Source organism: Nostoc sp. ChiSLP03a (assembly GCF_034531215.2).
GTDB lineage: Bacteria > Cyanobacteriota > Cyanobacteriia > Cyanobacteriales > Nostocaceae > Nostoc.
In genome coordinates this window covers 1-52,673 of record NZ_JAVRBQ020000072.1, presented here as the reverse complement: position 1 = coordinate 52,673, position 52,673 = coordinate 1, and the positions used below count along the sequence as shown (strand labels likewise).

Sequence of the window (52,673 nt, the reverse complement as noted above, 5' to 3'; positions counted from 1 at the left end):
TTCTCTTCTTTACAAGCTTTACGCGAGCGCATCCAAGAAATCTTCGACCAACTCACATTTGAGCAGGTAATTTCTGTCTCTTCTTATAACTTTATCTTGGAAGCTCTATTCTATGCAGCTTCATATTAATTTGGTATAAAGGGTAATAAAAACTATTATTGAACTTTTGCTAGATAAGTATTTCCTAAACATCTTCAAAATCTCATTCTTTAGAGTTGTTTCTACTTTAGGACTAGAGACAGATAGCACCAGATGAGTAATTTAAGTAATATGAACAATGTAATTAGCTTCTTAAGGAAACTTCACAATGGCACTTTATCCTAGTGATAAAACTGAAACTGCATATAATGGCAAAGACCGCAATGCTGGTGAACTTGGGCTAACTCCTCAGTCTGAACTTTGGAACGGTCGCTTGGCTATGATCGGTTTTCTAGCTAGCTTACCTACTTTGGGATCTAAATGGTTATAGCGTCGTGCGGGACGTACTTCACCTGATTTCTTAAACTCCCCGTTAATTATTGAGCGTCTTTGTTGCAGGCTTAGATTTTATCCAAAAGTATCAAATACAAGGCACTGGTTATAAGAAATACTAATCTTACCAGTGTCTTTATCCATATCACCCAACCTTTTAACCGAAAACGGTTTTTAGAATAGCATCGGGTTGTGTAATAATAATTAAAGTATCTCAATATTTATACATATTTTTGTTTGTTGGCATTGTCCAGTGTAAAACATTTACCACTAACACAGTTTTCCGGCTAGTAGTTAGTTGTTTTTGTAATGACTATATTTTATTTTTGGAATTTTCACCTGAATGCTAGGCGGAGTAAAAGTGTGATCGAGTTAGAACAACCACCCAGCGACCAAACAAAATTGACTTCAGTAGTGAAAAGCGAATCTCACTTTGAAGGACTTTTCATTGCTATTGTCATTGTTAGCGCATGGGCCATTAGCCTGAGTTTATTGCTTTCCCTTGACATCTCCAAATTAAAATTTTGGATGTTATTGCCCGTTTTACTATGGCAAACATTTTTATATACGGGATTATTTATTACATCTCATGATGCCATGCATGGGGTAGTGTTTCCTCAAAACACCAAGATTAATCATTTTGTTGGGACATTAACTCTATCTCTTTATGGTCTTTTACCATATAAAAAATTATTAAAAAAGCATTGGTTACACCACCAAAATCCAGCAACTCAAACAGACCCAGATTTTCATAATGGTAAACACAAAAACTTCTTTGCTTGGTATTTCCATTTTATGAAAGGTTACTGGAGTTGGGGACAAATGATTGCTCTAACTCTTATATATCAGTTTGCTAATCGCATCTTTCATATACCCCATACTAATCTAATAACTTTTTGGGTGCTTCCTTCGCTTTTAAGTTCATTCCAATTATTTTATTTTGGTACTTTCCTTCCACATAGCGAGCCAATCGCAGGGTATATTCAGCCTCATTGTGCCCAAACGATTAACCGTCCAATTTGGTGGTCATTTATCACGTGCTATCATTTCGGCTATCATCAAGAACATCACGAGTATCCTCATGTTGCTTGGTGGCAGTTACCAGAAATTTACAAAGCAAAATAGTTCTTATTCATCTAGTAAATAAGTGGACGTGAATAACTAAAGGTTTGTAGTCAGTGTCTCCAGCTATTAAAATAAGTCTGGGGCTGCCTACTAAGAGCAAATTTATTCTGCTTATGCCAATTAATAATTCTCGTCTTGTCACCTATAGCCCTGCTTATACAATCGTTCCCACTTACGAGTGCTTTAATCGCTGTAGTTACTGCAACTTTCGCAGCGAACCGGGTAAAAGCCCGTGGATGAGTATTTTAGATGCAGACAATATTTTAAAACCACTTCAAAGCGAAAAAGTCTGTGAAATTCTTATACTCAGTGGTGAAGTGCATCCCCATTCGCCAAAGCGTCAGGCGTGGTTTACACGGATTTATGATTTGTGTGAATTAGCGCTTTCAATGGGGTTTTTACCTCATACAAACGCGGGTCCACTGAGTTTTGAAGAAATGCAAAAGCTCAAGCGTGTGAATGTTTCGATGGGGCTGATGTTGGAACAGTTAACGCCAATATTGTTAAATAGTGTACATCGGCACGCACCGAGTAAATTACCTGAAGTTCGTTTACAACAATTGCAATGGGCGGGAGAGTTGCAGATTCCCTTTACAACTGGGTTACTGTTGGGAATTGGGGAAACTGTAGATGATTGGTGGGAAACCTTGGAAGCTATATCTGACATGCATCAACGTTATCACCACATTCAAGAAGTTATCTTGCAACCTCATAGTCCAGGATATCAGCAAACCTTTGATGCACCACCTTTTGACCCTCATCAGTTACCAGAAGTAATTGCTAAAGCACGTCAGATTTTACCGTCAGATATTACTATTCAAATTCCGCCTAATTTAGTTAAAGATAACCGATGGTTACTCGCTTGTATCGAAGCTGGTGCGCGAGATTTGGGTGGAATAGGGCCAAAAGATGAAGTGAATCCCGATTATCCTCATATACAGGAACAGGCATTAAGAGAAATTTTACAGCCTGCGGGATGGGAATTGGTGCCCCGTTTGCCAGTTTATCCGCAATTCGATAGTTGGTTGTCGGGAGAATTACAAACAGCAGTGAAGCGATCGCGGAATGCTATGTTATTGGTTTAACAGATTTAGTGCAATCGCTAACCAAGAGCGATTACCTTAGTACTGATTAACCAGAACGTATACGTCTCCCTTGACTTTGCCCAGATTTGACAATGATCAACGATCAGGAATTCCTTCATGGTGCTGCATTTTTGCGGCTAATTGATTATGGAGAACGTCTTACAATAACTCACGCATCTTCGATACATTCATCCATTTATCTAGTTGAAACTGAGAACAGTAAATCGGCTATTCTTTTTAAGGTTTCTAAAAAACCCAAATCTGCATGGTCTTTTACCTTCAGTAGTCAAGAAGAATTAGCCTTAGATACTCTGCATAGTAAATACCACACCATTTCAGTATTTTTGGCATTAATCTGTCATAAAGACGGTATCTGTTGCATTTCTCAACAAAGGCTTTGGAGTATATTGGACAAATATGTTGCCATTGCTGGCCAACACATATCTGTGTCTCGAAAAATACATGGTAGTTATCATGTTAGTGGCCCAGGTAAGCAGCATCTGGATCAAACAGTACCTCAAAATGACTGGCCTCGTGTACTTTTTTCCAACTAGGACAATACTGATGAATAAGATAGATATTGCAACGGATGGATATTGTATTAATAAGGTTATTGACAAAGTTAAAAGCAAAATTGGGGAAAAAGCAGCAGAGCAATTAAAACAAACTGCTGTTGAGGTAGTCCAGAATTGCGTTCATTTCTACTCCACCACTTTTGGTTCTGGTGATGTTGGCGCTACAGGTACAGGTCTTGTTGGTCAGCCTCATAAGGGAAAAATAGCTGATGGTACTACCGGATTAATTTATGGCAAAGTCCAAAGCGGTAAAACCAATACTACCATTGCTACACTGGCACTTGCTCAGGCTAACCATTTCCGTTGTTTCATTGTGTTGACTTCTGATAATACCTGTCTAGGCGAACAAACTGCCGATCGTTTTGCAGAGCAACTTAAAGGTGGGCCTCGTATTTGTAATTGGAAAGAATGGAGAAATGATCCAGAAGACTTTGCAACTAATCAATTACTTGATTATATGAAAGATACTGGTGTTGTCCTAGTATCTACAAAGAATAAAAGTCACTTAGATAACTTGTTGAAGGTTCTTAAGTATTCTAAAGCCAGTAGTGTACCTACTCTAATATTTGATGATGAAGCTGACAATGCTAGCCCAAATACTAACGAAGCAAAACAGGCTAAAAAAGGTAAAGAGACAGTTCCAGATAGTGCAATTTTTGAAAAAATTGGCAATATTCGTAAAGAGGTAGCTAATCATATATATTTGCAGATTACTGCAACTCCTCAAAGTCTTTTATTACAAAATATTAATCATCCCTGTAAACCAGTTTTCTGTGCTGCTCTCCCTCAACCTGGTGATAGTTATATTGGAGGAAATTTGTTTTTTTCAGACAACAGCAAGTATTGCTGTACAAAAGTTGAACTAGAAGAGCTAGATCAATTAAAAAAACAGGGAGGAAAGATAAACCCTGGCAATAATTGGGATATACCTCCTGGATTGAGGCTATCTCTATGCTGTTTCTTCTTAGGTTCAATATATAAAATAGAATCTGCAAAAAACTCAGAAGCTAAATACTCTTTTCTGGCTCATCTTGACCACAAGCGTATCACTCATAGCACTTTAGAAAAAGTTATTCGCGGCTTTGTTGTGGAGCTTGATAAGGCTCTTCGAGGAAAACTATCCGCTACAAAGCGTGAAGAAGCAATGAAGTGGCTAAATCAAGCCTATACAGAGCTAAGTGAAACAGCAAAAAATCTACCACCACTACATTATTTAGTTGTAGAGCTAGAGCATGAGCTACGGAATGCTACCCCAAAAGTTATTGATGCGAGTAATCCAGATAAAGAACTAAAGTATAGCTCAGGAATGAACATTCTTATAGGGGGTAACAGACTTGGGCGAGGTGTCACTATTGAAGGATTAATGATTACTTATTATGGACGTGATGCCAAGCAAAAAACAATGGATACAGTACATCAGCACGCACGAATGTTTGGTTATCGTCAGGAGCTACTTGATGTGACTCGCCTTTTTTTACCTCAGCATATTTTAGAAGATTTTCGAGCGATTCATGACGCTGATGAGGGGATGCGTCAAGCTATAGGTGATGACCCTAACAATATTAATATTCAGCCAGTTTGGGTAGGGTCAAAACTGAAACCAACTCGTTCTAATGTATTAAATCCGGCAGCAATTAATGCTTTTACACCTGGAAAAGCTATTTTCCCCCCGATCCACTCTGGAAAGCTTCGGAAATTAAGGAACATACAGAGAATTTAACCAAGCTTTTAGAGTCGTATAGCGATGAAGAAATGCTATATGAAGTAGATATTGATTTGTTGCTAAAAGTTCTGTCATATATGCCAAGTCGCCCTGCTGGTAATTATCCCTGGGAGGATAAACGAGTTCAAGAGGTACTCAAGGCAATGAAGAATATGGCAGGTATTCAGCAGGGACGACTCAATGTTCGTCGGGGAAAAGAAACAAAAGGCAAGGGACTTAGATTAAAAAATAGACCTGCAACACATGGGTTAGGAACGTGGAGAGGAACTTCTGGTTTTACTAGTCCTGAATGGGTAAATAAGGCAAAACAAGAATATCCTAATGTTCCTACACTTATTGTCATTTTGGAAGAAGGTAGAAAAGAAGATGGCTGGGAAGGTCTACCATTCTATCTTCCAACATTAGTTATTCCTAAAAACAAATTTGTCTTCATGTTCAATTACTCAGAGGTTGCTGAAGAATTAGAAGATGATATAGATTTTCAAGATTAAAAAATAAGTGCGTGATGTAGCTAGCGATCGCACAATTAATATAATTTTCTCATAAGCGATCGCTTTCACAATCTCACTTGATAATAGCAACTTAAGCCAGCACCACCAAAATATCTCAAATCAATACCTCCGTGAACTAATTCATAACGCATCCCTCAAAGGAGAGAGATAGGAGCCTAAACCCTGTTGTAAAATAGACATATAAGAATTCGGGGGGCCATTTAACTGGTCATAAACGCCTATAGAAACTATTTTTGGAAATCTCCAAGGTCTGAAGTCCAGCCAGCTGAAGCAACTACAGCGGCTGTATCACCAGCGCATACCAGGCGATCGCATCACCACGCCTGAGTTTTCCCAGCGTCTGGCAGCAATTAGCACAGAAGTCAATCAGCCTGTGTGCGCCTACATCAACCGTCGCGGACAAGTGATTCGCGTCGGGGTAGGCACACCGCGTCAAACGCAAATACCACCGATGGAATTGCCCCGTTACGGTGCAGAACGACTCAGTGGTATTCGTTGTATTGCCACCCATCTCAAGCCAGAACCGCCTAATGAAGCAGCGCTCACGGCTATGGCACTACAACGCTTAGATGCCCTAGTTATTCTAAATATTACCGGAACCGGATTTACACGGCGGGGCGGCGGGGCGACTGGGTATGTCAAAGAAGCTTATCTAGCTCATCTGACACCCCAAGAGTCTCGCACCCTGATTACTAGTCCTGCGGCTCTCAAAGTAGAGGAAAGCCAAATCCAAACCCCAAGTTGGAATATATCACCACCTCTGGATTTGGACGATCTGGCAGAGCAGGATTTAGTAGACTTAGTAGAAAATCTGGAAGCGGAATTCCAGCGCGAATATGTCGCCCAGGAAGTAGATGCTGACCACGATCGCGTGCTGATTGTGGGGCTGATGACCAGTGAGATGACTCCGCTACAATTCCAAGACACCCTAGTGGAATTGGCACGGTTAGTTGATACCGCTGGGGGAGATGTATTACAGACAATACAACAAAAGCGATCGCGCGTTCATCCCCAAACTGTAGTTGGCGAAGGTAAGGTGCAAGAAATTGCCCTAACTGCCCAAACACTAGGAGTCAACCTTGTTGTCTTTGACCGCGACCTTTCACCCTCCCAAGTTCGCAACTTAGAAATGCAAATTGGTATCCGGGTGGTTGACCGCACCGAAGTAATTTTGGATATCTTTGCCCAACGCGCTCAATCTCGTGCCGGTAAGTTGCAAGTAGAACTAGCACAGTTAGAATACATGCAACCGCGACTGGCTGGTAGAGGTCGCACCATGTCCCGATTAGGTGGTGGTATTGGGACTCGTGGGCCTGGTGAAACCAAACTGGAAACTGAACGCCGTGCCATTGGGCAGCGTATTTCCCGACTGCAAAAAGAAGTGAACCAGTTGCAAGCCCATCGTGCGCGGTTACGGCAACGAAGACAGCATCGAGAAGTTCCTTCAGTTGCTTTAGTTGGATATACCAACGCTGGCAAGTCCACTTTGCTGAATGCTCTCACTAATGCAGAAGTTTATACAGCCGACCAGTTATTTGCTACTCTCGATCCGACTACCCGCCGTTTGGCGATTCCTTATGGCGAAACCAATGAACATCAGGAAATTCTGATTACAGATACAGTAGGGTTTATACATGAACTGCCTGCATCTTTAATGGATGCCTTCCGTGCCACCTTAGAGGAAGTCACAGAAGCCGATGCCCTACTACATTTGGTAGACTTATCTCACCCTGCTTGGTTGCGTCATATTCGCTCAGTCAGAGAAATTTTGGCACAAATGCCAATAACTCCTGGCCCAGCGCTAGTTATTTTTAATAAGATCGATCAAGCCAATAGTGAGACACTAGCCCTAGCTAGAGAAGAATTTCCCTTGGCAGTGTTTATTTCTGCGAGTCAGCGTTTGGGATTAGAAACCCTACGTCAGCGACTTGCCAAGCTGATTGAATATGCCGTTGATTCCCAGTAGATACTGAAATAAATTTTTAATTTTCTAGTTGAAAATGCCGTAGTTAATAGTAACTATGGCATTTTCTATTAAAAATAATAGATACTTTTACTTTACTAAAGCTTTATCTATTTATGTGGAATATGCTGAATGACAATATTATAAAAGACGTGCTAAAACAATTGATTAATGGTATTTTTCTGGTTCGTAGCTAATACAGTAATCGAATTTATCGCTAAATAAATTCAATTACATATAAAGATTTAAGCATTGAACTTGTTCTTAATTAATTTTATACAGCAGAATTTAAAATTTAGGACTAAAACACGCTTTATATCTGGGTAACAGATTTAGGTTGTGTACCTCACAACTTTAAATTTGCTGTAAGTACTCTATTAACCTTTCAGTATGACTTTTAGAGTTATCTCATTTATCAACATTATAGAAATAAAGGTATATGCAATTAGCTTCACAGCAACTTGAGTCAAAAGATATCAAAGTACAGCTTCTTTTAACTGGAGGACATCAATACACCGTTTATTTAAAATCAGATGCAACTGTACTGCATAGCCTTTTAACAACAGTTGTGGCTCGCGCCTACAAACAAGAATCTGAGTTACAGAATTTATTCCAAATTCCCATCAATGAAGGTCGCTCGGTTTTATGTTTTCCTAGCGAACATCTTATAGGTGTGGTTACAGAACCCCCAATTTTTGTACAGCAATCAGAGAAAGTACAGTTTCAAAATGATTATATTTTGGCTTCTGATTATATACAAATAGATAATTTTCTTAAACCAGAAGAACACAAAAGTTTACTCAAATACGTCCTTAAAAAAGAGTCGGATTTTTTGCCAAGCAACACTTCTACCAACGATATTAATTATCGCCAATCAATGGTTGTTTACTCATTTCCTGAATTTTCCGAACTGATATTAAAGAGAATTCAAGTAATGATTCCTGATATTATAAGCAAATTAAACTTACCATTATTTTCTGTATCACAAATTGAAAGTCAACTCACTGCACATAATGATGGTAACTATTACAAACTTCATAATGATAATGGCAGTTCGGATACTGCTACTAGAGAGCTAACATACGTTTATTACTTTTATCAAGAGCCAAAATCATTTTCTGGTGGAGAGTTGCTGATCTACGACAGCAAAATTGAAAATAACGTATATGTAAATGCTGAGACATTCAAAACAGTTGAACCTCGCAATAACAGCATTGTATTCTTCCTCAGCCGTTATATGCACGAAGTACTGCCTGTGAGTTGTCCCTCTCAAGCTTTTGGAGATAGTCGATTTACTATCAATGGCTGGGTGCGTAGATAAGCGAATTCAGTATAATCACTGTACACGCCCACAATGAATATTTAGCTTTAAGGAAGGCGATCGCCTTCCCTAATTTCTTACAAACTCATAGCTAATCGACTTTCTAAGTAATATCTTTCATTGAGTTATAAATAGTTTATCAATATTGATTAAGTAATCTATTTATTCTTTTTAAATAAAGATTTAATTTCTTAATTAAAACTAGAATTATTACGTAAATACAATAACAACTTTTTTATAATACAAATACTTAATCAGTATATTTAATTAAAAAAAACCATATATTGATCGTGTATTAAATTTTTGATAAAGCTTAAAAAAAAAGTACTAAATCTCTTTTTCATGTGTCAATTTAGATTAGAAAATGATGTCCATGATGCTCGTATAAACATCATTATTAGGAAGCTTTTTCATATCTTGTTTAAGACAAAGAGGTTTGATTTACATGTCTCAAGCTTATTCAAAAAAAGTAATTGGTTATATAAGTTGTGGTCTATTATCATTCACCTTAGCTTTAGGGTCACAACTACCCCAAGCACAGGCCGGCAATGGTAACGGTAATGGTAACGGCAACGGCAACAAAAATACACCAGCACCAGCACCAGCGCCAGCACCAGCACCCGCGCCTGCACCCGCACCCAAGAGTTTGGGTTCTATAAGTTTTTCAGCTACAGGAACCAATACCTACGACAAATCTAACGATCCTCTGGCAGCGTCGGTTCTTTTTAATTACCTAGACAATGGTTTATTGTCACTAACACTGACTAACAAATCTTCTGTAGGAATCTCAAATCCTTCTGATGTTCTGACCTCAGTCTTCTGGGACTATGCTGGTTCTCCCCTAAACAACTTATCGCTAGTTTCGGCTCTAGCTCCGACAGTAACCTCAAGCGCAGGCTCTACCACTACAAAGAATGTTGATCTTCTAGCTCTAAAGGAATGGAAATTGCCAAACACGAGTAATACTGGAGGACTTCCTGGCATTGACCAACACTACGGTCTGGGTACAGCTGGCTTAGGCATTTTCCAAGGTGGCGGTGGACAGCAATTCAATTACGGCATCATAAGTGGTTACGCTAATGATGCAAATCCAGCCGTGAGTTCGGGAACTTTTGTTCAAAGTTCAGCTACTTTCCTGCTATCAGGGCTAACCTCGGACTTTGACATTACTAAGATTGGCAACATCCGTTTTCAGTACGGTACATCACTAAGCGAAACTAGTATAAAACCTGCCACAGCACCCGCGCCTGCGCCAGCACCTGCGCCTGCGCCTGCTCCAGCACCTGCGCCTGCTCCAGCACCTGCGCCAGCACCTGCGCCAGCACCTGCGCCTGCTCCAGCACCCGCACCTGCGCCTGCTCCAGCACCCGCACCTGCGCCTGCTCCAGCACCCGCACCTGCGCCAGCACCTGCGCCAGCACCTGCGCCAGCACCTGCGCCTGCTCCAGCACCCGCACCTGCGCCAGCACCTGCACCTGCGCCAGCACCTGCACCTGCACCTGCTCCAGCACCCGCACCTGCGCCAGCACCTGCACCTGCGCCAGCACCTGCACCTGCACCTGCTCCAGCACCTGCTCCAGCACCCGCACCTGCTCCAACACCTGTACCATCAGTACCGCCTTATTATCAACCCCCTGCACCTCAACCGAAAAAAGTACCTGAACCCAGTACGACCGCAGCATTAGGATTATTTGCCTTGGGTGTTTTCAGACTCAAGAAGAAAAACAAAAAAAATATTTCCCAAAATTAAACCACACTGCTGAGTTTTAGTAAGAGAAAGCTTAAATATGGGTTTAGAAATGCTTATGCTCTTCTAGACCCATTTTTGTTAGAGGTAAGAAACACTAAACTAGAACTCACCTCAATAATTCCTGCTTTTTAATTAGCGCTTAGTAGCGAAAAAATTTGAGCGACAGAAACAATCTAAATATAATTACTGCTATTGCTAGCATTTAAACTGAAATATTATTAGCTGGTTAGGTCAGATGCAAAATAAAAATAATCTACATAATAGTTGGCTAGCTTAACCTTGGAGTTTAAATAAAGCTGCGTAAATAATTCAAGGTTTGTAGACACTACGTGTAGCTTGCTTTCCCAAAGAGATACACTACAAATTAATCTCAATATTTTTACATTACTTAACATTACTTTTATTTATTTTTGCCTACTTACATCAGCGCCTTCTGTAGATTAGGTTATGAATGAATAAAGCAGTCACAGTCAGTGGCAAAGCTCTAAAATTAAAAAGTATTAAATCAAGTTGAGGATATCATGGCTGCAAAAGTAGAAATTTACACTTGGAGGACTTGCCCGTTTTGCATTCGTGCTAAAAGTTTGCTGAAAAACAAGGGTGTTGAATTTATCGAATACAGCATTGATGGGGATGAAGCAGCCAGAAATAAAATGGCTCAAAGAGCAAATGGACGCCGTTCTTTACCGCAAATTTTCATCAATGACGATCATATTGGTGGTTGTGATGATATCCACGCTTTAGATAGTCAAGGCAAGCTGGATGAGCTACTAACTTCTAGCAATAGCGTATAGGTTCAGAAGGTATTGCGATAGCGACAAACCACTGCAATTACACGGTAGTCGCTACAATTCTAGAAAAATAACACGCTGCCTTGTCTACAGGTTTCCTCACAAAACCAATCTGTCCATAAGACTTTACCCTCCAGATTCTACTTAGCAGCACTACATATGTATGTCAATTGGTGAGAGCATCAAGAGATAATAATTGAATAACCATTTAATTTCTTGGTGATTGAGGTATAAAGGGTGAAACTGGCTTTTATCATTGATCCCATCCATCTACTCGACCCGTGTCATGATACCAGTGTTGCCTTAATTGAAGCAGCGCAAATCCTGGGACACGAAGTTTGGGTGACTCAAGCAAATCTGCTGAGTGTCGCGGAGGGCGAAGCTTTGGCTGTTCTACAGCGAGTTGAAGTTGTACCAGTACAGTTGGTAGAGGGACGCTGGGTAGCGGCGAATCTTTGGTATAAGTTAAGCGATTCCTCCTTAACTTCTTTAGAAACAATGGACGCCGTATTTATGCGGACAGATCCACCTGTCAATGATTCCTACCTCTATGCCACCTACATTCTGGATTATATCGATCAAAATAAAACCCTAGTGATTAACAGTGCCAGTGGCATCCGAGGGGCAAATGAAAAAATGTACGCCCTTCAGTTTACCAAGGCGATTCCTGAAACGATTGTCAGTGCTGATAAGCAATTTATCCGACAATTTGTGGAAGCAAAGGGGGCAGCAGTTCTCAAACCGTTAGGTAACAAAGCTGGCGAAGGAATTTTGTTTTTGCAATCAGGCGATCGCAATTTTAACTCCATTGTTGAACTCAGTACCCTCCAAGGTAAAGTACCAGTAATGGTACAAACCTATTTACCAGAGGCAAAAGAAGGAGATAAGCGAATTATTTTGCTCAATGGTGAACCAATTGGTGCGCTCAATCGCCTCTCTAGTGGAACTGACTTTCGTAATAATATGGCAACTGGTGGTACAGTCGCTCAAACCGAAATTACCCCAAGAGAGTATGAAATTTGTACCCAAGTAGCCGAACGCTTACGCCAAGACGGCTTAATTTTTGTGGGTATTGACGTTATCGGTGGCTACCTAACTGAAGTTAACGTCACTAGTCCTACCGGAATTCGTGAGATTGACCGTCTAGATGGTACTCGCCTTGCTCATCAGGTTATTCAATGGATTGAACAGAGACTAAAAATCCAAAAATAATTTACATTTATTTTTTTGTTTAATGTCCTAACTCCCCAGCAAACAGACTTATTTTGGACACTTGCGTAAGCTTGTTTCCTACGCTACTTGTTTTAAATAAATATATTTGCTTGTACGGAATATGAGTTTAGTGGATCGCAAAGGGTAGATGCATTCTATGTCTACGATCGCCTGTAACCCTCGTGACGCTCAATGACTCGCTCTAAGCGAAGCCATGCCGTTGGCGTTCGCCTTAGCGTCTATGAAAGAGAAGCCTCTCGAAAAGAAGGCTTTACGCTGTGCTATCGCCCTTGGCGCCTTTCCTTGGGAGAAGACTTGCTAACACTGCGTTATCGGTGATGCATCCATAGTTGGGCAGGTATTCCTATTGTTTTGTTCTAAAAGCATAGCTGGACATGCAAGCCAGTAGACTCCTGCCCAAATTCATTCTATAAAGTAGCCTTGACAAGTTTTTTTACCAATTGGCAAAATTGGGTATGGCAAAAGATTGCTTATCCCTGCCCTTGGTAAAACCCTGGTGGAAGTAGCAGATTTTATACAGCGTTCAGCCTGACCGGAGACTGCTAAGTTAATCTAAAATCCCAAATTTTAAATCTTTTAATTCCTTGGTGTACGTCGGTTTCTCAGAAAATCAGGGATATCTAATCCAGGTTTTTCCTTTGGTTCTGGAATTGGAGTTGGGGTTGGAGTTGAACTTGGAGTTGAGGTTGGGGGATTAACTGTCGGTTGCTGTGTTGTTGGACGCTTCGAGGTATTAGGTGCTACTCGAACGTTAGCCACGCTTTGTTGTACCGCAGCTTGTACTTCACCTGTAAATCCAGTGGCAATTACAGTAATTCTTACCTCACCTTGGAGCCTGTCATCAATTACAGCCCCAAAAATAATATTGGCGTTGGGATCGACTACCTCATAGATTGCTTCTGCTGCTGCATTAACTTCATGCAAAGTCAGGTCAGTACCACCTGTAATATTAAATACAACTCCTCTAGCGCCTTCAATAGAACATTCTAGTAATGGTGAAGAAATAGCTGCGATCGCAGCTTCTCTGGCTCTAGATTTTCCAGAACTAACGCCAATTCCCATCAATGCCGATCCCGCATCTGCCATAACTGCTCGAACATCAGCAAAGTCAACGTTTACCAAACCGGGGATCGTGATGATATCAGAAATACCTTGCACCCCTTGCCGCAGTACATCATCTGCATAACGAAAAGCCTCTTGCACAGGCGTTTGTTCGGGGATCACTTCCAGCAGTTTGTTGTTAGGGATAATGATCAGTGTATCTACTCTACTTTTTAGTCCTTCAATACCTTGTTCTGCTTGACTGGTGCGGCGGCGTCCCTCAAAAACAAATGGACGTGTAACTACACCAACAGTGAGGGCACCCATTTCTTTGGCCACTTCTGCCACGATTGGTGCTGCACCCGTCCCAGTACCACCCCCCATACCAGCAGTGATAAATACTAAATCTGCACCCTCTAAAGCCGTAGCAATTTCGTCCCGTGATTCCTCAGCTGCCTTTTGACCAATAGCAGGATTACCACCTGCTCCTAAACCCCTCGTTAACTTCTGTCCAATTTGCAATCGACTTGGAGCGCCAGCTAAGGTAAGAGCTTGGGCATCGGTATTAATTGACCAAAACTCTACGCCAGAGACATCAGACTCGATCATGCGGTTAACAGCATTGCCACCACCACCACCGACACCAATCACTTTAATGTTGGCGACCCGACCAGGAACAATCTCACCAATTCGGCTATTTTCCGGAGAAATTTTTTTATTATCGTGATTTTGCCCGAAGTTTAGCCCAGAGTTATTAAAGGGATTGGTCGAGTTAACTGCCAGAGAAAACCCCGGCTGTCCCGTAGATTGGGAATTTTTATAGTTAAGTCCTTGGTTATTATCAAGTGTCATTGGATTTGTGAAAGGGTAGATAAACGACTTTTTCAGGTGTTATTCACCTAAGAGTCAACTTTAGTTTGACAATGCCACAATAATATGGCGTTGTTCTTTATTGTTTTCACTACTGCCAAGCCTAACAGAATTGGCAGTGCGAAAATTTGCTATGGGATGAGCTTTTAACACAGCCGATCGCACAGCCAATTCTAGAGAAGTATACCTATATTTATCTAAAACTGACCTGTATAACTTCAACCAGACATTAATCTCTTGATTATTCTCAGCGGCGGGCATAACTTGTAAAGACACACTACAGCGTATCTTCTCTGTCTCAATAATAATATTGTTAATAAGTTTTACCATTGGGCATAATTGCAGCTTTAGACACAAAATTTACCTTCTACTTACTTATGCTTAAGTTAAACTAAGCAAGAATTTACTTGTCAGACTATACCTGATTAATTTGTTGTTTGGGTGGTCACAATGGACACTTTGTTGAAGCAATAGTCTATCCTACAAAAACTCTCACTAGTGCGGCCAACAAATCAAGATTTTCTAAGATATTTCGTCACCTAATAGGAATTACAGCACAGAACAGTCCAAACTTATTGCTCAGAAGCAATGCTTACGCAATTTTGGCTGGCATTTTTCGTTACAGATTGAAACTTCGGTAAACTGTCTTTGGAAGTGTCCTCAACAGACCAAAGCCAGAGCCTTTTTGCTTCTGCACTTGGATGGCGGCATAAACCGTTCCATCAGTGACTTCTGCTCGCGAGTCTGAATCTGAATGAAAAGCTCAAGCAATGTTCTCTTTTTTGCACTGGGTTTAGTCAAGGAATGTATGGGCAGAAGGCGTTTTATACGCTATAGGCCATCATTAGACTGTCTGACATTTTGCACCCTACTATTAGATGTTAGGGTAACAATTGAGGGTCTGTTACTCGCAATAGAGATTTTATGATTGATTTTCTCATTTTAATTAGAAGTTAATGCCGATTTTCGGGCGATTTGCTGGAAAACTGAAAATAATAAATATATTTATCAGCATAAAGCTTCTTAATTTACTAGGAACTATCAAAATAATAAACACGCTAGATGTTTTTAGGAATTTTGGCAGTTAATTTTTGATCTTTTTGGTTCATTTGTACTAATGGAAGTTCAGGATTTTTCAGATCGATATACTCTATTTGACCAGAATTAAATTTTGTTGCTAAATGACGCATTTGGGCGAGTACCTTAAATTGTTCAGACAATTGGGGGCCTAGAACACCGAGATGCACGTTTCCTAATTCTGTTTTCAAAATTAAATTTGTTGGATTTTGGCAATCAATTTCTATAACTTTCACGGGACTTTGGCTCACAGCTTCATGGAGTTGAGTCCAGTAAAGGCAGTATTGATTTGGCGAACCAATTACTCTGAGATTTGGTAATTTTTTAGTAGGATCCAGTGATGTATATTTTTCTAAAGGCATCCAGGCCCCACTTGCATCTAGTAAGCCGATTGTTACTTTTTTGTTGCCACGTGTTTGAGTTACCGCTACAGGTACTCGTTCTTGGATTTCAATGATTAATCCAGGAGGAAATAGGCGGCGTCTGACGATCGCTTGGGCAATAGTTGGCTGTTTTTTCAAAGAGTTAGCGATCGCTGACGGTTCAATCCGCCACAAAGACTGAGGGTAAGATAGCACCAACAATGACTGAGTTGTTTGATCCGACAGCAATTTATTACCTGATTTCATCACTATTTGTTTGGGAGCCTTTAGCATCCACATCGGTTGGACTGCTACCCAGAACAATCCACCCGCCAAACCAGTAATGGCAAAGGTTCGCCAAATAGCTTGAATAATTCTCATCTGCCGCTGCCGACGCAATTTCTGACGACGCTGGGCGAGATGTGTGCGGGAAACTGATATTATGCCAGCCATTCACACCCCTTTTTGATTGCAATCTAAATTCCTTGACAAGCTCGTATCATTATTAATTTCAGTAAACACTGTTGGCATCTTTTAGCCGCTCTCCTCAAGACTTTTTTTATTTTTAGTAACACTTTACAGTAACTACACAATAATTATGGCGCTAGTAATTAGTCCTATTAAAGTTTCCGGTGTCCATTTTTAACTGACTGTAGTCTTTTTGACAAGTTATTTTTGAAGATTTTTCCTTAAAGATTACAAAATATTAATTGACATGTGTGGAATTTTGCTTTCTTGACAAATAGAATGTGAAATGATAGATAAGTATTCCTGAATCTCTGTATACCTTGCTATAATTCATACCAGTCACACTCATCAGCTATCCAAACTGAGAACCATGAAAATTTGTAGCTTTTTTTACTTAATTCATCAGCCATATAATTTTGTGGCAGGTCAAACAGAAGGGATAAATTGTCAAAACCTCAATAGTAGGTGTAAAAAGGACAGATATGCTTAAGACCTGACAGGTTGAGCAGCACCAGTAAAAGATGAAATCCTTGCCAGGTAAAGGTATAGGGGGTAAGTTCGGAAAAAATCAAGAAAAGTAAAAATAAGTGCGAACATAAACAAATTTCTTTGCTACGCAATACAGGCGCGAACGTCACTATACCCCACACCCTACACCCCACACCCCAAAGCTTTGTAGATAATGGGTTTGCATTATCTTAGTGCCATTCGTTATTAGGGTCAATTAAATCTCTACCATACTACTGACAGTAATCTGGCAACAACTGCTGTCTTTTGCAAGACACTACCACTTCCTTGCGAGTCAATCCTCTATCTACATCCTAGATAGGGATTTATTGTATAAAAAATCCAAACTAAGCTGCATCTACATAAACCTCTACATACATGAAAACGACATTAAATTTGTCACGTTTTTATAAAGCATGTAACCCTAGCTACACGCTAAATATAAGTAACGTACTAGATCGGCAATATTACATAGATTTTGCTGATGTACGTGGTTGCAAGATTGTCGAAGAATTGCAACGAACTATCATTCGTATTTCTCCTGACGAGCCAACCTGTCAGTTATTTACGGGTCATATCGGCTGCGGTAAGTCAACGGAATTGCAGCGCCTTAAGACAGAACTAGAATTGGCAGGATTTCATGTGGTTTATTTTGAGTCCAGTCAAGACTTAGACATGGCAGATATTGATATCAGCGATATTTTGCTGAGTGTAGCCCGTCAAGTCAGTGCCAGTTTAGAAGGGATTAGCATCAAACTCAAACCTGGTTACTTTACCAATTTGTTTAAAGAAGTAGGCGATTTTTTGCAAAGCCCCATAGAACTTTCTGGACAAGCAGAGTTGTCCTTGGGTATTGCCAAAATTACTGCGAAAACCAAAGATAGCACCCAGATGCGGAATCAATTGAGGCAATATCTGGAACCACGTACCAATAGTATTTTGCAGGCGATTAACGAAGAGATTTTAGAAAAGGCTGTTGAACAGCTAAAGCTAAGGGGTCAAAAAGGACTGGTAGTGATTGTAGATAATTTGGATCGAGTAGATATGCGTCCCTTAGCATCCGGGCGATCGCAACCAGAATATCTCTTCATTGACCGAGGCGAACAGTTACGCCGACTTAAATGCCACCTAGTTTACACAATTCCCCTAACGTTAATTTTTTCCAATGAGTATGAGACACTGAAAAATCGTCTGGGGGGAGGGATTGCACCAAAAGTACTACCGATGGTATTGGTGCGGCAAAGAGATGGCAGTGACTACGAACCAGGAATGTCACTAGTGCGCCAGTTAGTTCTAGCTAGAGCTTTTCCAGAAGTTCCTTTGAATAGCAGACTTTCATTAATTACAGAATTATTCGATCGCTCCGAAACCTTGGATCGTCTATGTCGCGTTAGTGGTGGTCACATTCGTAACTTATTAGGTTTACTTTATAGCTGCTTGCAACGACAAGATCCGCCTTTTTCTAGGGACTGCTTAGAAGCCGTGATTAAGGATTACCGCGACGATCTGCTATTAGCTATTGATGAGTCCCAGTGGGAATTATTGTTTGAAGTAGTACAGCAGCAGAGAGTTAAAGGTGAGTCTGACTATCAAAGCTTACTAAGAAGCATGTATCTGTTTGAATATCGCGATCCTGTGGGGCGGTGGTTTGGCATCAGTCCAGCCTTGGCAGAAACAGAAAAAGTTTTAGCTTGGCAACAAAACAAGTAACAGTCAATTGTCATTAGTCATTGGTCATTTGTTAGTGAACTAATGACTAATGCCCCATATTCAATGCCCAATGCCCCATATCCAATGCCCAATGCCCCATATCCAATGACTAATGACAAACAGCTACGTGTCTACACCAAAGAAAATCAGCATACTTTACAAAGATTGATTAGAGCGATCGCACTTTCCGAAGGTCAATTTGCTCTGATTTTAGTTCGATGCAACTATGGGCGATTACGCGAGCAAATGTTAGAGAATATTCGCTCGAACACCAAAGAAATTAATATCAGAGAAATCGTTCTCAATCCATCAACTACTTCTTTACACAGCACAATAATCTCAGAACTATCTTTAGATAATCCTGCCGTCCTTACAGACTCTTTACCGTCTGCTGTCATGATTTTCGGTATTGAGTCAACTACCGATCTTGAAAACTTACTTACAGGTATCAACCAAGCACGAGATATTTATGCTGCTACTTTTCCATTTCCAGTCGTGTTGTGGCTACAGGATGAAGTAGCATCATTGCTTTCAAGATTAGCGCCTGATTTCAAAAGCTGGGCTGCAACCACTATTAAATTTGAAATGGCCAAAGCAGATTTAATTGCTTTGATCTCTCAAGAGGAAGAATCTTTATTTGAGAAAGTTTTAGAAGCAGGTGCTGAAACGTTTTTATCTAATGCCTTCCTAGATTTAGATCCAAAATCCCAACACCGCCACGAAATAGAATCAGCGCGTAATGATTTACTACGCCTGTATGGCGTTAAATTAACACCAGGATTAGAAGCTAGTTTAGAATTTGTGTTGGGGCGAGATAAATACGCTAACGATCAAATTAATGGTGCTTTAGCCAATTATCAAAGAAGCCTAGCATTATGGCAGCAGGAAGCGAGGAGAATAGCAGAGTGGGAGAGTAATTCTTCTTTACCTCTCTCATGTACTCAACCTATGTCCCCCTCATCTTTACTCAAGCAAGCAATAGTACTATTCCACTTGGGGCTTTGTTATCACCGAATGGCAGACTTATACCAGAATAGTAGTAGCTATTGCGAACATGCCCTGTCGTGGTTTAAACAATGCTTGGAGCTATTGGAGGAGGTACAAAGAAAAGACTTAGTTGCTAAATTCATTTTGCCTGCTTGTGAAATGCTGCAACGTTTACAAGCCTGGGATGACTTAAAAGAATTAGCTCAAAAGTCATTACACCTACATAAAACTTATGGAACTCCCGCACAAGTTGCTCAAAATTATGGTTTTTTGGCAAATGTGGCGGCTTCAGAATCGAATTGGGTACTGGCTCATGAATTAGCAAATACAGCGCTTTCTATCTCCGAAGAAGTAACACAAGTTTCTTTGCGAGACGCTTTGCAAAGACGACGACAGGAAAGTTGGTATCTTCTGTTGCTAGCACGCACACAACGGCATTTGGGTGAGTGCGAGGAAGCTATCAATAATTTGGAATGGGCGAGGGTAGTTTGTGAGCTACAACATCAGCCATTACTGTACTTAGAGATTTTAGAGGAACTGCGATCGCTTTACTTTTTTGAGTGTCATAACTATACAGAAGCCTTTAAGTTGAAGCAAGAAAAAATTAAAATAGAACATCAGTATGGCTTTCGTGCCTTTATCGGAGCAAGTCAATTACAGCCACAACGCCCTAGAATTAACCCAGTACTAGAACCTCACAAAATACCGTTTATTCCTGAAGAAATTGCTCAAGAAATATCTGCTTCTGGACGGCAACAAGATGTCAATCGCTTCATTGAAAGAATTGCCCGCGCTGACTACAAACTTACAGTTATTTATGGGCCATCTGGTGTAGGAAAAAGTTCAATTCTCAAAGCTGGTTTAGTCCCAGCACTCAAGGGAAAAGTTATCGGTGAACGCATTCCTATACCGATTGTTTTGTCTGTTTATACTGATTGGATAACAATCTTGAGTAGCAGTATCAACCAAGCATTAGCATACACAGGAATATCGGTTAATATTGACTCTACACCCACTATAATACTAGAAAGAATTCGACTAGCATCTGAGCGCAATTATACAATAGTTATCATATTAGACCAGTTTGAAGAATTTTTCTTTGTTAGTAATCCTCCTACACAAAGAATAGAATTCTATAAATTTTTTAGTGAATGTTTAAATATTTCTTATGTAAAAATTATTCTTTCATTACGAGAAGATTACTTACATCATTTGTTAGAGTTTGAACGTTTGAGTCAGAAAAATAGTACTGGTCTATATGATTTAGGAGTAATTAATAAAAATATTCTTGATAAGGATATTCGTTACTATTTAGGAAAATTCTCTAGCCGAGATGCCAAAGTTATAATTCACAGTCTTACTCAACGTTCACATTATGAACTAAGTGAGGAATTGATTAACCGATTAGTCCAGGATTTGACAGGAGAACTAGACGAAGTACATCCAATTGAATTACAAATAGTCGGCGCTCAACTACAAATAGAAAACATTACGACACTTGCAGAATATAAGCTTTGTGGTGGCTCGGCAAAATTAGTGGAACGCTGGTTAGGGGAAGTTATCAAAGACTGCGGTCAAGAGAACGAAGATTTAAGTTGGAAATTATTATTTGAATTAACAGATGAAAAGGGGACGCGACCTTTAAAAACTAAAGCTGATTTAGCAGTTGCATTAGTTAATAATTATAATATATATACGATATCAAGCTTTGACAAAGTTGGAGAACTGATTTTAGAAATATTGGTAGGTTCAGGCTTGGTATTGCGAGTCAGAGAAGAGTTAGGCGATCGCTACCAGTTGGTTCACGATTATTTAGTTGAACCAATTCGCCAAAAGAACAACTATGGTATGCTTGCCGAATTAGAAAAAATCAAACTTGAAAAAACTAGAGCCGAAGCAGCCCAACAACTTAGTCAAAAGCAACTAAATTTGGTATTGCAACGACGACTGCGGGAAGCACGGATAGCAGGTGCAATCCTAGCAATTATGGGGGGAACAATCGCAGCGTTATGGTGGCAAGCCGACTTACAAAAAAGAGCAGCAGTCCGCCAAACTCTACGAGCCGAACGTAGTGAAACCAACTTAAAAATTAGTGGAATCGCTGCTGCTAGCGAAGCTTTGTTTGCCTCTAATAAAGAATTTGATGCCCTATTAGAAGGTTTGCGGGCTTGGAGAGGACTTAAACAAGCAGAGATGGCGCAGCCAGATACCCGAATGCGGGTAGTGACAGCCTTGCAACAAGCAGTTTATGGGGTAACGGAGGTTAACCGCTTGGAAGGGCACACTGATGTTGTCTGGGGAGTAACTTTTAGCCCAAATGGTCAGTTGCTAGCATCAGGTAGCCTAGATCAAACGGTGAAACTTTGGCGTCCTGATGGAACCTTACTCCAAACCCTCAAAGGTCACACTGATGCTGTTAATTGTGTAAGTTTCAGCCCTGATGGTCAAACCCTAGCGTCGGCTAGCCTTGATAAAACAGTGCAAATCTGGCACAAAAACCCGATTACAGGTGAATTTGACCCCAAGCCATATCAAACCCTGAAAGGTTACGGTGATTGGGTTTATAGCGTTAATTTCAGTCCTGATGGCGAATTGTTAGCTACTGGCAGTAAGGATAAAACCGTAAAAATCTGGCGCAAAGACGGTAGCTTAGTAAAAATACTGAGAGGACATCGAGGGTCTGTTAACTGGATAAACTTTAGTCCTGATGGTCAATTCATCGCTTCAGCTAGCGACGACAAGACAGTAAAAATTTGGCGACGCGACGGTAGCCTTGTTACAACTTTGCAGGGACATCAGAAAGCTGTGACTGTAGCTGTTTTCAGCCCAGACGGTAAATTGTTGGCGTCAACTGGTCTAGATAAGACAGTGAAACTTTGGCAAAGGGAAAGTAACAGCACTAAAGACGGTTTTGACTTTCGTCTTTACAAAACTTTACGACAGCATAACAGGCCAGTGTGGAGTTTGAGCTTTAGTTCCGATAGTAAAAAGTTAGCTTCCGCAGGTGAAGATAAAACCATAAACCTCTGGAGTATTACTGGTACTTTACTCAAAACCTTCAAAGGACACAGCGATTATGTTGTCAGTTTAGCTTTCAGTCCAAATAACAAATTACTAGCCTCAGGAAGTTACGACAAAAACGTGAAACTATGGAGTTTAGATGCGCCAACACCGTCTATTCTTCAAGGGCATCGAAAGCGAGTTTTGAGCGTTGCTTGGAGTCCCGATGGCCGAATGCTAGCTTCTGGTAGTCGCGATCGCACTGTAAAACTTTGGCAACGATACACCAGTAATGGCGAGGTTAAAACTCGACTTTACAAAACTTTAATGGGGCATACAAATGAAGTTACTAGTGTCAGTTTTGACCCCAAAGGTGAAATGCTGGCTTCAGGAAGTTTTGACAAAACAGTGAAACTTTGGCGGTTGGACGGTACTTTAATCATGACTCTCCACGGGCATAGCAATAGTGTGATGAGCGTGAATTTCAGTCCTGATGGTCAGTTTTTGGCATCAGCTAGCAAAGATAAAACAGTGAAACTTTGGAACCGTCAGGGCAAGTTGCTCAAAACTTTAGTGGGGCATCAGGATTCGGTAAATAGCGTAAACTTCAGCCATAATAGTCAAGTTTTAGCCTCTGCTAGTGATGACCAAACTGTTAAACTTTGGCAACAGGATGGTACATTGTTAAAAACTTTCTCACCCCATGACAGCAGGGTGACAGGTATCAGCTTTAGTCCAACTGATGATGAGTTACTGGCTTCTGCCAGCTGGGATAATACCGTAAAACTGTGGCGACGAGATGGGACGTTATTAAAAACCTTATTAAAAGGGTACAGCGATAGCGTCAATGCCGTGACTTTCAGCCCCAATGGTGAATTACTCGCTGCCGCTAGTTGGGACAGTACAGTGAAACTCTGGAGTCCTGAAGGCAAGTTAATTAAAAGTCTTAATGGACATCGCGCTGGGGTATTAAGTGTCAGTTTTAGCCCAGATGGTCAAACACTAGCATCAGCAAGTACTGACAACACGATAATTCTGTGGAATTTAAATCTTGACGATCTGCTTGTTCGTGGTTGCGATTGGGTGGGTGATTACCTTAAGCACAACCGCAATCTTGAAGAGCGCGATCGCCTTCTTTGTGATGGGATAATCCGTACAAACCCTTTTTAATTACAAATTACGAATTAGGTTGAAGCCTCAATGAGCAACCGCTCTTAGTTTAGCGGTTGGTGAGGCGATCGAAGTTATTAATTCAGAACTAGAAATAAATTTCGAGCTAATCAGCTAATAGAGCGTTCGCTCTCCAAAACTTCATGGCTATTTTCTTCAGGAGCCTCTTGTGGCAAATTTATTAAAAAGGCTTGTAGCTTCATGCGCTCAATGTAGGGCCAGCCTCCCTCAGACTCAATATCTTTCAGCAATGAGTAAAGTTGGCGGCGGTTAACAGGCAAACTCTCTTGAAAAATCCCATCCCGGATCTCTCGGTGTAACTGCTCTAATTGCCGCAGCAAAGCCAAAAGAGCTACAGTATCGCCTTCACAAGCTGTAGCGGCATCATACACCACACTTGCGAGCGCTTGCAGTTTACCAGACAACTTCTCTGATTCAATGTTTGTGCGATCGTTCATGCCACCTTTTCCGAATAAATGAGGTCAACTCAAATTTACCGAAGATTTTTAATTTTCCCTAGTTTGTCAGTTGTCTCCCTGTTACTGCATCTCCTCATTTGCCCTAGTTAGGGGTGAATGTAACTAGATTTGTATCTTTATCAAAAGCAATTGCGATCGCTCCAAAAAGAGCGTAGTAACCTTTAGCATAGGCTTTACAGAAGCTAGATGCGATCGAGACGAGACTTTCTTGGATTTTGAGAACTTTGATTTTGAGTTAAAAAAAATCGTATGATCTGGCTGATTTACCCATCCAACAATGGGCTGTATGTAGTGGCGTCACATACATGATACAAAAAGACTTGGGCGACGCCGCTTTTGCGATAAGTAAGAGCAAAGTGCGAAGCAGACACCCCTGTTTGCACTTTTGAAGGCACAAGCATTTATGCTTCTCTGTCTGAGGCTTACTCATACACTCGCCCAACTCCAAACAAATGCCACCAACAGTAAAACTGCTGGTTTTTTGCTCCCCTAGTAACACACATCCAAAATGGATGCAGTGTTCTACTTAGTCTGGGGTTTACACTCCAAGCTCAAGAGAGCGACACGTTTAACTACGTTTAGCAGAGAAAAGTTTGAGCAGCGTCTGACAACTAGACACCCGAACACTTGCTTCAACTCTCTTAATCAGAGCAAAGCCGTGTCCGAACAAAGGTAGTTTTTCGCAGAGTAGCGGCTTCTCATCAGAGATCAAAGCTTCGATGCAGTTTTACAACTTAGATATTAATTTTTGAGATTGAGGTTGACCATGAGGTATCGCGCTTTAATTGTTGCATTCTTGGCTTTGTGCCTGGGGCTAATAACCGCTTGTAGTGATGCTCCTACTACCAGTAGTGGTAGAGATGTACTCACTTACGATCAAATTCGCGGCACTGGCTTGGCTAACAAATGCCCCCAACTAGGAGAAACACGCCGTGGCTCCATTCCCATTGATTCTAGCCAGACTTATACCATCAAAGAACTTTGCTTGGAACCAACTAGCTTCTTCATCAAAGAAGAACCTGCTAATAAACGCCAAGAAGCAGAATTTGTTGCCGGCAAATTGTTGACCAGATACACTTCCACCATTGACCAGGTGCAAGGTAATCTAAAAGTTAACGCAGATAATAGCCTGACCTTTACGGAAACTGATGGTCTTGACTTCCAAGCCATCACTGTGCAACTTCCTGGTGGTGAACGAGTACCTTTCCTCTTCACTATCAAAAATTTGGTTGCTCAAAGCCAACCCAGTTTGACCAGTATTAACACCTCTACGGACTTTGAAGGCAGCTTTAAAGTTCCTTCCTATCGTGGTGCTGCCTTCCTAGATCCTAAAGGTCGTGGTGTCGTCAGTGGCTACGATAATGCTGTAGCTCTCCCCGCCCAAGCAGATGATGAACAACTTACCCGCACTAACGTCAAGCGTGCTGAAAATCTCAATGGCAAGATTTCTCTGCAAATTGCTAAAATAGACGGTTCTAGCGGTGAAATTGCTGGCACTTTCGAGAGCGAACAGCCATCTGATACAGATTTAGGCGCTGGTGAACCTAAAGAAGTCAAGATTCGCGGTCTATTTTATGGACGGGTTGAATCGACTCGTGGCTAAATCTTCAAAAGTTAAGGCAACTGACTGGCACTCAAAACGACAATTCTGTAAGTACCAGACTTGATCGCAAAAGTTAAACTATCCACCTTCTTTAAAAAAGAAGGTAGATAGATTTTTAAAAAATGGGGAAAAGTTAAATCTGAGTAGAATTGGGGGCAAAATAGCCTTGGCGATTGGGAAAATTCTTATCCCTCAGTCTTATGGGTGACTTGATTCATCCCTTTAACCTTTTCCCTTTCATTAAAACACTATAGACTTAAGTACAAAAAAGGGTGAGACGCCCTTTTTTTATTGGCTTGCGTAAATATACATAAGATTTTTTTAAATTATTAGTAATTTTTAACTATTGGATAAATTTTAGTGGAATGAGCACGTAATTTTACTGTAAATCGAACTTTTGCTTGTGAAACAAAGCTCGACTACTGTTGTTTAGTTTCTCTAAATTAATTTCATCATTAATTAACTCAAGTTAAGTACAATCTCGGTTTGATATTTAGTGATTAATTTTATATTTTATTTCTATGTGGTTCTAAAAAAGCTACAAGTCATACCAAAGATAAATAACCAACTAAATAATAATTTCGCCCATCTAAATTTTGCTCGATTGTCAAGTAACCTATGGAATTTTAAGAGAAAGTCTTTATTATCTACCATAGTATTTGCTATGAAATATAGCGCAATATTTCATTTGATATCGTGCGATCGCAGCTGAATTTAAAAAGCGAATAATAATTGATTCTTTATTTGCTCAATAAACCCGGTGCTATGCCTACCACAGTCACCAATGAACTAAAGCACGAAATTTGGCAGTTGTTGCGAGAATATCAGCAATCTCCGTCAGAAAACATCCGCAATCAACTGGTAAAACTCAATTTTGGACTTGTGAGAAAAGAAGCTCACTATTGGACAAATCAATGTCATGAAACCTACGATGATTTGCTCCAGGTTGGATGTTTGGGTTTAATCAGAGCTATTGAAAGATTTGAAATTTCCAAGGGACATGCCTTCAGTTCCTACGCTCTTCCCTATATTCGGGGTGAAATTCAACACTATCTCCGAGATAAAGGTGTCACCGTGCGAATTCCTCGGAAATGGTTAGCGCTTCAACAGCAAGCAATAGGAGTATCACGTTCTTGGCGTGAAAAACACAATCGTCAACCAACCGACTCGGAATTAGCAGCAGCACTGGAAATTTCTCCAAACGAATGGCAAGAAATTAAATTAGCATGGGTCAATCGCGCTCCCTTAAGTCTTGATGTGCCAATCCAAGATGGAGAAGAAGGTTCTACCTGCTTGGGAGAATTGGTTCCAGATCCTCACTATCGCAGCTTTCAACTGGCACAAGAAGACCAACTTCGCTTACAACAAGCTTTGGTTCAGCTAGAAAAACGCACCCGCGATGTGTTGGAATGTGTGTTTTTGCAAGATTTGACTCAAAAACAAGTTGCAGAACATCTGGGCATCAGTGTAGTAACGGTTTCCCGTCGAGTCAAGAAAGGACTGGATTTGATGAAAGAGCTTATGGGTGTGGCAGAAGATTGACTGCAAAAAACAAACCGCAGTTATACTGGGTATGCAGTGCTAAAAATAACCCTTGAAATGTAAAAAATTAGGTTATAAAGGGAACATACTTTGCCTTTGATCCAAATTTTAGGCATGTTGATTTCCACTTTTCAATTTTCCAATGGCTTTTGAGAAAGGCTCATGGGCATAACTTCAAAAATTACAATTGCAGCTATTCTAACTTTGGCGCTCGCCGGATGTGCTTCTGAAGATACACCACAAGCCATCAATCCTGTGCCAGTTCCCAAAATAGCAAAAAAGTCGCCACCAGCGGCTCAATCCTTTAAGAATCCAGTGATACCAGCCAAACAGGTCTCACAAGTTAATCTTGCATCTGTTAGCTTGATTCAATCCACGAATGCCACAGAGCGGACGCGAGAACTTGTGGTATCAAAAGCTCGAAGCGATCCTTTTGCACAACTTTTCGGGCAGACTATTCCCGGAATGGTTAAAACATCTGGAAGACCAGTTCCCGTGGTGCCTAAGCTGCCTACTGCATCACTATCAGTACGAAAACTTCCAACACGCAGAATCGCTTTAAATCCAAAGAAAAACAACGTTTCTTCTGTACCAAAAAAAGTCAATCCTACTTTGACTTCAGTGTTGCCTAAAGTGTTGCCTAAAGTTTTGCCTCAAGTTGTTCCCAACCCCACTTTAGTCTCTGTATTACCACCACCAGCACAGCCTGAGTTAGCAAGGGCAGTAGTTGTGACTGGTGTAGTTCTAATTAGTAAAGAACCACAAGCAATTATCAAAGTACCGGATGAGCCGACAAGTCGGTATGTACAAGCGGGACAGCGATTAGCAAATGGCGTACTGATTAAACGTATTGAAATGAATCAGGGCTACAACCCCATCGTGATTTTGGAACAATATGGTATTGAAGTTGCCAAAATGGTAGGGGAAGGGACTGTGAAATCAACGTCGTCAGCTGCATCTGCTAGCGGCAATGCTATTTCAGTGACAACGCCCCCCCAAAATACGTTTAATGTGGGAGCTTCATAAAGATGGAAACTAAGGAAAAAGTTGAATTCGCTGGTTTGCCTTTAGCTGTTTATAGAGAAATAGCAGCTCATTTACGTCAAGTCGAAGGGTTGGAAGTGGATTTAATTCCCCAGTCATCCCAACAGTTTGATTACAATCAAAGTCAAATTGCTGGCTTGAGCCTCTCGTGGACAGCAAACTCTAGCTTAGAAAATCGGCAACGAGTTAACCAGATTTTGGCTTACTATCAAAATCGCTATATGAATCCTATTTGATTTTTTGATTTGTGAGAATTGCAACCCGCAGAACCCCGACTTCTTTAATAAGTCGGGGTTCTTGTTGTTCATGAATCATTCTACAAAGCAGCGATGTCTCCGACGGGCTACGCCTACGCAGTAAACATTATTTAACATAGGTTCATAAAGAATACTGTCTAACGACCTCACAACACGCAGCAAGGTGAGGATTTCAAAAAGCAACGTTATGATAATTAATGCATTAATTGAGCTTGGGTCTAATAATAAATAAGTTGGCACAAATAAACCTCCAGAGTCCGGAGACGAGTAATTGCCTCTGTACAGCAGTCAAGAACAATGGTTTTTGACTGTATATTTAGGTGCTGCGTCCAAGCAAAATCAGCCGTTGTACAAATTTCCATAAGGATAATTCAAGTGACTAGGACTAATTCAGACTTTCTTTCTTCCAGCGATCCGGCGATCGCCGGGTTAATCAACGACGAACTACAGCGTCAGCAAGATCACTTGGAATTGATTGCTAGTGAAAACTTTACCTCTGCTGCTGTACTGGCGGCTCAAGGTTCGGTACTGACAAATAAATATGCTGAGGGATTACCTGGTAAACGCTACTATGGCGGTTGTGAGTTTATCGACAAAATCGAGCAACTAGCGATCGACCGTGCTAAACAGATATTTGGAGCTGCTCATGCGAATGTGCAACCCCATTCTGGCGCACAAGCCAATTTTGCAGTGTTCCTGTCACTCCTAGAACCAGGGGACAAAATTATGGGGATGGATTTGTCTCATGGGGGACATCTTACCCACGGTTCTCCTGTAAATTTTTCAGGTAAGTGGTTCCAAGTTAGCCACTACGGTGTCAGTCAACAAACAGAACAACTTGACTACGATCAAATTCGCGAGCTGGCGCTGAGGGAGCGTCCTAAGCTCTTGATTTGTGGTTATTCAGCTTATCCACGTGTAATTGACTTTGAAAAATTCCGCAGCATTGCTGATGAAATCGGCGCTTACTTACTTGCCGATATTGCTCACATTGCTGGTTTAGTTGCCACTGGTCTTCATCCCGACCCGATTCCTCACTGTCACGTAGTCACAACAACTACCCATAAGACACTACGCGGCCCTAGAGGTGGTTTGATCTTGACTGGCGACGCAGAACTAGGTAAAAAGCTAGATAAGTCTGTTTTTCCTGGCAGCCAAGGCGGGCCATTGGAACACGTTATTGCTGCCAAAGCAGTAGCTTTTGGAGAAGCCCTCAAGCCTGAGTTTAAAACCTATTCTGCCCAAGTGATTGAAAATGCTCGTGCTTTGGCCGAACAACTGCAAAACCGTGGTTTAAAGTTAGTATCTAACGGCACTGACAATCATTTAATCTTGGTAGATTTACGCTCTGTAAGTCTAACTGGTAAGCAGGCAGATCAGCTAGTCAGTAAGGTGAATATTACTGCTAACAAGAATACTATTCCCTTCGATCCGCAGTCGCCATTTGTTACCAGCGGTCTGAGGTTAGGTTCGCCAGCAATGACCACGCGGGGCTTAGGAGTAGCAGAATTTACTGAGATTGCCAATATTATTAGCGATCGCTTACTTTCTCCAGATTCCCACGTAGTAACCCAAGATTGTCGTCAACGGGTAGCGGCATTGTGCGATCGCTTCCCCTTATATCCTCACCTGGAAATTCCTGTACCAGCATTAGCCTGAAATGATAGTTAAGAGTTAGGAGTGATGAGTTTTAAGTTTTAAACTCCTAACTCATACCAGGCTTAGGCTGAGATGATAGTTAAGAGGGATAAGTTTTGAACTCTTAGCTTCTAACTCTTAACTTCTAACTTCTAACTCCTAACTCCTAACTATTGCTTCCAATGAGTGCAGAAATTATTTGTGTTGGTACTGAACTATTGCTAGGAGATATCCTCAACGGCAATGCTCAATTTTTGGCGCAACAATTAGCGCAACTAGGAATTCCCCACTACTATCAAACAGTGGTTGGGGATAATCCAGAACGGTTGAAGCAAGTTATAGAAATTGCTATTTCCAGAGCGCAAATTCTCATTTTCACTGGTGGACTCGGCCCCACACCAGACGATCTCACCTGCGAAACCATTGCCGATTTTTTTAAAGTCCCTTTGGTAGAACGTTCTGACATCATCGAAGACATAACGCAGAAATTTGCCCAACGTGGTCGAGTTATGTCACCAAGTAACCGCAAGCAGGCTTTGATTCCCCAAGGTGCAGAAATTCTCCCCAACCCCACTGGAACAGCACCCGGCATCATTTGGCAACCTCGTCCTGAAATCACGATTTTTACCTTTCCCGGTGTTCCCAGTGAAATGCATGTGATGTGGGAAGAAACAGCTGTGCCATTTCTCAAAAGTCAAGGTTGGGGTAAAGAAATTATTTACAGTCGGAGTTTAAAGTTTTGGGGTATTGGTGAATCTGCTTTAGCGGAAAAGGTTGCTTCGTATTTAAAGTTGCCAAATCCCACAGTCGCCCCTTATGCAGGTAAAGGGGAAGTTAGATTGCGAGTTTCTGCAAAAGCAAATTCAGAAGCAGCCTCAGAAGCCCTAATTGCGCCCATTGAAAAACAACTTAAAGAAATTGCCGGATTGGATTTTTATGGCGTTAATAATGATACTCTCGCTTCCGTAGTTGGTCAGTTGTTACGGGCATCAAAAGAAACGCTTTCAGTGGCAGAATCTTGTACTAGTGGCGGTTTAGGGCAAATGTTGACTGAGATTTCTGGGAGTTCTGATTATTTTTGGGGTGGAGTAATTTCTTATGACAATTCGGTGAAGGTTAGGCTATTGGGGGTTAACCAGGAAGATTTAAATAAATTTGGGGCGGTAAGTGCTACTGTTGCAGAGCAAATGGCTGTTGGAGTCAAAACCCGCCTTGCAACAACTTGGGGACTGAGTATTACTGGAATTGCTGGCCCTACCGGAGGAACAGATACAAAGCCAGTGGGTTTAGTTTACATTGGTTTAGCCGGGCCAAAAGATGAAGTGACAAGTTTTGAGTATCAGTTTGGTACTGTGCGAGGTCGAGCTTTAATTCGTCATGTGAGTGCAAATGCAGCGTTGGATAATCTGCGCCGGAAGTTATTGACGAGGTAACAGATATATTATGTTTGTCATACAGATTGTATGACAAACGAAGCTGACGATACGAATTAATGCACGATTAGATGACGAATATGCTGATAAACTAGCCTTTATTTAGCAGCAGACTAATCAAGCTGTAACGGAGTGATTAAGTCTGTTATTGAGTTGTATTACCAGCAGCTTCTCGGATGTTGGATTGGAATAAAGAAAAAATCAGAACGCAAACGCCCCAATCGTAAAAATTCAGTTGCGATCGCGTAACCGTCCGCTGGAAGCGATCGCAAGTTAATTAACTCAAGGGCGATCGCGGATGTTCAAAAACTGTAAACTGTTTAATTTTACGTTTAATTCCCAAGAAATAATCTTTAGTCAAAATTCAATCTATCAAAATAGTGAATTCATTTCATAACTATTGATGCCAGAATTTCTATCTAGGGATCGATATCGCTAACAAGCTAAATGAAGTAGAAATAGTATACTAAATCACATGAGATTGTATTGTATGAAATCCAATAATGTTGCAAAACAGTTTTCCACCGTAAAACGCTGGATGGCTACAGCGCTGTTTTGTATGTTAGCGATCGCTTTCGTTTGGCAAGGTGCATTTTTCTCGAACACCTCAGCAATGGCCGATCCTGCTGGAACCTTGATTGCATATGATGATGCAGATCGCGCTCAAGATAAAGCTAGTAGAGATGCTGGACGAACCAAAAATTTCATTGATGATACAGCAGATAAAGTTAAGGACGCTGCCAAGAGCAATGCCAGTAAGGTTGACCAAGCAACAGACAATGGTAGCTTTATTGAGCGCAAAGCAAAGAAAGATGCCGCTACAATTCAGAGAAGAGCAAATGAAGATGCATCTCGGACTAAAGAAGCAGTAGACAACACTAAGAATGTAGTTGAACGCACTGTTGAAAACATTAAAGATGCTTTTGGTAAATAGAGATATAGATATAGAAATCCTATTGGATTTGTAAAAATCGAAAGCTTCAAATTTCCGACTTTTTAAAAAGGTCGGAAATATTGTTGTTTGCGAGTAATTTCGGAAAATCTAAGGTTATAGCAAGGACTGGGGACTGGGGATTGGGTGAAAAGTCTTGTTGTGTCTAAGTTTTATCATCTGTTAATGTCCTAACCACCAAGGCTTGTGCTATACATCAATATGATTACAGCAATTTACAGGTAGTTAAACATTGTAGTAGGGTAACACAGATAGCTCTGCATCCCTATAAGGGATTGTAATTAATGCTTCGTTTCCAGTTGGAGACTTTTAACGAGATATATACTAATAATAAATGAAGTTAGATAAAGTAATTAAGTAGCTTTAGATACATATTTGTCACAGTTATAAGAATTAGCGATCGCTGATAAAATTAGCTGCTGTCACCGAAGAAGAGTAGAAACTCTAGTTAAATATTTACTAGCAATTATGCTAGATATATAGCTGTAAACAAAATATTTGATTTTCTTTTGTACTAACTTAAAATGGCAAAATTGAGTAATCTGCTTAATGAACTTCCGCAAATTGCTCTTCAAAAACTTGTTTTTATATACGCATCGCAGGCATTTTATAAGTAGCATTACCCACGGAAAAATGTGTTATAAATTTAACTTATTGCAATCTTATTTGACGAATTGTTAATGGTTAACAAATTTTTCACTATCATCAATTAAGAAGTTATACTTTCCACTACAACTTAGTAACAATGTAAGAGTTTGATTCTGTGGACAACCCGACCGTGGGAAAATCAAAATACCGAGACTCGAAGTTAGAGAGGAAAACCTTATAATATGCATCTGAGCGAAATCACCCATCCTAATCAGTTGCACGGTTTATCTGTTCGCCAACTGCAACAGATTGCCCGTCAGATTCGAGATAAGCATCTTCAAACAGTAGCAGTTAATGGTGGACACTTAGGGCCAGGGTTGGGTGTTGTCGAATTAACACTAGGACTTTACCAAACACTGGACTTAGATCGGGATAAAGTTATTTGGGATGTAGGACACCAGGCTTATCCCCACAAATTGCTTACAGGACGTTACGATCGCTTCCACACCCTTAGACAAAAAGACGGACTTGCGGGTTATCTCAAACGGGGCGAAAACAAGTTTGACCACTTTGGGGCTGGACACGCTTCTACAAGTATTTCAGCAGCATTGGGCATGGCTTTAGCGCGAGACTTGAAAGGAGAAAAATTTAAAGCCGTTGCTGTGATTGGCGATGGCGCACTAACTGGCGGCATGGCTTTAGAAGCCATCAACCATGCCGGACACATGCCGAAAACTAATCTGTTGGTTGTTCTCAATGACAACGACATGTCCATATCTCGCAACGTCGGCGCGATTCCTCGCTATCTCAACAAAATGCGCCTCAGCCAACCGGTGCAATTTATTAAAGATAATCTTGAGGAACAGTTTAAGCAAATTCCCTTCGTAGGCGAATCCCTCTCACCCGAACTCGGACGGATCAAAGAAGGTATGAAGCGCTTGGCTGTTCCGAAGGTAGGTGCAGTTTTTGAAGAACTCGGCTTTACCTACATTGGGCCAGTGGATGGGCATAATCTAGAAGAACTAATTGCCACCTTCCAACAAGCACATCAAATACCAGGCCCAGTTTTGGTGCATGTGGCAACAGTGAAAGGCAAAGGTTATGAAATTGCCGAACTAGATCAAGTTGGCTACCACGCCCAAAGCCCTTTCAACGTAGCAACTGGCAAAGCCATTCCTTCTAATAAACCCAAACCCCCGGCTTATGCCAAAGTCTTTTCTCACACTTTGGTAAAACTTGCTGAACAAAATCCCAAAATTATTGGGATTACTGCGGCGATGGCAACGGGGACAGGTTTAGATAAACTTCAAGCAAAACTGCCCAATCAATATGTTGATGTCGGCATTGCAGAACAACACGCAATTACCCTAGCAGCAGGACTTGCAAGCGAAGGGATGCGCCCGATTGCAGCTATTTATTCTACCTTCTTGCAACGCGCCTACGACCAGATAATTCATGATGTCTGCATCCAAAACCTGCCAGTATTCTTCTGCTTAGATCGGGCGGGAATCGTGGGATCTGATGGCCCCACCCACCAAGGTATGTATGACATTGCTTATCTGCGTTGCATTCCCAACATGGTAATCATGGCCCCCAAAGACGAGGCAGAACTGCAAAGCATGGTAGTAACTGGCGTTAATCATACCAGCGGCCCGATCGCAATGCGCTACCCTCGTGGCAATGGCTACGGCGTTCCCTTGATGGAGGAAGGCTGGGAACCTTTGGAAATCGGCAAAGGTGAGATTCTGCGTACAGGCGATGATGTGTTAATTGTTGCTTATGGCACAATGGTCTATCCAGGAATGCAAGCTGCGGAAATTCTCAGCGAACACGGCATTGAAGCAACTGTAATTAATGCCCGTTTCGTTAAGCCTTTGGATACCGAGTTGATTTTGCCTTTAGCGAAGAAAATCGGCCGCGTTGTCACCTTAGAAGAAGGCTGTGTAATGGGTGGCTTTGGTAGTGCGATCGCCGAGGCTTTACTAGATGCAGATATTCTCGTTCCTGTCAAGCGATTTGGTGTACCAGATGTATTGGTAGATCACGCTGAACCCAATGAATCTAAGACAGAACTAGGTTTAACTAGTCATCAAATAGCAGAGAGAGTATTGCAAGCTTTCTTTAAACGGCAACTATCTGCTGTGGTTTAGTTTACTTATCAACAGTATTATCTAAAAATAACCCCTATAACAGGGGTTATTTTTGTGAGAATATTAGCGATCGCTATTTCTACTCACTCTTCACCAATTGCAATAATTTGATAATTACATCGTTTTCTGTGTCTGGGGATTGAACATCAAATCTTTCCCCACCTTGTTTTATCCAGACGCAAACAATAGCTGATTTTACGGTAGGGCAATTCATGAATTGCCCCTGGCTGGAAAAAATTTTTACTTATATAACAGATGTACGAAATATTTATCGAGTTTTAAATAATGCCCCGGATTTTTGACAATATTGATTTATCATTGCTACCGATTTTACGAGAAACCCTCAAAATCTCCTATCGGGCAGACTTTTGCGTTGGCTATTTCAACCTCAGAGGTTGGCGAAGAATTGATGATTTGATTGAACAGTATGTTGGCAGTGAAAATGCTTGTTGTCGTTTGCTAATAGGGATGCAAAGCTTGCCTAGTGATGAAGTTCATGCGGCATTTTCTCTTAGTAATGGTGATGGACGAATTGATAACAGTAGCATTGTGCGGTTTAAAAAACGCATGGCGGCGGAATTTCGTCAGCAGTTGACTATCGGTACGCCGACTAATCAAGATGAAGCAGGGTTACGGCGGTTAAGTTATCAGCTAAAAACTCAGAAACTAGTTATTAAACTGTTTCTGCGTCATTCTCTCCACGCCAAATTATATCTTGTGCATCGCCATGACCCTAACACTCCCACAGTGGGATTCTTGGGTAGTAGTAATTTAACCCTTCCGGGACTGGCGAAACAAGGGGAGTTGAATGTTGATATCTTAGACCACGATGCTTGTAATAAACTGCAAAAGTGGTTTAGCGATCGCTGGCAAGATTACGGTTGTGTAGATATTTCCCAAGAATTGGCAGAAATTATCGATCGAAGCTGGGCTAGGCAAGATTTAGTCTCACCTTACTACATCTACCTGAAGATAGCTTACCACTTATCCCATGAAGCGATCGCTGGACTTTCAGAATTTCGTATCCCCCGCGAATTTAATAACTTATTTGATTTCCAAAAAGCCGCCGTACAGCTAGCAGCACGTCATGTAACAAGGCGTGGCGGCGTATTAGTGGGCGATGTGGTCGGTTTGGGCAAAACTTTCGTTGGAACCGCTTTGGCCAAGATATTACAAGAAGATTGCTTTTTAGAAACACTGATTATTTGCCCAAAAAACTTAGTACCAATGTGGCAAGAATATGTAAATAACTATCGGCTACTTGCGGAAGTTATGCCAATTAGTCAAGTACAAAATAAATTACCAAAACTCCGCCGTTACCGAGTTGTGTTAATTGATGAAAGTCACAATTTACGTAACCGCGAAGGTAAACGTTATCGAGCAATTACAGAATATATTGCTGCCAATGAAAGTAAATGTATTTTATTATCAGCTACTCCTTACAATAAAAGTTATCTTGACCTTTCTGCCCAATTGCGGCTATTTGTGCCAGAAGACGAAGATTTGGGCTTAAGACCAGAAGCTTTAATTAATGAACTTGGTGGCAGTTCTGTAGGAGAATTAGAGTTTATTAGAAAACATCAATGTTCTGTCCGTTCTTTAGCGGCTTTTGAGAAAAGCGAACACCCTGATGACTGGCGAGAATTGATGAAGCGTTATATGGTGCGACGCACTCGCTCTTTTATTAAAGATAATTATGCCCACACAGATGAAACCAAGCGAAAATATTTAGAATTTGCTGATGGAAGACGTTCTTATTTTCCTCAGCGTTTACCTCGTAGTCTCAAGTTTCCTTTAGAAGCTTCTAACACAGATTTTTATGCTCGTCTTTACTCTGAATCGGTAGTAGAAGTTATTAATCGCCTTAACTTACCTCGTTATGGGCTAGGAAATTACGTTATGACTAAACAAAAACAGCCGCCTACAGACACAGAGCAACGCTTTATTAATAGCTTATTTCGTGGTGGTAGGAGGTTAATGGGCTTTTCTCGTACTAATTTATTTAAACGTTTAGAAAGTAGTAGTGTTGCTTTTATTCAATCAATTGAGCGCCACATTTTACGTAACTTCATTTATTTATATGCTTTAGAGCAGGGGCTTAATATTCCGATTGGAACTCAAGAAGCTGAGTTATTAGATACAAGAAATAATGATGAAGATACCGATTCTGTTGCAGCAGCTTTGTTTGATACAGAAACAGAAGATGATTCTACTACTTTGCTGCAAGTGGAAAGAGAGGAAGAAGTAACTTATTTGGATAACGAGAATGAAAAGGTATCTAAAACAGAAAAATTTTTTCGTAAAAGAGCAGAATCGATTTACCAAGAATATACAACTCGATATCAACGAAGATTTAAATGGCTGCGGTCTACACTTTTTGATGTTAAAAAACTGAAACGAGATTTGTTAGAAGATGCCAAAGCACTGATTAATGTGCTGCAAGAGTGTGGCGAGTGGAATCCTCAAAAAGATGAAAAATTTGCTGCTTTAATCAAACTGCTCACAAAAACTCACCCTAATGATAAAGTGCTAATTTTCACACAATTTGCCGATACAGTCCGCTACCTTGAAGATAATTTACAGTGCAGTCATATTACTAATGTAGCTGGAGTGACAGGTCAATCTAAAGACCCAACAGTAATCACGGGAAGATTTAGTCCTGTAAGTAATGGAAAATGCGAACAAATTTCATCATCAGATGAGTTGCGTATTTTAATCGCCACCGATGTGTTGAGTGAAGGTCATAATTTACAAGATTGTGCAATTATCGTCAATTGGGATTTACCTTGGGCTATTATTCGCTTAATTCAACGACACCTCAAGATACTCGATTGATACACCTTCGCAAAAATATTGAACAACTTAATAAAAAATCGCAAGAAAAGTTAAATCTTTTGCTGTTGGATGAGTTTAGTAAGCGTTTGGGTATCAAGTATGAAGAGGTTCAGTTAAATGGAAAATCACAGAAGCGGGTTTTGAAGGTTGAGGATATTGCAGCTTTAAAGCCGTTTCACTGGGGTTATCACTTTGATAAGGTTTTAGAACGTGGCGGTTTTGATGCAATTATCACTAATCCACCTTGGGAAGCTTTTAAACCAGATGAAAAAGAGTTTTTCACTCAATATAATGATTTGGTGACGAAGAAGAAAATGGATATACATACTTTTGAGGATACTAAGGATAAACTGTTACAAGATAAAGAAATTGTAACTGCATGGTTAGAATACAAAAGCAAGTTTCCTCATGTAAATCTTTATTATCGTTCATCTAGGCAATATCAAAACCAAATATCTGTTGTTAATGGTAAGAAGTCAAAGACAACAGATATTAACTTGTACAAACTTTTTTTAGAACAATGTTTTTACTTATTAAAAGCTGGTAGTGAATGCGGTATTGTTATTCCTAGCAGTTTTTATAATGACTTAGGTGCTAAACAATTACGTGAAATGTTGTTTAGTCACAGTAAAGTCACTGGGCTATTCTGCTTTGAAAACCGCAAGACAATTTTTGAAGGTGTTGATAGCCGATTTAAATTTGTTGTTCTTACTTTTGAAAAAGGGGGTAAAACTGAAAAATTTCCTGCTGCTTTTATGCGTCATGATATTCAAGATTTACAAAGATTTCCAAGTAACGACAGTATATCAATAAGTATTGAACTAATACGCCGCCTATCACCTGATTCACTTTCAGTTGTGGAGTTTAAAAATGAAATAGACTTCTGTATTTCTGAAAAGATGATCAAATTCCCATTACTGGGTGACAAAATTGAGGATAAATGGAATCTTTCTTTAAGCCGTGAATTTCACATGACTGATGATAAAGACTTATTTAAATTAAATTTTAAAGGTCGATTACCATTGTATGAAGGAAAAATGATTCATCATTTTAGTCATACTTTATCAAAACCGCGTTATTGGGTAGAAGAAAATGAAGGGAGAAAAGCAATATTAAAAAAACAAAAAGATATTGGGCAGGTATTAGGTTATCAAAAATATCGATTGGCTTATCGTGCTGTCGCTTCTAATACAAATGAAAGAAGTTTAATATGTACTATTATTCCACCTTGCTTCACCGGTAATTCTATAAATATCTCTGAATCTTTAACTAGTAAGTCTCAATTAGTTTGCGTTACTTTACTAAGTTCTTTTGTCGTAGACTGGTTACTTAGACAAAAGGTAACGACAAACATAAATATTTTTTACATTAACCAACTACCCGTCCCACGTTTAACAAAAAACGATCGCTACTTCAACGATATTGTACAACGCGCCGCTAAACTCATCTGCACCACACCAGAATTTGACGAACTCGCGCAAGAAGTCGGTCTAGGTTCCCATCAACAAGGCGTTACCGATGAAACAGAACGCGCCAAACTCCGCGCCGAACTCGATGGAATGGTAGCACACCTTTACGGCTTAACCAAAGATGAATTTAGCTACATTCTCACTACATTTCCAATTGTGAATGTAACCATAAAAGAAGCAGCATTAGAAGCTTACCGTACCTTTGTCCCAATGTTTGGAGAATCAGAAAGAGTTGGATTAACTCATTAAAGCAAACATCCCTAGCGATTATAGGCAGAAACATTAAGGTTTATAATCTAGCCCTTTAAAGTTGGGTAAAATTTTTGGGCAATTATTCCTCTTTTCTCTGTGTTCTCTGCGCCTCTGTGGTTTAATAAATTACTTTTAAACCGCAGAGGCACAGAGAGCGCTGAGAAGAAAAAGAGATTTTTAGAGTTACCTTGAAAGGACTAGTTGACGTTCATATTAGTTTAGGAATATCTGTAACTATGTATACAAACTGCCTTGTCATCTAAAGCTTTTAGACCTAACCTTCAGCTTCTTCCCTACAAGGCAAGGAGAGTAAGATTCAAAGCCTCTCTCCTTTTAAGAAAGGTTAAAGTCTGCGATCGCAATCAATAATTTATACTATAAAAAACTCAAGATACATATTATCTGTAAAATTCTAATATTTTTAACTTTAAATTTATAATTAAAATCATCCCTAGTGTAGATGAAAAATTGCAACTTCTTAAGAATTTATTTTAAATTCACGGAGAGGTTTACTAGTATTATTTTCCGTTAAAATGGAATTACTGGTATAAATACAACAATGTATTTAAATAAGGTCTAATAAATTACTATATATATAAATCCGGCAGCATTTACTTAATAGTAGTTTTAGAACCGTGCAAATTCATTCTCACTCGAAATTTAATCATAGCCGCGATCGCCGTGAACAGGGTTTGCAAAATTTGCTTGCTCGCCTTGTTAAAACAATGCAGCGCGATGAGTTAGTGCGGCAAACAACCAATCAACTCAGAGAATCGCTTCGGGTCGATCGGGTGGTGTTGTATTATTTTTACAGTCAGTGGCAAGGACAGGTGACTTTTGAATCATTGAGTTCTAAAGAATTGTCAATACTTGGTTCCACTGGCCCAGATGATTGTTTTAACAGTGAGTATGCTGATTTATACTTAGCAGGACGGGTAAAGGCGATCGCTGATATTGAATTAGAGCCAATCCAGCCTTGTCACCGAGATTTTCTCCGCAATATGCAAGTTCGCGCCAACCTGGTTGTACCAATTTTGATACCTAGAGGATTATGGGGATTGCTGATAGCACATCACTGTCAAGGGTCTCATTATTGGTCGCCATCAGATATAGAAATGATACAAACAGGGGCACAAACTCTAGCAACAGATCGTAATATTCTGGAGAGTTAAGTCACAGTGTATTCAAATCGCATACAGTTTAAGTAGCAGAAATCCTCGCCAGCACTGATTTTTCTAGATAAGGAGAAAAAACTGTGAAATTTGGTTACACGGTCATTTGGGTAGACGATGTAGTTAAAACAGTTGAGTTTTACGAAAAAGCCTTTGGTCTACTTCGTCGCACTCTCCAGGATAAAGGACAATCTATTTGGGCGGAAATCGAAACCGGAAACACCACACTAGCTTTCTCTTCTAGTAGCGAAGCACAGAAATTATTTCCTGGAGGCTGCCATCCCAACGACGCTACACAACCGCCGGCATTAATCCAGATATCATTTATTACTCCTGATGTTGGCAGCGCTTACATGAGAGCGATTGGAGCAGGCGCAAAAACACTAGATGCCCCTAAAACCCAGCCTGGGGGACACACTATTGCTCGTGTGCGCGATCTCAATGGTGTGCTAGTGTCGTTGGTGAGTGGTTAGATAGCAAATTGCCTTGGACGCAATTAATTGGGCTGTAGATTGCGATCGCAAGAGAAAAAATCAATACCTAAAAGACTATTTATAAAATAAATCTTAAGTAGGGTGTGTTAGGGGTTTAGCCTAACGCACCTTTTTCTATAACGGTGTGTTAGGCGCTTTAATTATATTTTCGTGACAAATCATATTGAAATATGCGTCTAACACAACCTACAGTAATTTTATTTTTACTTGATAAATAACCTCTGATTTTCTTACAGAGTCGAGCTTTTTATCAAAACTTAATGTATAGAACTTGACATATAAACTTTTTATTCAGTAGCTTGTAATTAATCTAAGTATCTTATACCACAAAGACAAGATAATCACTTAGTTACTACTCGTAAATTTCTCCTTGATATGAAAAGTGAGTATCGTGAGTTAGTCAATGAAGTCCTAAGAAAAATAGGGCGAAATATGTTGATGTTTCAGCAAATTGAGAAAGGCTTGAAAGCGCTTCTTCCATTTATACACTCAGATGCTAGTACAAATGATACTGATAGCTTTTGGAAGTACAGAGAAAGAGTTAAATCAAAGACTCTAGGGAATCTGATAAATGCTTTTCTTGAGTCTGCGGATTATAACCCTGATTATTTTGGCGATAAATTAAGAGAGATGGTTGCCGAGCGGAACAATCTCGTTCATCACTTTGGTGGGTTGGAAGGTTTAAATATATTAAGTACTGAAGAAGGATGTAGAAGTTGTATTAATTACTTAGAATCGCAGTACCAAGAGACAGTTCACTTTTATAAAAACATAACACTATTTGTATTTAGTGTAGTTATTTTCCTTCGAGAAAATTACGCCGAATCTAACCAAAAAATCGAACTTTTCTACCAGCAATTAAAGGCAGAAATTATTTTTTCTGGTGTTGAGTATATAAATCTGCATAATCCGTCTGAAACAGCATGGGAGAATACAAAAATTGTCAAATTGCTACGTTTAGCCGAAACAAATACAGACAAAACAGGTGATATGACTTTACTGGCAAGAGCGGGAGAATTTATTAAGAATCAAGACCCTGAGTGTACGCCTAAAAAGTATGGGATTAAAACACTAAAAGGTGTTTTGAAAGCGTCTGGTTTATTTGAAATTACTGAGAGTCAAAATAGCCAGAAAAACAGCACATTTATTTTATATAAAAGTAAAATGCATAAATCTCTTACCTAAGTCCGATAAGTTAACACAGGTTCCCATTAGAGATACCTGATTTGATATTTCCATTCTGAAATAGCTAATAGGCTTTACAATCTACAGGACTTTGATCATGACACAACAAATAATTCGTGAAGCGCCTGCTCCTGAACCGTTAGAAGGTCAACAGGCAAACGCATTTTACGTCCCTGCACCTAATGAGCCTATTCTCAATGTCAACAATATTCAAGGCAACATTCTAGGTGGGTTCAATAAAGACTATCAAGCTCTCTTGTTCCTTGAAATTGAAAATCCAAATGCCTTTAAGAACTGGCTGAAGTCACAGATCAATTTCATTGCCACCGCTTCAGAAGTGATTGCCTTCAACCGCTTATTTAAATCCGCCAGACAACGGCGAGGCCGTGAAGGTACTGTTAAGGCAACCTGGGTTAATGTAGCTTTCTCCTTTGAAGGGCTGAAGAAACTAACCAATGATGCCGACTCATTTACGGATGAAGCCTTTAAAGCTGGGCTAGCAGCACGCGCTGTTGAACTGAACGACCCGGTAGACAAAGATGGTAAGCCTATTGGCTGGGTTGTAGGTGGGCCAGATAATGGCAAAGTTGATCTGGTTTTGATCGTTGCCAGCGACGAACGCGCGGACTTATTAGCAGAAATCTCCCGGATTTTAGAAAGCATTGTGGCATTTACAGATGGGAAAGGCAACGCTAAGAGCAGCGGAGCCAGAATTACCTTCTTGGAAGAGGGAGGCAACTTACCCGCACCCCTGACTGGACATGAACATTTCGGCAACTTGGATGGAATATCACAACCTGGTATTCGTGGCCGGGTTGCTGATAATCCTAAAGAACTTCTGACTCCTCGGCAGAATCCAGAGAATAAAAACCAGGGCAAACCAGGACAGGATCTTTTATGGCCAGGAGAGTTCGTTTTTGGCTATGAAGGTCAGGACAATGATGCTAAAAAGTTGGAACATAGCAAAGGTCAGGTTGTGTCGGCAGGATTACACTGGGCGAATGATGGCTCTTACCTTGTATTCCGGCGATTGCGTCAAGATGTGTATAAGTTCCACAAGTTCTTAAATGATATTGCTGCTGACCTAGACACCGACGCTCGAAAGGTGAGCGCAAAGCTGATTGGTCGCTGGCCCAGTGGCGCTCCCACTGTCCGCACGCCGGAAGAAGACGCCCCAAGTTTGGGTAATGATGAGAATGCCAACAATGATTTTGAATTCAACGGTGATGATGCACCAGATGGAAAATTCTTCAAAAACGATGTAGTTCCACCTTCCAAAGATGCAACGGGTCTGCGCTGTCCGTTTATTGCCCATACCCGCAAGACTTATCCACGCGATGACAAAACACCAGGAGGTGGAGGCCCAGGACCAGAAGAGATTGATCGCAGTGAAGTGACCACTCAAACACATCGCTTGCTCCGTCGCGGCATTCCTTATGGCCCGGTGTCTGCTTCTACACCGAACAATCCGCTACAAGACCCGAACTTTGTCGATCGCGGTCTCCACTTTTTGGCTTATCAGACTTCGATTGTAGACCAGTTTGAGTTTGTCACTAAGTTCTGGGCTAACAATCCAAACTTTAGTGAGGAGGCGGCTAAAGGTCACGAGTTTGAAGGTAAATTAACTCTTGGTCACGATCCAATTATTGGTCAAAGTGAAAATAATAAACCAAATGGCGATCGCACACGCAAGTTCTTTATCCACCTTGAAGATGACCAAAATCAACCTCAAACTAAGGAGTTGACTGCACCTGAAGACTGGGTAATCCCTACTGGTGGCGGCTACTTCTTTGCACCCTCGATTTCTGCTTTGAAGGAAGTATTGACAAAATAAGGATTTTAGGTAGTAGAGGGGCAGAAGCATTTGGTGGCGATCGCACCGAACTGCAAACTTCCCCAGTTTTGTCTGTCAATAAATGCCAGCGCTTATACCACAGTGGTCGATATCATAGGGTTTGTAGACCATTAGGGAAATAATGAATTATGAATTTTGTTTTGCATCATTCATAATTCATTTATTTTTCTTTATTCCCCAATCTCAAACCTCAAATTTTATGAATTCAAATCCAGCATTGTGTGCTGCGATCGCCAATTACATTACCACTAGTCCCCAGCAACGAATTACTTTCGCCCAATTCATGGACATGGTATTATACCACCCTGAATACGGCTACTATTCCAGCGATGCACTCAAAATTGGCTTTAAAGGTGGTGATTTTTTCACCTCTCCTAACCTCTGTTCTGACTTTGGCGAGTTACTAGCAGAACAATTTTTGCAAATGTGGGAGATTCTAGGAAAACCTATACCCTTTTCTCTAGTAGAAATGGGAGCAGGACAAGGATTGCTGGCATTGCATATCCTTAAATATCATCAGCTACACTACCCAGATTTTTTTACCGCCCTGGAGTACATCATTATTGAAAAGTCTCCAACTTTAAAACAAGAACAGCAGCAACGCTTGCAAGATTTCCCCGTGCGTTGGTGCAATTTAGAGGAGATACCACCGAATGCGATCGCAGGCTGCTTTTTTTCTAATGAGTTAGTTGATGCTTTCCCCGTCCATCAATTCATCCTAGAAACGGGAGAACTCCAAGAAATTTATGTAACCACAGATCAGAATGAAAAACAAACCAATGCCCCATCCCCCATGCCCTATGCCCCATGCCCATCATTTGTAGAAGTCACAGGGGAACCTTCAACGCCCCAACTAGCTGAATATTTGGATTCACTGGGAATCGACTTCACCCAAAGTGCATATCCCGATGGCTACCGTAGTGAAATTAATTTAGCTGCTCTAGACTGGTTGAGTATAGTAGCAGACCGCTTGCAGCGCGGCTATGTGTTAACAATTGATTATGGCTACCCCGCCAGTCGTTACTATAATCCCAGGCGATCGCAGGGAACGCTACAGTGTTATTACCATCATCGTTTCCATGACAACCCCTATATTAATATTGGGCGACAAGATATCACTGCCCATATTGACTTTACAGCTTTGGAACGCTGGGGTGAAAAGTGTAACTTAAAGAATGTTGGTTTTATCCAGCAGGAATTATTTTTGATGGCGTTGGGGTTAGGCGATCGTATTGCAGCCCTTTTTGAGCAAAAGCAACCTCTCTCGCAGTTACTACAACATCGGGACGCACTACACCAACTTATAGATCCCACAGGACTCGGCGGCTTTGGAGTCTTAATTCAGAGCAAAGGTCTAGACAAGACAGAAATCTCTCAACCATTAAAAGGATTGACGCTGCCAGAGTAAGCGTAAAGAAAGAAAAGTTAAAACTCTATTTAAGAATGCAGTATCAGTCTTATTTGGACTAGCATAACAGTGATTACTGTAAAGTTAAACACACTACCAAAGTAATAATTATGTCCACTCATGACCTGTTAATGCTAGTAACACTACTTACCCCCGGTATTTTACTTTCAGTGATAATAATGTTGACTTTTGCTGCCGGTGGTTGATTGCCAGAGTTAGGGAGTAAGAAAACTGGGATTTAGGATTGTATTTTAAATTTCAAATTATTACTTCCTAACTGAATTTGAATCAAACAATGCGATGTTTGTGATGAACTATGACGCTCGATAACTCACTCTAAGCGTTGCCGCAGCCTCTGGTAGAAAAGCTATGCCAAAAGCTTTACGCAACGCTTACGGTGACACTGTATTAAAGGAACGTAAAAAATGAAGGTGGCATTTCTGGGAACTGGACTGATGGGACTACCAATGGCTCAAAGGTTATTAGCCGCAGATATACAGCTAGTTGCCTACAATCGTACCCCAGAAAAATTAGCACCACTACAAGCAGCTGGGGCTGAAATTGCTACACATCCCCGCCATGCCATTCGTACTGCTGAGTGCGTAATTCTCATGTTGACTAATGCCCCAGCTATTTATAATGTGTTGCTTTCAGATACTGCTTGGCAAACTTTGGAAGGACGCACAATTATCCAAATGGGAACAATTACACCCACAGAAAGCCAGGAAATTAGGGATGCAGTTGTTGCTGGTGGAGGTGAGTATTTAGAAGCACCTGTATTAGGGAGTATCCCAGAAGCAAAAGCTGGCAAGTTGAATGTTATGGTAGGGGCCGAGCCAGAACAATACGAACGCCACTTGAAGTTACTCCAAAATTTTGGGACAGAACCTTTACTTATCGGGCCAGTAGGATCTGCGGCGGCGCTGAAATTGGCATTAAATCAACTAATAGCTTCTCTAACAACTAGCTTTGCTCTGAGTCTAGCTTTTGTCCAGCGTCAAGGTGTCGATGTCGATGTGTTTATGCAAATCTTGCGCGACAGTCCACTCTACGCACCTACATTTGATAAAAACCTACAACGGATGTTAGATGCCAATTATGCCGATCCCAATTTCCCCACAAAACACTTACTTAAAGATACGGAATTATTTATCTCAGAAGCAAAATCTCGGAGTTTGGATCTCAGCAGTATTAAAGGAGTGCGGCAAATCTTACAAACAGCCGTAAAAATGTCATTTGCTGATGATGATTACTCATCACTATTTTCAGTCATTAAGGAATGGGGAGAAGCGATCGGAGAATAAATTTTTATAGGATGCACAAATATGCATTGGTGTCAATGTAACGTTAAAAGGGCGGTTGATAACCGCCCTGCCTGTAAGTTGACACTTGAAAAATTTTGTAAATTCGGTTCTTCTTACACCCCGGCATTCCTGATATATCTTTGAAAATGCTCAATCAAAAGGTTTTAACTGAATCGTAATCGTTAAAAGGATATTACTGTCCATTATTAGTAGTCGATCGGGGAAATGGCAGAGACTCAGTCTGAGGCTGAGGCACAGATGGAGGCTGAGGTTCAGGTTGAGGATTGAGAAATTCCTGCCAAGTCTTAATTTGCTCTTGCGCTGCACTGTAAGCAGCACTACCACGTGGAATTGATTTGGCAGTGTCAATGCCTCTAGCAATATCAGACTGACCTTGAGTGCGTGCTATTTCTAATAATTGTTGACTCCATTGGTCAATAGCCTGATTCGCATCCATACGTAAGATGCTATTGTTTGAAACTCGATCCGCCAGTCGTATTGCCTCAACCAAGGCTTCTGGAGTGCCAGCCACTCCCACTTCCTGGGCTTTTTTCCAGTTTTCTCTAGTGCGGATTTGCCCTTCCCAGTCATCGATCGCAGTTTGTGCTTCTTGTGAAAGCGCCCTTCCCGATGAAGCAATTTGTTGAGCTGTGCTAATGGCGGCGGTGAGATTTCCACTCTGGGCCAATTCTTGTGCTCGATCTAAATAAGGTTGGTCTTGAATTCGCTCAATCTTTCCTACCCAAGTACGAATTTTTTTCCGTGCTTCTGGATATAATGCACGACCTCTACGAATTTCGCTGGCCTGGGCGATCGCAGCTTGCAAGGAGTTAATATCCTCGAATATTGCTATCTGTTCGGCGCGGTCTAAGTAAGGTTGGTCTTCAATTGTCTCCACTTGGGCATTCCAGCGACCTATCTCTTGTCTAGCTTCTGCGCCTCTAGGGTTACTAGCAGGAATAAGCTGTACTTGGGCGATCGCTGCGGTTAAATTGGGTACTGTTCCCTGGCTAGCCAATATTCTTGCTTTTTCCAGATGGGCAACATCTTCAATTTCCAGCTGCCAACGAGCAATTAGTTGCTGTGCTTCGTTATACACTGGTCTGGAAGGATCGATCTGTTGTGCCTGAGCGATCGCTGCCTCTAAACCAGAAACATTACCGATCCAAGCACTCCTTTTGGCGTCAGCTATGGCAATAAAGTCATCAGTTTCGCCTTGTAGTTTCGTACTTTCCGGTATTTGCCTAGCAATATTCAGCGCTTCATCTGCATCCTGCTTGTCTAGTTTCGCCTGTGCCAATTCCAGCATTTTGCGTCCAAATGCCGGAATTGCTTCCTGAGCTTTTTGGTAAATGTAACTTTCCTGCCCAATTGACTCGGCTAACTTGATCGCTTCTAGGATGTTATCAACTACTTTGCTGTTTGCTAAACTTTCGGCTTTTCCTAACTTATCGCCATCTTCCCGCGCTGTCGCAATCAGACGATTCAATTGGTCGTACTTAGTACCCGCCCAGTACTGATTGTCTACACGCAGCATTTTAGCGGATAACATAAACGCCGATTGCCAGCGCCGTTCCTTTACTTCGGCGATCGCACCATTGTATGTGGCTTCAGCCTTTGACCAAATTGACTGCCATTTGTCAACTTGTTCATTGACTAACTTATAAGCTGCTACATCTTCGGGTATTTTACGAGCAGTCGCGATCGCTTCCTCTAAATTACCAGTTTGGAAACTTTGATCGGCTAGCTTCAAAATATCCCGCGACCATTCTTCGATGAAACGATCGATTTCTCCATGCAACGGGTGATTTTGTGGTAGTTGCTTCACCAGAGCGATCGCTTGTAATAGGTCGTTCACTGTTTGCTTAGAAGCCGCTAACTGAGCGCAATGTAGCCGCACAGAAGCACTAGCTAGCGGCCAGAAAATCGAGGGGCAATTAGGAGCAGCTGGCAACTTTAGTAGCATTGCCATTGCCAAGAATCCCACACCGCCGGGAATCAACATTAGTAGTACTAGCCACAATGTCCAGCTTTTCATCCAGCGTGGCCATTTTCCAGAAGTACTATTGAGTTGGGCAGTTTCCTCTGAATTACTATTTATAGGTAATCCTTTCTTATGGTTTTTTTTTCGCCGCTTCACTGACTTGGAGGTAGAACCAGTAGCTGGGACATCAAATGGCTGAGTTTCACCGAATTGTTCTGTTCGGGATAATCTTTTGCTTTGATCTGGCTCTCTTCCACTGGCTCTTGACCAACTGTCTGGAATATCCCGCTCTGTCATCTCTCACACCAAAATAATTGAATAGCGTTCTGTTTTAGGTTGATAATTCCATTGTTGACATAGTAACTTTCTCGTCATTAAAAAGCTACTTTTTTGATTATCTCTCTCCACAGAGTACCATTATCAATCTCAAAAATCAGTGTTATTTTATACTTTATCCTCAAACAGCAGATTCAGCTTGCAAATCGGAAATTAGTTGAGCTAACTGATCGCTACTTGCCTGGTAGACGTTGCCGCAAAAGTCGCAAGTTGCCTCAGCACCATCATCCTTAATAATCATATCTTGCAGTTCAGCTTCTCCCAAAATCTTTAGTGCCCCCAAAACGCGATCAAAAGAGCAACCACAGTGGAAGCGCAACATTTGGCGTTCAGAAAAGATTTCCAACCCCATGTCTCCCAATAAGTCACCAAAGATTTCAGGTAACGTCTTCCCAGCTTGCAACAACGGTGTAAATCCTGCTAGACCAGCAACTCGTGATTCCAACGTTTCTACTAAGGCTTCGTCTCTGGCGGCTTTGGGCAATACTTGTATCAGTAACCCTCCAGCAGCAGTTACTCCCGCTGCTCCCACGAACACACCTAAAACTAAAGCCGAAGGTGTTTGTTCGGAATTCACCAGATAATGAGCTACATCATCACCAATTTCACCAGAAACTAGTTCTACCGTACTAGAGTAAGGATAACCGCGACCGATATCTCGCACAACGTAGAGGTAGCCGCTACCCACAGCACCACCAACATCTAATTTACCTTTGGCGTTGGGAGGCAATTCTACAGATGGATTCCCAACATATCCGCGTACCGTACCATCTAAGCCTGCATCTACTAATATGCCACCCAAAGGCCCATCGCCCTTAACGCGGACATTCACCCTCGATCCAGTTCGCTTCATACTAGAAGCCATTAACAAGCCCGCCGTCATAGTCCGACCCAGTGCTGCCGTTGCCACATAAGAAAGCTTGTGGCGCTGCCGTGCTTCTTCTGTTAAACGTGTGGCGATCGCACCTACGGCACGAATTCCACCTTCGGCTGCTGTTGCACGAATTAACTGATCCGCCATGAATAACCTTACATTTCTTAACAAGTTCGCTTTTTCTATTCTAAGTTCTCTGCTGCAAGAAAAATGACGTAGTAGGGTGTTACGCAAATAAACGGCTGTCATTGGTTATTGGTCATTGGTCATTAGTTATTTGCAAAGGACATAGACGCGCCAGCGGTGAAGCAGCGCGGTCTTCTCCCAAAGGGAGAGGCTAGCGCCAAGGGGGTTTCCCCCATGAGTGACTGCTGAACCCGTTGGCGCAGCCTCTCGTAGAGAAGGGCTGACCGCAGGGTAGGACTAATAACTAATGACAAAAACTATTTGCAATATTAGAAATAGCGATGTCTTATTTTTAGGTAATCCGAGAAAAATGCTGGGTAATTTTCAACAAAGCCAACTGCGGATTGAAATCGAAGCATCAACAGATGCAATTCGTGACAGTCTGCTGCATCCCGTGCAATTAAAAAAATGGCTTTTAGGGCAACGTTTTGCGCCTGGAATGCCAGAAGAACTACTTCCCGGATTCCAGTTTACAACCTGGACTGGGCCAGTTGCGATTCATCATCAAGTAAACGTTGTCAAATCCAACTGCCTTCGCTTAGTACTCAGCGGAGGCATTGACGGTTTCCACGAATGGTACTGGGGAGAAGGTTGGGTACAGTCCCGCTTGGAAGGAGTTTCACTTTTGCCCTTGAATTTGGGTCAAACGCTTAGTTTGTTGAGCTTGCGTCAGTTTTTAGCAACTCAAGAACGTTGAATTGACTGAACGTAGAAAAGAGATTTTCTTTGTCTTTATGGCTAGCCCTTTCAAGGTTACTCGAAAAATCTCTTTTTTCTCTCTACGCCACGGACACTTTGCTTAAGTAGGGAAACCCGCTCATGCAAGTGTCCTCCTCTGTGGCTCTGCGGTTTAAAAGTAATTTATCTAACGACTCTAGATGCAGACAACACAGAATTGCATAGGTTTAAATTCTTAAACCCTTGTGCAACACGTTGTCCCCTTTCTAGACTCATGGGAATTAGTTTTCCCTTGACCAATTTATAGCGACTATCAGTGCGATCATCATATTTCAGGTATTCTTCAAAGGCTAGTTTTGAGGTAGTTATAGCCATTGCTTCTCCTTATAAATCTTTACCTTGGTTTTACGACCAACACTGAACAATTAGCCTCTTCTACAACTTGACTGCTAACAGAACCCTGAACAATTCGTTTCATCCCCATCAAGCCCCGACTGCCAATTACGATCAAGTCAGTTTTATAAATATTGGCAAGACGAATAATCTCTTCAGCAGGATCGCCAGTTACTAACTCTAACTCACTTCTGGCTGATAACTTTTCCTGATATAATTGCAGTTGCTTTTCAATATGAAAATAAGAAAACGTTGGGGACTCTGGCTGAGGGCGATCGGCAGGTAGTTCCATTTCTGACTCTGGTGTGAGAAACACATGACACAGAATAACCTTAGCGTCTTTTGAAAACACCAAATAATCTAAAGCTTGAATTACTCGTTCTGAAATATCCGAACCGTCCAGAGCTACCAAAACACTATTTAGCACTGCTCTCGTCTCCTAAAGAGTAGACCCCTTACATACATAAGTATCTAGCAAAATTAGTCAGCAATGACACTAAACTTCTTGCATAAATCAAAAAAAGAACCCCACCCCGCCTTTGACTTACGTCAAATTCTCCCTGCCCCCTAATCCCCAGAGGGGGCCCCAAGTTCCCCGCCTGCGGGGAGGGGTTGGGGGTGGGGTATTAGGGTACTTTTGCAAGAGCTCTACTAAACTAATTTTTTATCTGACAACTTAGTTTATCTGGATTCGCGGAAAACCCCATCCGTCTGTACGGTGGGGATGGATAGCGGTCTACGGAGTGGAGCGCAGTAGACAATCATTCTTTCCCGCCTGATTGCTCTTTAATATAATCTTTAACTATTTCTAGTGGCGCTCC

Annotated in this window: 37 protein-coding genes and 2 pseudogenes; 31 read left to right on the top strand and 8 right to left on the bottom strand. The window is 41.1% G+C overall.

Annotated elements, in window-relative coordinates; genetic code table 11:
- Positions 1–307 precede the first annotated feature (307 nt).
- The 12 genes and pseudogenes from RMY32_RS12220 (at position 308) to RMY32_RS12165 (ending at position 12,867) form a co-directional block, all read left to right on the top strand.
- Positions 308–503, top strand: a pseudogene (locus RMY32_RS12220) (high light inducible protein).
- Positions 504–834: 331 nt separating this feature from the next.
- Complete coding sequence (gene crtW, locus RMY32_RS12215) at positions 835–1,596, top strand: beta-carotene ketolase CrtW (protein ID WP_322713675.1); 762 nt, start codon at positions 835–837, stop codon at positions 1,594–1,596.
- A 113-nt stretch (positions 1,597–1,709) separates the two neighbouring features.
- Complete coding sequence (cofG, locus tag RMY32_RS12210) at positions 1,710–2,681, top strand: 7,8-didemethyl-8-hydroxy-5-deazariboflavin synthase subunit CofG (protein WP_322713674.1); 972 nt, start codon at positions 1,710–1,712, stop codon at positions 2,679–2,681.
- A gap of 92 nt (positions 2,682–2,773) precedes the next feature.
- Complete coding sequence (locus RMY32_RS12205) at positions 2,774–3,235, top strand: hypothetical protein (RefSeq protein WP_322713673.1); 462 nt, start codon at positions 2,774–2,776, stop codon at positions 3,233–3,235.
- A gap of 10 nt (positions 3,236–3,245) precedes the next feature.
- Positions 3,246–4,976, top strand: coding sequence for a Z1 domain-containing protein (locus tag RMY32_RS12200; protein WP_322713672.1), 1,731 nt, complete (start codon positions 3,246–3,248; stop codon positions 4,974–4,976).
- 32 nt (positions 4,977–5,008) lie between these two features.
- On the top strand, positions 5,009–5,470 hold the full coding sequence (locus RMY32_RS12195; RefSeq protein ID WP_322713671.1) for a hypothetical protein: 462 nt from the start codon (positions 5,009–5,011) through the stop codon (positions 5,468–5,470).
- A 241-nt stretch (positions 5,471–5,711) separates the two neighbouring features.
- Positions 5,712–7,457 carry a GTPase HflX gene (hflX, locus tag RMY32_RS12190; protein ID WP_322713679.1) on the top strand — a complete coding sequence of 582 codons (1,746 nt, stop codon included), beginning with the start codon at positions 5,712–5,714 and terminating at the stop codon, positions 7,455–7,457.
- Between the two features lie 436 nt (positions 7,458–7,893).
- Positions 7,894–8,775, top strand: coding sequence for a 2OG-Fe(II) oxygenase (locus RMY32_RS12185; RefSeq protein WP_322713670.1), 882 nt, complete (start codon positions 7,894–7,896; stop codon positions 8,773–8,775).
- A gap of 445 nt (positions 8,776–9,220) precedes the next feature.
- Complete coding sequence (locus tag RMY32_RS12180) at positions 9,221–10,525, top strand: XDD4 family exosortase-dependent surface protein (RefSeq protein WP_409882819.1); 1,305 nt, start codon at positions 9,221–9,223, stop codon at positions 10,523–10,525.
- 521 nt (positions 10,526–11,046) lie between these two features.
- Positions 11,047–11,319: a glutaredoxin 3 gene (grxC, locus tag RMY32_RS12175; RefSeq protein WP_190893995.1), complete on the top strand. Its 273-nt coding sequence runs from the start codon at positions 11,047–11,049 to the stop codon at positions 11,317–11,319.
- A 234-nt stretch (positions 11,320–11,553) separates the two neighbouring features.
- Positions 11,554–12,528 carry a glutathione synthase gene (gene gshB, locus RMY32_RS12170; protein ID WP_322713669.1) on the top strand — a complete coding sequence of 325 codons (975 nt, stop codon included), beginning with the start codon at positions 11,554–11,556 and terminating at the stop codon, positions 12,526–12,528.
- Positions 12,529–12,720: 192 nt separating this feature from the next.
- Positions 12,721–12,867, top strand: a complete 147-nt coding sequence (locus RMY32_RS12165) for a hypothetical protein (protein WP_322713668.1) — start codon at positions 12,721–12,723, stop codon at positions 12,865–12,867.
- 258 nt (positions 12,868–13,125) lie between these two features.
- Here RMY32_RS12165 and ftsZ read toward each other — a convergent pair whose 3' ends face one another.
- The 3 genes from ftsZ to RMY32_RS12150 all read right to left on the bottom strand — a co-directional run bounded on the left by ftsZ (position 13,126) and on the right by RMY32_RS12150 (position 16,352).
- On the bottom strand, positions 13,126–14,442 hold the full coding sequence (gene ftsZ / locus RMY32_RS12160) for a cell division protein FtsZ (protein WP_194043065.1): 1,317 nt from the start codon (positions 14,440–14,442) through the stop codon (positions 13,126–13,128).
- 60 nt (positions 14,443–14,502) lie between these two features.
- Positions 14,503–14,790, bottom strand: a complete 288-nt coding sequence (locus RMY32_RS12155; RefSeq protein ID WP_322713667.1) for a hypothetical protein — start codon at positions 14,788–14,790, stop codon at positions 14,503–14,505.
- A gap of 728 nt (positions 14,791–15,518) precedes the next feature.
- Positions 15,519–16,352 (bottom strand): cell division protein FtsQ/DivIB, encoded by an 834-nt coding sequence (locus tag RMY32_RS12150; protein ID WP_322713666.1) that lies wholly within the window; start codon positions 16,350–16,352, stop codon positions 15,519–15,521.
- A 900-nt stretch (positions 16,353–17,252) separates the two neighbouring features.
- Here RMY32_RS12150 and RMY32_RS12145 point away from each other — a divergent pair.
- Entirely contained in the window at positions 17,253–18,584 is a 1,332-nt protein-coding gene (locus RMY32_RS12145) for a P-loop NTPase fold protein (RefSeq protein ID WP_322690499.1), read from the top strand.
- Positions 18,585–18,689: 105 nt separating this feature from the next.
- Positions 18,690–23,741: an eIF2A-related protein gene (locus tag RMY32_RS12140; RefSeq protein ID WP_322713678.1), complete on the top strand. Its 5,052-nt coding sequence runs from the start codon at positions 18,690–18,692 to the stop codon at positions 23,739–23,741.
- A gap of 110 nt (positions 23,742–23,851) precedes the next feature.
- Here RMY32_RS12140 and RMY32_RS12135 read toward each other — a convergent pair whose 3' ends face one another.
- The gene (locus RMY32_RS12135; protein ID WP_322713665.1) at positions 23,852–24,199 is read right to left on the bottom strand and encodes a hypothetical protein; all 348 of its coding nucleotides are present in this window, start codon (positions 24,197–24,199) and stop codon (positions 23,852–23,854) included.
- Positions 24,200–24,986: 787 nt separating this feature from the next.
- On the opposite strand from RMY32_RS12135, the gene RMY32_RS12130 reads away from it, so the two are divergent.
- From RMY32_RS12130 to RMY32_RS12055, 16 genes and pseudogenes are all read left to right on the top strand, one after another.
- A complete protein-coding gene (locus RMY32_RS12130; protein WP_322713664.1) occupies positions 24,987–25,823 on the top strand; it encodes a photosystem II manganese-stabilizing polypeptide in 837 nt (278 codons plus the stop codon).
- Between the two features lie 765 nt (positions 25,824–26,588).
- Positions 26,589–27,365 carry an RNA polymerase sigma factor SigF gene (locus tag RMY32_RS12125; RefSeq protein WP_322713663.1) on the top strand — a complete coding sequence of 259 codons (777 nt, stop codon included), beginning with the start codon at positions 26,589–26,591 and terminating at the stop codon, positions 27,363–27,365.
- Between the two features lie 162 nt (positions 27,366–27,527).
- The gene (locus RMY32_RS12120; RefSeq protein WP_322713662.1) at positions 27,528–28,391 is read left to right on the top strand and encodes a hypothetical protein; all 864 of its coding nucleotides are present in this window, start codon (positions 27,528–27,530) and stop codon (positions 28,389–28,391) included.
- Positions 28,392–28,393: 2 nt separating this feature from the next.
- Complete coding sequence (locus RMY32_RS12115) at positions 28,394–28,645, top strand: hypothetical protein (protein ID WP_322713661.1); 252 nt, start codon at positions 28,394–28,396, stop codon at positions 28,643–28,645.
- Between the two features lie 396 nt (positions 28,646–29,041).
- Positions 29,042–30,325 (top strand): serine hydroxymethyltransferase, encoded by a 1,284-nt coding sequence (glyA, locus tag RMY32_RS12110; protein ID WP_322713660.1) that lies wholly within the window; start codon positions 29,042–29,044, stop codon positions 30,323–30,325.
- Positions 30,326–30,486: 161 nt separating this feature from the next.
- Positions 30,487–31,737: a competence/damage-inducible protein A gene (locus RMY32_RS12105; RefSeq protein WP_322713659.1), complete on the top strand. Its 1,251-nt coding sequence runs from the start codon at positions 30,487–30,489 to the stop codon at positions 31,735–31,737.
- Positions 31,738–32,227: 490 nt separating this feature from the next.
- Positions 32,228–32,671 carry a hypothetical protein gene (locus tag RMY32_RS12100; protein ID WP_322713658.1) on the top strand — a complete coding sequence of 148 codons (444 nt, stop codon included), beginning with the start codon at positions 32,228–32,230 and terminating at the stop codon, positions 32,669–32,671.
- Between the two features lie 848 nt (positions 32,672–33,519).
- Positions 33,520–35,427 (top strand): 1-deoxy-D-xylulose-5-phosphate synthase, encoded by a 1,908-nt coding sequence (gene dxs / locus RMY32_RS12095; RefSeq protein ID WP_322713657.1) that lies wholly within the window; start codon positions 33,520–33,522, stop codon positions 35,425–35,427.
- Positions 35,428–35,712: 285 nt separating this feature from the next.
- A pseudogene (locus RMY32_RS12090) lies at positions 35,713–38,241 on the top strand (helicase-related protein); the annotation flags it as partial.
- A gap of 17 nt (positions 38,242–38,258) precedes the next feature.
- Positions 38,259–39,980 (top strand): Eco57I restriction-modification methylase domain-containing protein, encoded by a 1,722-nt coding sequence (locus RMY32_RS12085; protein ID WP_409882813.1) that lies wholly within the window; start codon positions 38,259–38,261, stop codon positions 39,978–39,980.
- 638 nt (positions 39,981–40,618) lie between these two features.
- Entirely contained in the window at positions 40,619–41,155 is a 537-nt protein-coding gene (locus RMY32_RS12080; RefSeq protein WP_322713654.1) for a GAF domain-containing protein, read from the top strand.
- Between the two features lie 83 nt (positions 41,156–41,238).
- Positions 41,239–41,628 carry a VOC family protein gene (locus RMY32_RS12075; RefSeq protein WP_322713653.1) on the top strand — a complete coding sequence of 130 codons (390 nt, stop codon included), beginning with the start codon at positions 41,239–41,241 and terminating at the stop codon, positions 41,626–41,628.
- 459 nt (positions 41,629–42,087) lie between these two features.
- On the top strand, positions 42,088–42,834 hold the full coding sequence (locus RMY32_RS12070) for an OST-HTH/LOTUS domain-containing protein (RefSeq protein ID WP_409882811.1): 747 nt from the start codon (positions 42,088–42,090) through the stop codon (positions 42,832–42,834).
- Positions 42,835–42,931: 97 nt separating this feature from the next.
- Positions 42,932–44,668, top strand: coding sequence for a Dyp-type peroxidase (locus RMY32_RS12065; protein WP_322713651.1), 1,737 nt, complete (start codon positions 42,932–42,934; stop codon positions 44,666–44,668).
- A gap of 220 nt (positions 44,669–44,888) precedes the next feature.
- Positions 44,889–46,097 (top strand): class I SAM-dependent methyltransferase, encoded by a 1,209-nt coding sequence (locus RMY32_RS12060; protein WP_322713650.1) that lies wholly within the window; start codon positions 44,889–44,891, stop codon positions 46,095–46,097.
- Positions 46,098–46,522: 425 nt separating this feature from the next.
- Complete coding sequence (locus RMY32_RS12055; RefSeq protein WP_322713649.1) at positions 46,523–47,401, top strand: NAD(P)-dependent oxidoreductase; 879 nt, start codon at positions 46,523–46,525, stop codon at positions 47,399–47,401.
- Positions 47,402–47,594: 193 nt separating this feature from the next.
- On the opposite strand, the gene RMY32_RS12050 is transcribed toward RMY32_RS12055, so the two are convergent.
- Positions 47,595–49,682, bottom strand: coding sequence for a chromosome segregation ATPase (locus RMY32_RS12050; RefSeq protein WP_322713648.1), 2,088 nt, complete (start codon positions 49,680–49,682; stop codon positions 47,595–47,597).
- 160 nt (positions 49,683–49,842) lie between these two features.
- Positions 49,843–50,742 carry an Hsp33 family molecular chaperone HslO gene (hslO, locus tag RMY32_RS12045; protein WP_322713677.1) on the bottom strand — a complete coding sequence of 300 codons (900 nt, stop codon included), beginning with the start codon at positions 50,740–50,742 and terminating at the stop codon, positions 49,843–49,845.
- A gap of 349 nt (positions 50,743–51,091) precedes the next feature.
- Between hslO and RMY32_RS12040 the strand changes: the two genes are divergently transcribed.
- Positions 51,092–51,478 carry a hypothetical protein gene (locus RMY32_RS12040; RefSeq protein ID WP_322713676.1) on the top strand — a complete coding sequence of 129 codons (387 nt, stop codon included), beginning with the start codon at positions 51,092–51,094 and terminating at the stop codon, positions 51,476–51,478.
- Positions 51,479–51,642: 164 nt separating this feature from the next.
- Here RMY32_RS12040 and RMY32_RS12035 read toward each other — a convergent pair whose 3' ends face one another.
- Both RMY32_RS12035 and RMY32_RS12030 read right to left on the bottom strand, forming a co-directional pair.
- A complete protein-coding gene (locus RMY32_RS12035) occupies positions 51,643–51,834 on the bottom strand; it encodes a hypothetical protein (RefSeq protein WP_322713647.1) in 192 nt (63 codons plus the stop codon).
- Positions 51,835–51,853: 19 nt separating this feature from the next.
- Positions 51,854–52,279, bottom strand: a complete 426-nt coding sequence (locus tag RMY32_RS12030; protein ID WP_322713646.1) for a universal stress protein — start codon at positions 52,277–52,279, stop codon at positions 51,854–51,856.
- Positions 52,280–52,673 lie beyond the last annotated feature (394 nt).

Coding starts and splice junctions, on each gene's coding strand:
- RMY32_RS12200 (WP_322713672.1), top strand. CDS start 3,246: ATGAATAAGATAGATATTGCAACGGATGGATATTGTATTAATAAGGTT.
- RMY32_RS12100 (WP_322713658.1), top strand. CDS start 32,228: ATGAAATCCAATAATGTTGCAAAACAGTTTTCCACCGTAAAACGCTGG.
- RMY32_RS12120 (WP_322713662.1), top strand. CDS start 27,528: ATGGGCATAACTTCAAAAATTACAATTGCAGCTATTCTAACTTTGGCG.
- RMY32_RS12105 (WP_322713659.1), top strand. CDS start 30,487: ATGAGTGCAGAAATTATTTGTGTTGGTACTGAACTATTGCTAGGAGAT.
- RMY32_RS12205 (WP_322713673.1), top strand. CDS start 2,774: ATGATCAACGATCAGGAATTCCTTCATGGTGCTGCATTTTTGCGGCTA.
- RMY32_RS12130 (WP_322713664.1), top strand. CDS start 24,987: ATGAGGTATCGCGCTTTAATTGTTGCATTCTTGGCTTTGTGCCTGGGG.
- grxC (WP_190893995.1), top strand. CDS start 11,047: ATGGCTGCAAAAGTAGAAATTTACACTTGGAGGACTTGCCCGTTTTGC.
- RMY32_RS12150 (WP_322713666.1), bottom strand. CDS start 16,352: ATGGCTGGCATAATATCAGTTTCCCGCACACATCTCGCCCAGCGTCGT.
- RMY32_RS12050 (WP_322713648.1), bottom strand. CDS start 49,682: ATGACAGAGCGGGATATTCCAGACAGTTGGTCAAGAGCCAGTGGAAGA.
- RMY32_RS12125 (WP_322713663.1), top strand. CDS start 26,589: ATGCCTACCACAGTCACCAATGAACTAAAGCACGAAATTTGGCAGTTG.
- RMY32_RS12060 (WP_322713650.1), top strand. CDS start 44,889: ATGAATTCAAATCCAGCATTGTGTGCTGCGATCGCCAATTACATTACC.
- RMY32_RS12180 (WP_409882819.1), top strand. CDS start 9,221: ATGTCTCAAGCTTATTCAAAAAAAGTAATTGGTTATATAAGTTGTGGT.
- RMY32_RS12035 (WP_322713647.1), bottom strand. CDS start 51,834: ATGGCTATAACTACCTCAAAACTAGCCTTTGAAGAATACCTGAAATAT.
- RMY32_RS12165 (WP_322713668.1), top strand. CDS start 12,721: ATGACTCGCTCTAAGCGAAGCCATGCCGTTGGCGTTCGCCTTAGCGTC.
- RMY32_RS12195 (WP_322713671.1), top strand. CDS start 5,009: ATGCTATATGAAGTAGATATTGATTTGTTGCTAAAAGTTCTGTCATAT.
- RMY32_RS12065 (WP_322713651.1), top strand. CDS start 42,932: ATGACACAACAAATAATTCGTGAAGCGCCTGCTCCTGAACCGTTAGAA.
- RMY32_RS12135 (WP_322713665.1), bottom strand. CDS start 24,199: ATGAACGATCGCACAAACATTGAATCAGAGAAGTTGTCTGGTAAACTG.
- RMY32_RS12140 (WP_322713678.1), top strand. CDS start 18,690: ATGACTAATGACAAACAGCTACGTGTCTACACCAAAGAAAATCAGCAT.
- RMY32_RS12145 (WP_322690499.1), top strand. CDS start 17,253: ATGAAAACGACATTAAATTTGTCACGTTTTTATAAAGCATGTAACCCT.
- dxs (WP_322713657.1), top strand. CDS start 33,520: ATGCATCTGAGCGAAATCACCCATCCTAATCAGTTGCACGGTTTATCT.
- RMY32_RS12155 (WP_322713667.1), bottom strand. CDS start 14,790: ATGGTAAAACTTATTAACAATATTATTATTGAGACAGAGAAGATACGC.
- ftsZ (WP_194043065.1), bottom strand. CDS start 14,442: ATGACACTTGATAATAACCAAGGACTTAACTATAAAAATTCCCAATCT.
- hslO (WP_322713677.1), bottom strand. CDS start 50,742: ATGGCGGATCAGTTAATTCGTGCAACAGCAGCCGAAGGTGGAATTCGT.
- RMY32_RS12185 (WP_322713670.1), top strand. CDS start 7,894: ATGCAATTAGCTTCACAGCAACTTGAGTCAAAAGATATCAAAGTACAG.
- cofG (WP_322713674.1), top strand. CDS start 1,710: ATGCCAATTAATAATTCTCGTCTTGTCACCTATAGCCCTGCTTATACA.
- RMY32_RS12055 (WP_322713649.1), top strand. CDS start 46,523: ATGAAGGTGGCATTTCTGGGAACTGGACTGATGGGACTACCAATGGCT.
- RMY32_RS12115 (WP_322713661.1), top strand. CDS start 28,394: ATGGAAACTAAGGAAAAAGTTGAATTCGCTGGTTTGCCTTTAGCTGTT.
- RMY32_RS12040 (WP_322713676.1), top strand. CDS start 51,092: ATGCTGGGTAATTTTCAACAAAGCCAACTGCGGATTGAAATCGAAGCA.
- RMY32_RS12070 (WP_409882811.1), top strand. CDS start 42,088: ATGTTTCAGCAAATTGAGAAAGGCTTGAAAGCGCTTCTTCCATTTATA.